The following is a 44769-nucleotide window of genomic DNA, read 5'->3' as shown; positions in this document are numbered from 1 at the left end:
GGCGACGACCCGCCGCCGGGCCGGCCCGCCCGGGTGCTCGGGCAGGAGCTCAGCGAGACCTCGGCCGCCATCACCGCCGCCCGCCTGCGGCTGCGCGGCATCGAGGCCGACATCGTGGCCGGCGACTCCATGCGGCTCGACGGCTTCCCCGAGCTCAAGGCCGACGCCGTGGTGTGCGATCCGCCGTTCAACGAGCGGGCCTGGGGTTACGAGGAGCTGACCGGCGACCCGCGCTGGGAGCACGGCCTGCCGCCGCGCGGCGAGCCCGAGCTGGCCTGGGTCCAGCACTGTCTCACCCACGTCCGGCCCGGCGGCCTGGTCGCCGTGCTCATGCCGCCGGCCGCCGCGAGCCGCAAGGCGGGCCGCCGGATCAGGGCCAACCTGCTGCGCGCCGGAGCGCTGCGCGCGGTGGTGGCGCTGCCCGGCTCCGACCTGTGGCTGCTGCGCCGGCCGAGGGCGGGCGAGCGGCCGCCGTCGGAGGTGCTCATCCTCGACGCGACGGCCGACCTGACGCCGGTCGAGCCCGCCTGGCTGGCCTACCTCGACGACCGCTCCGACCAGACCGTGCGCATCATCGACCTGCTGGCCGACGAGGTCGACATGACCCCGGCCCGCCACCAGCGCCGCGACGACGTCGGCCGGGCCTTCGCGCAGGCCCGCGACCGGTTCCTGGCCGCCGCGGCCGTCCCGCCTGACCTGAAGGTGCTCGACCAGCCGCTCGACCAGCCGTCCACGACGCTGGGCGACCTGATCAAGGAGGGCCTGGTGAGCACGTCCCAGGCGCCGCCCAAGATGGCCGCCGACGGGGGCGACGTGGCCGTGCTCACGGCCGACGACGTGCTGAGCGGCGGCGCGCCCTCCGGCCTGACCACCATGCAGCCCGGCCTGATCGTGATCCGTCCTGGCGACGTGGTGGCCTCCTACTCCGGGGTGCGGGTGATCGCCGAGGGCGGCGCGGTGCTCGGCCCCCACCTGACCCTCTACCGGGTCGACGCCCGCCGGCTCGACCCCGACTTCCTGGCCGGCTTCCTGCGGGCCGCGGGCGGCCGGGTGACCACCGGGTCCAGCAGGTTCGACGTGCGCCGCACCCGCGTGCCGCGGTTGTCGCTGAAGGAGCAGAAGGCGTACGGGGAGGCGTTCAGGCAACTGGCCGTGCTGGAGGACGCGCTGCGCGAGACCTCGACCCTCGGCCGCACGCTGATCAGGCTCGGCCTCGACGGGCTGGCCGACGGTCATCTGCACCCGCAGTCCTGACGGTGTAGTTTTTCCCGAAAGGCTGCGTGGAGGGGCGAATGGTCATCGGCGACCGCTATGAGCTCGACGACCTCCCCCTCGGGCAGGGCGGGATGGGCGCGGTCTACGCGGGACACGACCGCCACCTCGACCGCAGGGTGGCGGTGAAGCTGCTCAGGCTGCCCAGCGGCCCCGACCACGAGCTGGAACGCCGCTTCATCCGCGAGGCGCGCATCCTGGCCAGGCTGGAGCATCCGGGCGCGCCCGTGCTCTACGACTTCGGCACCCACGAGCAGCGGCTCTACCAGGTGATGCAGTTCATCGAGGGCGTCACCGTGGCCGACGTGGTCAGCGAGCACGGCCCGCTGCCGGTGCCGTGGGCGGCGGCCATCGCGGCCCAGGCGTGCGCGGTGTTGTCGGCGGCCCACGCCCTGGCGATCTGCCACCGCGACCTCAAGCCGACCAACCTCATGCTCTGCCCCGACGGCAGCGTCAAGGTGCTCGACTTCGGGCTGGCGCTGCTGCGGGACGCCGACGTCACCACGTTCACCCGCATCGGCCAGATCCTCGGCACGCCGGCGTACATGGCCCCCGAGCAGATCCAGCACGGCGTCGCCGAGCCGCGCAGCGACCTGTACTCGCTCGGCTGCGTCCTGCACGAGATGCTGACCGGGCGGCAGCTCTTCACCGGGCCGACCGACTACGTGGTGTTCGAGCAGCAGGTCAAGGAGCGTCCGCCGGCCATCCCCGGGCTTCCCGACGAGCTGGGCGCGCTGCTGGCCGAGCTGCTGGAGAAGCAGCCGGAGAACCGTCCGGCCGACGCCGACGAGCTGTACGAGCGGCTGGCCCCCTTCGCCGTCGAGCTGCCGATGCTCCCCGGCTTCCTGACCGAGGCGCCGAGCCCCGGCCGCATGTACGCCCGAATGGTGGGCCGCGTGCTCAGCCGCCGGACGTAGTGCCCCGGAGCCCGGCGAAGGCGGCGATCAGGCCGTCTCCCAGGCGGTCGCGCCAGCAGTAGCGGTCGTGGCCGCCCTCGAACTCCCGGTAGTCAGCCGCCGTGCCGAGGACGGCCCGCAGCCGTTCGGTCGGGCCGTGCATGTCGTCGTCCTCCAGGCTGCCGAGCTGGAGGTGCACGCGCGGCACCGGGCCCCTGGCCAGCTCGCCCGTCAGCCATTCGGGCTCGGGGCCGTCCGGCCACCAGAACGAGCCCGACTGCGACACCGCCGCCGCGAACCTGCCGGGATGCCGGTGGGCGGCGTAGACGGCGGTGAGCCCGCCGAGGCTCTGGCCGGCGATCACGGTGAAGCCGTCGTGGGGCAGCGCGTCCACGAAGCCGGGGTCGCAGGTGAGCCGGGCCACGCGCTCGGGACCCGACTCGACCAGCCAGGCCCGCACCGGCGGGATGCGGCCGGCCGCTATGAGGTTGTCGAGGATGACGGGCAGGTCCTCGGTCCACTCCTCGCCGTCGAGCGCGACCAGCGAGCCGACCGGCGGGAGCGCGGGCTCGTACCGGAACCCGGCGGGCTCGCGGACGAGCCGGTGGCGGCGCCGGCCGGGGACCAGCCACGGTGAGGACGGGGTCGTCTCGGCGATCGAGAAGCCCCGCCACAGGCGGGGGTTGAGCGGGTCGGCGACCTGCGCGCCGTCCACCTGCAGCCGGTAGGAGGCGCGCCAGCCGCGCCGCACGCGGAACGTGCGGCTCCACAGGCCCGGCCCGCGCTCCAGCAGGGCGTCGGCGCCGTCGGGACGCAGCCTGCCGGCCAGGACGCGCACCTCGCGGGCGGGGCCGTGCCACAGGAACGTGACCGTGTCGTGCTCGTCGTCGAGCCGGGTGACGACGGGCGTGACGGCCGCGCCGGGGCGCGGACCCGGCAGGGTCTCGGGCGGAAGGTCGCTCGTCAAGGCGGGCCGCTCCTCAGTCCGGTCGGGGACGTTGCAGCACCCTACCTCACTCGCTCTCAACCAGCCTTGAACGCGCTCTCTTGGTAACGCCGATCGTTATGCAGACCCCGTTGACAGTGCGGCGTAACGGCCGCGAATCTGGCGAGAGAGCGCTCTCTCACATCCCCCGTTCTCCCCCAGGAGGGTTTCCATGACCCCTCGTGTCCGGCGGCTCGCCCTGCCCGTGCTCACCGCGTCCCTGCTCGCGCTGGCGACGGCCTGCGGTGGCGGCGGCGGCAGCCCCACCACCGAGGCGAGCGCCAAGCCCGGCGAGAAGATCAAGCTGTCCATCGGCCTCTTCGGCGACTTCGGCTTCAAGCCGCTCTACGAGGAGTACAAGAAGACCCACCCGAACATCGAGATCACCGAGGCCGTCACCCAGTTCAACGACCACCACAACAACCTGGTCAAGCGCCTGGCCACGAACGCCGGCGCGGGTGACGTCGAGGCCGTCGAGGTGGGCTACATCAGCACGTTCACCTCCCAGCCCGGCAAGTTCGTCGACCTCAAGCAGTACGGGCTGGACAAGCGCCAGGGCGACTACCTCGACTGGAAGTGGCAGCAGGGCCTCAGCAAGGACGGGCAGCAGCTCCTCGGCCTCGGCACCGACGTCGGCGGCCTGGCCATGTGCTACCGCAAGGACCTGTTCAAGAAGGCCGGGCTGCCGAGCGACCGAGCCGCGGTGAGCGCTCTCTGGCCGACCTGGGAGCAGTACATCGAGACCGGCAAGAAGTTCGGCGCCGCGAACGTCGCCGGCGCCAAGTTCGTCGACTCCCCCGGCGAGATCTTCCGCGCCATGGTCAACCAGGCCCCGGTCGGCCTGTACGACGCCCAGGACAAGATCATCGTGGATAGCAACCCCGACGTGAAGAAGGCGTGGGACCTGTCCAACCAGCTCACCCAGGAGGGCCTGACCGCCAAGCTGGCCGCCTTCACCCCGCCGTGGAACACCGGCTTCGCCAAGGGCTCGTTCGCCACGATCATCTGCCCGGCCTGGATGACCGGGTTCATCCAGGAACAGGCCAAGGACGCCTCCGGCAAGTGGGACATCGCGACCGTGCCGGGCGGTTCGGGCAACAGCGGCGGCTCGCACCTGATGGTGCCCAAGCAGAGCAAGCACCCGAAGGAGGCGGCCGAGCTGATCGACTTCCTGACCTCCAAGGAGAACCAGGCCAAGGTGTTCAAGGAGGAGGGCACGTTCCCGTCGATCCCGTCGCTGTACGACGACCCCTCGATCCAGAACTTCACCAAGCCGTTCTTCGGTGACGCCCCCATCGGCAAGATCTACTCCGACGCCGCCAAGGCGCTCAAGCCGCAGCACCTCGGCCCCAAGGAGGCCGACGTCCGGGTGGCGATCGGCAACGGGCTGGGCCGGGTCGAGCAGGGCAAGCAGACGCCCGACGAGGCGTGGGCACAGGTCCTCCAGGACGTCCAGAAGATCAAATGAGTACGCTCCCGCTGTCGGCGCCGGCCCGGCACCGGCGGCGTGGCGTGCGGCACACCCTCGACGTGAGGGTGTCGCCGTACGCCTACGTCGCCCCCTTCTTCCTGCTCTTCTGCGCCTTCGGGCTGTTCCCGCTGATCTACACGGCCTGGGTGAGCCTGCACGACTGGACCCTGCTGTCGGAGGAGCACACGTTCGTCGGCGCGAAGAACTTCCAGACGCTGCTGGCCGACGGCTACTTCTGGAACGCCACCTTCAACACGCTGTCCATCGGCGTGCTGTCCACCGTGCCGCAGCTCCTGCTGGCCGTCTGGCTGGCCCACCTGCTGAACCGGCGGCTGCGCTTCCAGACGTTGCTGCGCATCTCGATGCTGCTGCCCAACGTCACCAGCGTGGTGGCCGTGGTGGTGATCTTCAGCCAGCTCTTCGGCCGCGACTTCGGGCTGATCAACTGGGTGCTGTCCTGGGTCGGCATCGGGAAGATCGACTGGGCGGCCGGCACCGCGACCTCGCACATCGCGCTCTCCGTGATGATCATGTGGCGCTGGACCGGCTACAACGCGCTCATCTTCCTGGCCGCCATGCAGGCCGTACCGCGCGAGCTGTACGAGGCCGCCACCCTCGACGGCGCGAGCAGCTTCACCCAGCTGCGCCGGATCACCATCCCGATGATCCGGCCCACGATCATCTTCGTCGTCATCGTCTCCACGATCGGCGCGATGCAGATCATCGCCGAGCCCCTGCTGTTCGGCCAGAGCAGCGGCGCGGGCGGCGGCGCGGCCAGCGGCGGCCCGGACCGCCAGTACCAGACGCTCGCGCTGTTCGTCTACGAGCAGGGCTTCACCAAGTTCGACTTCGGGTACGCCTCGGCGGCGTCCTGGCTGATGTTCCTGGTCGTGGTGGTCGCCGCCGGGATCAACTTCCTGATCAGCCGCCGGGTGAAGGGCGGCACGACATGAGACTGCGCTACCTGACCCTCATCGCGGTGGCCTTCTTCTCCGCCTTCCCGCTCTACTACAGCGTCGTGGTGGCCTCGCGGCACAACTCGGCGCTGGCCGAGGTCCCGCCGCCGCTGCTGCCCGGCGGGAACCTCCTCGCCAACGTCGCCCGCGTGTTCGACACCGTGCCCTTCGGGCTGGCGCTGCTGAACTCGGTCATCGTGGCGGGCTCGATCGCGGTCGCGGTGATGTTCTTCTCGACGCTGGCCGGGTTCGCCTTCGCCAAGCTGAGGTTCCGGGGCAGGAACGCCATGCTGGTGATCACCGTGGCCACCATGATGGTCCCGGCCCAGCTCGGCATCATCCCGCTCTACCTGCTCATGGTGAAACTGGAGTGGACCGGCACGGACTACGCGCTGATCGTGCCGGCGCTGGTCAACGCGTTCGGGGTGTTCTTCATGACCCAGTACCTGACCCGGGCGCTGCCGGACGAGCTGCTGGAGGCCGGGCGGGTGGACGGGTGCACGACGTGGGGCCTGTTCTGGCACGTCGTGCTGCCCGCCGCGCGGCCGGCGGCGGCCGTGCTCGGCATGCTGACGTTCATGTCGGCGTGGAACGACTACTTCTGGCCGCTGGTCGTGCTGAACCCGGACAACCCGACCGTCCAGGTGGCTCTGTCCACGCTGGCCAGCGGTTACGTCAACGACTACGTGCTGGGCCTGGCGGGCACGGCGGTCGGCGTCCTGCCGCTCGTGGCGGTCTTCGCCCTGTTCGGCAGGCAAATCATCGGTGGAATCATGCAAGGAGCTGTTAAGGGATGAAGTTTCCCGAGGAATTCGTCTGGGGAGCCGCCACGGCCTCCTACCAGATCGAGGGGGCGGTCAAGGAGGACGGGCGCGGCCGCTCGATCTGGGACACCTTCTCCCACACCCCCGGGAAGGTCGCCGGCGGCGACACCGGTGACGTGGCCTGCGACCACTACCACCGCTACAAGGACGACGTCGCGCTGATGCGCGAGCTGCGGCTGCGGGCCTACCGGTTCTCGGTGGCGTGGCCGCGCGTGCAGCCGGAGGGGGCGGGGCCGATCAACCCACGCGGCCTCGCCTTCTACGACAAGCTCGTAGATGAACTACTAGCCGCCGAAATTTCGCCCTATGTCACGCTTTATCACTGGGATCTTCCCCAAGCCCTCGAAGACCACGGCGGCTGGACGAACCGCGACACGGCCTACCGTTTCGCCGACTACGCCCAGGCCGTGCACGACCGGCTCGGCGACCGGGTGACCCACTGGACGACGCTCAACGAGCCCTGGGTGTCGGCCTTCCTCGGCTACGGCAACGGCGTGCACGCGCCCGGCCGCCGCGACCCGGGCCAGGCCATGCGCGCGGCCCACCACCTGCTGCTCGGCCACGGCCTGGCGGCGCGCCGGCTGCGGGCGGCGGGGGCGCGCAGCATCATGCTCGTGGTCAACTCCGCGCCGGTGCTCACCCCGGCCCAGGTCAACGATCCCACGGCGGTCGCCGGCGAGGCGGACGCGGCCGCCGCCGAACGCGTCCACGCCCTGCTGACCAGGCAGTTCCTCGACCCGGCGGTGCACGGCAGGTACCCGGAGGAGGTCCTGGCGGCGGCGGCGCGCAACGGCGGGACGGCGCACGTCCACGACGGCGACCTGGAGCTGATCAATGCGCCGATCGACCTGGTCGGCGTCAACTACTACAACCCGTGCGTGGTCGAGTCGGGCCCGGGGCTGCCCGCCGACGCCGCCTGGCCCGGCTCCGACGGCGTGCGCTTCACCACGGCGGAGGCCCCGGTCACCGCGATGGGCTGGCCGATCGTGCCCGACGGCCTGTCCCGGCTGCTCGTCCGGCTCTCGAAGGACTATCCGCAGGTCGGGCTCATGGTCACCGAGAACGGCGCCGCCTTCGACGACCTGGTCGAGGACGGCCGGGTGCACGACGACGAGCGCGTGGCGTACCTGGACGGGCATCTGCGCGAGCTGCACCGGGCCGTCGAAGCGGGCGCCGACCTGCGCGGTTACCTGGTGTGGTCGTTGCTGGACAACTTCGAGTGGGCCGAGGGCTACCGGCGCCGGTTCGGCATCGTGCACGTGGACTACGCGACGCAGACCCGGGTGCCCAAGGACAGCGCCCTGTGGTACCGCGACGTGATCAGCAGGAACGGCCTGTAGATTTTTTCCGTGCTCTCCCTCTTGGTGCAGTCATGAGACGCCCGACGCTGGAGGCGGTCGCCGCCCGCGCGGGCGTCTCCCGCGCGACCGCCTCCAGGGTCGTCAACAACCAGACGACCGTCGCGCCGCACATCCGCGACGCCGTGCAGCGCGCCATCGACGAGCTGGGCTACATCCCCAACTCGGCGGCGCGCAGCCTGGTCACCCAGCGCACCGACTCGGTCGCCCTGGTCGTCAGCGAGCCGGGCACCCGGGTCTTCTCCGAGGACCCGATGTTCTCCACGGCGATCAGGTCGGCCAGCTACGAGCTGGAGGCGGTCAACAAGCAGGTCGTGCTGATGCTGGCCTCCTCGCCCAAGAGCCACGCCCGGGTGGAGCGGTACATCTCGGGCGGCCACGTCGACGGCGTCATGCTGATCTCCATGCACGGCGCCGACCCGCTGCCGGCCGCGCTGTCGCGCCTGCGCGTGCCCGTGGTCTCCTACGGGCGGCCGGCCGTGCCGGTCGACATCCCGTTCGTCGACAACGACAACGTGGGCGGGGCCGAGGCGGGCGTCCGGCACCTGGTCGAGTCCGGGCGGCGCAGGATCGCCACGATCGCCGGCCCGCAGGACATGATCGCCGGCCAGGACCGGCTGACCGGCTACCGCAACGTGCTGCGCGACTCCGACCGCCGCTCGATCGTGGCCGTGGGCGACTTCACCCGGGAGTCGGGCGCGATCGCGATGCGCCAGCTCCTCGGCGACGACCCCGCGCTCGACGCCGTGTTCGTGGGCAACGACCTGATGGCGGTCGGCGCGCTCCAGGCGCTGCGCCAGGCCGGGCGGCGGGTGCCCGACGACGTCGCGGTGGTGGGGTTCGACGACATCGAGGCGGCCAAGTACACCGAGCCGCCGCTGACCACGCTGCGCCATCCGATCGCCGAGCAGGCGGCGGCCATGGTCCGGCTGCTGCTCGGCCTGTTCGAGGGCGGCTCGCGGGAGCCGGTGATCCTGCCGACCGAGCTGGTGGTCCGTGAGTCGGCCTGAGCCCGCCGGCGCCGCCCGGGTGATCTCCGCCGGCGAGGCCGTGGCCGCCGCCGTCGCGGTGGCCGAGGCGCACGGCGTCACGGTGCGCGAGCCCGTCGTGCTGAAGGACTCCTACAACCTGCGGATCCACCTGCGGCCGGCGCCGGTCGTGGCGCGGGTGCCCACGGTCACCGCGCTGGCCCGGCTCCGGCCCGAGGAGGCGATGCGGCGGGAGCTGGCGGTCGTGTCGTTCCTGCACGAGCTGGGGGCGCCGGTCGTGCCGCCGAGCGACCTGCTGCCCGCGCGGGTGCACGAGCACGGCGGGGCGCTGGTGTCGTTCTGGCGGCACGTCGAGCACGACGGGTCGCGGCCGGTGACGCCCGAGGTGTTCGGCCGGGCGCTGCGCGAGCTGCACGAGGCGCTGCGCGGCTATCCCGGCGCGCTGCCGCGCCTCGGCCCGGTCCTCGACGAGACCGGGCACCTGCTCCGGGTGCTCTCCGCCGACCTGGAGCCGGCGGTGTCGGCCCGGCTCGCCGAGGCCCGCGCCGGGCTGGCGGCCCGGCTGCCGGACGGCGGGCAGGCCGTGCACGGCGACGCCCATCCGGGCAACCTGCTGGTCACGCCCGCCGGCCTGCTGTGGAACGACTTCGAGGAGACCACGTACGGGCCGGTGGGCTGGGACCTGGCCTGCCTGCTCGGCACCGTGCGGCTCGACGGCCGCGCGGCCGTGCGCGCCTACGGCGCCGACCCCGGCGACCCGGCCCTGGCGGTGTTCGCCGAGGCGCGGGCCCTGCAGGCCGTCCTGTGGACGCTGGTCAGGGCGCGGCGCTTCCCTGAGGAGCGGCCCGCCGCCCGCGCCGTTCTCGACGGCTGGTTGCGCGACCCCACCGGCCGTTCTCGCTGACCGGGCCCGTGCTCAGACCCGTTGTCAGACCGGCACGACGCCCTGCGCCGGGCCGAGGAAGTAGCCGCCGGTGGCGTCGAGCACGTGGCCGGTGATCCACCCGGCGTCCGGCCGGGCCAGCAGCGCCACGGCGTCGGCGATGTCCTCAGGACGGCCGATGCGGCCGAGCGCGGTGACCTCGGTGACACGCCGCTCGGCGACGCCGTCGTGGTCCTCGCGCAGCCAGGCGTTCATGTCGGTCTCGGTGACGCCCGGGGAGACGGTGTTCACGGTGATGCCGCGCGGGCCGAGCAGCGGGGCCAGGGTGAAGCCGAGCGTGTCCAGCGCGCCCTTGGTCATCGAGTACACGACGTCGGGCAGCGCGATGCGCACGACCGCCGAGGACACGTTGATGATCCGGCCGCCGTCGTTCAGCAGCGGCAGCGCCCGTTCGATGACGAAGTACGGCGCCCGCACGTTCACCGCGAACACCCGGTCGAACTGCTCGGGCGTGACCGAGTTCAGCACTCCGCCCAGGATGGCGGCGTTGTTCACTACGATGTCCAGCCGGTCGTCGCGCAGGCCGTCGAACAGGGCGTCCACGCCGTCCTCGAAGGCGGCCTTGACCGCGTACGCCTGTCCGCCGGCGGTCTCGATCTCGGCGACCGTCTCCTTCGCCAGGTCGTCGTTGGTGGCGTAATGGACGATCACCTGGGCGCCGCCGGCGGCCAGGCGGCGCGCCACGGCCCGTCCGATCCCGCGCGAGGCCCCCGTGACCAGCGCGGTCCTGCCTGCGAACTCACTCATGACGTGCTCCTTCATCGGTGGAGCTCCATCGTGCGGCGGGGACGTCACGGGCGTCCAAGACCGGCTGTTATAGCTTCTTGCTATGGATGCCCATATCCGGGATCTGCGGTATTTCGTGGCGGTCGCGGAGGAGTTGAGCTTCACGCGGGCGGCCACCGAACGGCTGTTCATCTCCCAGCCCTCGCTGAGCAGGCAGATCAGGCAGCTTGAGCTGTCCATGCGGGCCAGGCTGTTCGACCGCGACCGGCGGACCGTCGCGCTGACCGACGCCGGGGCCGCGCTGCTGCCGCTGGCCCGGCGGATCATCGAGCAGTGGGAGGACGCGCGGCGCGCGGTGGCCTCGGCGCGCGAGGATCGCACGCTGACCGTGGGGTTCCAGACGCGGATCGGGCGGGGGCTGGTGCCGTCCATCGTGGAGGCGCTGCCGGGGTGGGAGCTGCGCTTCCGCCAGATCAGCTGGGCCGACCCGACCGTGGGACTGGGCGACGGGCAGGTGGACGTCGCCGTCGCCTGGCTGCCCGTCCCCGGCGACGGCCTCTACGACTGGACGGTGGTGAGCACCGAGGAGCGGTGGGTGGCGCTGCCTGCCGGGCACCGGCTGGCCGGGCGGGCGGAGGTCGGGCTGGCCGAGCTGGCCGGCGAGCCGTTCGTCGCGCTGCCGCGCACGGCGGGGCCGATGCGGGACTTCTGGCTGGCCGCCGACCGGCGCACCGGCCCGGCGCTGGTCGGGGCGGAGGCGGAGACGGCGGAGGAGGCGTTCGAGGTGGTGGCGTCCGGGCGGGCCGTCGCGCTGGTCTCGGCCGGGAACGCCGAGCTCTACCGGCGCGACGACGTGGTGGCGCGGCCGGTGACCGGGCTGCCGCCGAGCAGGCTGGCCATCGTCTGGCGGCGCGACGACCGCAGGCCGTCGGTGCGCACGCTGGTACGGGAGTTCGTCCGCTGCCTGTGCCCGTGACACGGCGCCCAGGGTCAGGTCGGGATGGTGGCGCGGGCCTCCTCGACGTGAGCGGCGACGCGGTCGGCGCCGCACGACTCGGCCAGGGCGCGGGCCTCGTCGGCGAGCGCCAGGGCCTCGGCGTGCCGCCCCTGGGCTACCGCGATGTGGATCAGCCCGACCTGGTTGGACGCGACCCCGGCCGGCGACCCGAGCTCCCGGCGCAGCCGCGACGACTCCGTCAGCCTCTCGCGTGCCTCGTCGAGCCGCCCGGACCGGTGGGCCGCGATCCCCTGGTGCCTGAGCACCTCCGCGAGCGTGACCAGGTCCCCCGTCTCTGCGGCCAGTTCCCCGGCACGCCGGAGGAGGGGCAGCGCGCGGTCGAGATCGCCTGCGACGACCTGGTGGTAACAGCCCTCCCAGAACGCCGACTCCCCCTCGCCGCGCCGGTCGCCGACCGCCTTGAACAGCGCGCCGGCCCGTTCGAACAGCGGCAGCTCGCGCGGGTCCGCCTCGCCACCCTGCACGAAGCGCACGTGCAGGACCCGGCCCCTGGCCAGGCACAACGCGGCCTCGACCGCGTCCAGTTCACGGTCGGACGCGGCCAGCGCGGCGTCGTCCCCTGCGTAGATCCCGCGTTCGTAGAGCCCTTTGGCCCGCTCGATCCACATTCGCCCGAATGTACGGGAAGTAGGGGCCCGGCGCACGTGAGGGCGAGGTCAGCCGCGAGCCCGCGCCGTCGAGGCCCTGACCACCAGCTCCGGCTCGAACAGCAGCTCGTCGGCGGGCACCACGGCCTTGTCGATCTGGGCCACCAGCAGGTCGACGGCGGCCCGGCCCATCGCGTCGATCGGCTGGCGGACCGTGGTCAGCGGCGGCTCGGTGCAGTTCATCAGCGCCGAGTCGTCGAAGCCGATGACCGAGACGTCCCCCGGCACGGCCAGGCCGGCCCGCCTGGCCGCCCTCACCGTGCCGAGCGCGAGCAGGTCGCTGGCGCAGATCACGCCGGTCACGCCCTGTTTGACCAGCCTGGACGCGGCCGCGTGCCCGCCTTCCAGGGAGAACATCGTGTGCTCGACGAGCCCCGGGTCGCCGCCCCGGGCCTGGAACGTCTCCAGCTTGCGCCGGGAGGGCATGTGGTCCTTCGGGCCGAGCACCATGCCGACGCGTTCGTGGCCGAGCGCGCGCAGGTGGGACAGGGCCATCTCGGCGGCCACCACGTCGTCGCAGGAGACCTGCGGGAAGTCCAGCCGCTCGACGGCCGCGTTGACCAGGACGGTCGGCAGCTTGCGCTCGTGCAGCAGCTCGTAGTGGTCGTGCGAGGCGTCGGCCTGGGCGTAGAGGCCGCCGGCGAAGACCACGCCGCTGACCTGCTGCTGGAGCAGCAGATCGACGTAGTCGGCCTCGGAGACGCCGCCGACCGTGCGGGTGCAGAGCACGGAGGTGAAACCCTGCTGGGCCAGCGCGCCGCCGACGACCTCGGCGAAGGCGGGGAAGATCGGGTTCTGCAGCTCGGGGAGCACCAGGCCGACCAGGCGGGCCCGGTCGCCGCGCAACTGGGTGGGACGTTCGTAGCCGAGCACGTCGAGCGCGGTCAGCACGGCCTCGCGGGTGGCGTCGGAGACCCCCGGCTTGCCGTTGAGCACGCGGCTGACCGTCGCCTCGCTCACCCCGACCTTCTTCGCCACCTCTGCGAGTCGTCGCGTCATGCGCAAACTATACGGCCTTGCGCGCAAGCGCTTGCGATCACTTACGTAGCCTCCGCCGTCCCTTCCCGCTCCCGCCCACGACGGCCTTTCCGGCGATTTCGGCGCATCGGACGGCGGAAATGCGGGGTGCCGCACGACAATGGCCAGTCAAATGTTTGCGCAATCACGTCAAGCGGTTGCGAAATTATGCGTCACAGCTCCGCCCTGGACGGCAAGCCTTGCCAGTCGCTCACACTCGTCATCGCCGCCGCGCTCAGCAGCGCGCCCCGGTGCAGCCGTTCCTGCGGCGTCAGGCCGTCGAGCGCGGCGCTGATGTAACCGGCCGCGAACGCCTCGCCCGCGCCCGCCATGTCCACGACGGGCACCTGCGGGACGGCCACGTCGTAACGCATGCGGTCGGCGCGCACGCTGGCGCCCTTGGCGCCCCGGTCCACCACGACCTCGCGCTCGGGGGTGAGGGCCGGCTTGACCAGGTCCAGCTCGTCCTGGGCGAGGAAGAGCAGGTGGGACCGGCAGGCCAGCTCGCCGAGCACCTCCTCGGCCTCCCGGACCGAGGGCCACAGCTCGGGCACGTAGTCGACGGAGAAGGAGATCATCACCCCGGCCGTCCGCGCCGCGCTCATGGCGGCGTGCACGGCGTCGAGGGCGTCCCTGCTCAGGGCCGCCGTGACGCCGGTCACGTGCAGCATCCTGGCGGCGCCCACCCGGTCCATCGGCACGTTGCCGGGCGACAGCCGGGACCCGGCCGAGCGGGTGCGGTACTGGGCGGTCACCGGCTCGCGGCCGACGCGCACCTCTCTGAGCACCATCCCGGTCCGCGCCCCCTCGACCACCCGCACGTCCTCGACGTCCACGCCCTCGCCCCTGAGCACGGTCAGCGCCCTGGCGCCCAGCTCGTCGTCCCCCACCCGGGCGGCGTACGCGCATCGGTGGCCAAGCCTGGACAGGGCGATCACCAGGGTGAACTCGGGGCCGCAGACGTCCAGCCTGGCCTCGTTCTCGTGCCGCACCCGGCCGCTGGAGACCACCCCGAGCGGCTCTCCCAGCGCGTAGACGTCCGTCATGAGCCAGACTGTAGTTGGTCACGACTACGCCGAATGATTTTTTCGCATAAGTCCTGGTTAGGACCGTGATCAAATATTTTCTGTATCTTTAGCGAACCTTTTCCCCAACTCGTGCCTCAAAGTAGTAGAGGAAGCCGGCGCGCCCCGGCGCCGGCTTCGAGTCGATACGGGGAGAGGAATCAGCACCCTCATGAGAAAGATCGCAGTAGGAATCATCACCGCCTTCGTCGGCGGGGCCATGTTGGTTTCCGGCGCGGGCGCCGCCTCCGCCACCGCTACCCGGCACGCCACGGAACTCAAGATCCGTGACATCACCCCCAACCCGGTCGTGGTGAAGGCCGGCAGCGAGACCACCGCGTACTTCGACATCGGGGCCAGCTCCGACGTCCAGAAGGTCACGCTGAGCGTGTCGCCGGAGGGCGACGTCCGCACCTTCCGTGCCAAGGACGTCAAGGACCTCGAGGGCTGGCGCTTCGCCGTCCCGTTCAACGAGGGCGACTTCGCCGGCAAGTGGAAGGCCACCGCCGTGGCCTTCGACAAGGACAACAAGCAGGTCGCCACCGACTCCGCGTTCTTCAACGTCGAGATCCAGAAGGGCAAGGCCGACACCCGCATCACGCGCTTCACGGCCGACCCCTACAAGGTCCGTCAGGGCCGCTCGATCTACTTCTCCGGTCGCCTTCAGGTCGATGACGAAGGCTGGGAGGGTCTGCGCGGCGAGAAGGTGAGCGTCTACTACCGCGCCAACGGCTCCAGCGGCTGGAAGTGGGTCGCCTCGGCCAAGACCTCCTGGGGCGGCAAGTTCGCCACCAAGACCCGCGCCTGGAAGAGCGGCACGTTCAAGGCCGTCTTCGAGGGTGACGACGAGCTCAACAGCTCCGAGAGCCGTCGCGACTACGTCAAGGTCTACCGCTCCTGGCACCACCGCTGATTGATCGCCGAGGCCCGGTTCCCCTGGTGGGAGCCGGGCCTCCGGCTTTTCCGGATTCTTTTTGCCGCCGGAGAGGTTTATCGATCAGCCGATCGCCGCATGGACTGTCCCATTTGCAAAGGAGGCGGCCCGCCGCCTCGCGGACACCGCGTCGATCCGACAGGAGCCCCCATATGCCCCACCCCCTGATCGCCCTCGTCCTGAGCCTGACGAGCACGTTGGGGGCGGCCCCTTCGGTCCGTTACGAACCCGCCGGCACGGCCCGCGAGCAGCACGCCAGGAAGCTCCTGAAGGACAGCGGCGTGCTGCGCACCCGGCTCGGCGGCGTCCAGGTCGTCGCCCGCGGCTGCGACGCGCCCCGCGCCACCTGGAACGGCGACCGGCGGCGGATCACGATCTGCTACTCGCTGGTCGCCAAGATCGACCGCACGCTCACCGGCGTCTCCGAGACGGAGGAGGCCGACCGGCGCACCGCCGCCGCCCGCGTGGACGGCGCCCTGGCCGCCCTCTACCACCACCAGCTCGGCCACGCCCTGGCCGCGCTCAACGGCCTGCCCGCCGACGAGCCGCAGGCCGACCGGTTCGCCGCGCTGACGCTCGCGGCGCGCGACGGCGGCCACGTGGTGGCCGCCGCCGAGGCCCGCCACCTGCTGGCCGCCCACACCCACGCCGACCATCTGTCGGGGACGGCCGCCTCCGCCACGTTCGCCTGCCTCCTGTACGGCGCCGACCCCGTCAAATACGCCCGCATCGCCAAGGGCGGCTGGGTGCCGGCCGAGCGTGTACCGTCGTGCCGCGCCGAGTACGAGCGGGCCAGGGCGGAACTGGGGTCGCTGGCAGTGAAAGTCGGGGCCTGAGGGGTACGTCCGGATGTATGGCTGAGGAGCTGCTCAGAGACTTCGACCCGTTCGACATCTTCGACACCGAGGCGGCCCGGCTCGACCGGTTCTTCGACGGGCTCGACGAGGCGGGCTGGGCGCGTCCGTCCCGCTGCGACGGGTGGTCGGTGCGCGACGTGCTGGCCCATCTGGCGGGCGAGGAGGCGTACAACCACGCCTGTCTCGACGGCACCGTGCAGGAGCTGCTGACCCGGGTGGCCGCCGAGGGGGTGACCGGGTTCAACGACTTCAACGAGTGGTCCGTACGGCAGCGCCGCGACCTGCCCGTCGAGGAGGTGCTCCAGGAGTGGCGCACCAAGAACGGCGAGACGCGCGAGCGCATGCGCACCCTCGGCCCCGACGCCCTGATCGACACGACGGCGGGCCCGTACCCGGTGGGGTTGCAGACCTTCCACTACGACTCCGAGTACGCCACCCACGCCGACGACGTCGGCGCGCCGGTGGCGCCGGAGGAGATCGACGACCGGACGTTCTGGCGGGTCGCCGTCGGGCGGTTCGTGCTGGCCGAGCAGGAGTCGAGGGCGCAGGTGGAGCAGACGGCCGAGCAGATCTGGGTGAGCGTCGACCAGGGCAGCGCGTCGCTGTCGTACCCGGAGTTCGTGGAGGCCACCGTGGGACGGCTGCCGACCGACGGGCTCGACCCGCGGGTCGCCGCCGCGCTGCGGTGCCTGGCCTGAGAGGAGAGCAGGATGTGGCTGCGCAACCGCGCGGGCACCGAGCCGGTGACGGCGCGCAGCCCGCTGCGCGCGAGGCGGGTGCTGTCGTGGATCGCCCTGGTCGTCGCCGCGGCCGCGGCCGTCTTCTTCGTGACCCGCGCGATGTCCACGGGACAGCAGGTGTGGGTCTGGGAGGCCGCCCTGGCCGCCGCGGTGGCCGTGGTGGCCGCCGTGGACCTGGCGGTGCTCAGACGCCGGCGCGCCGGGCCGTCAGGCGGCGGGCACGCTCGGCCGACCGGTGAGCACGGCGGGTCAGGCGGCGGGCACGGCGGGTCAGGTGGTGAGCACGGCCAGCAGGAGCAGCAGGATGACCGCGGCGGCCACCCCGAAGATGATCCAGACATGGGTCAGCGCCCACACCCGTAGCCGGTCACCGCATGCCTGCGGGTAGTCGATACCGTCGGACTCGATCCTGTTGATCGCCGCCACGCGCCGGGCCAGTTCGGGGTCGTCCCGTTCGAGGCCCTGCTCGATCTCAGCGAGGATGCGGCGTTCCCTTCCAGAGAGACCCATCGCGATCACCATTGCTCCCACGCCGGTGAAAGCCTTGTACCCACCAGTAGCCCCAGCATGCCCGCCCGGCGCCTCCTTGGCGTGACATGCCGAAACCCCCGGCCGTTCCGGCCGGAAGGCGCGGAACGGACGGGGGCGGGTCAAGCCTTGGCTGTCATTTCTTGCCGTAGCGCTGGTTGAAGCGCTCGACGCGGCCCTCGGTGTCGAGGACGCGGCTGCGGCCGGTGTAGAACGGGTGGCTGGCCGACGACACGTCGACGTCCACGACCGGGTAGGTCCTGCCGTCCTCCCACTCGACGGTCCTGCTGCTCGTCAGGGTCGAGCGGGTGAGGAGGGCGAAGCCGGCGCTCGGGTCGCGGAAGACGACCGGACGGTACGAGGGGTGCAGGTTCTTCTTCATGCCCCTCTCAACCGGATGGCAATGGTTTTCATTCCCTCGCTTCCGGGTCCATCCCGAGGACGGTCCGGCCGCCGTCCACGGGGATCGTCGCGCCGTTGACGAACGAGGCGTCCGGCGAGAGCAGGTGCGCCACCACCGAGGCCACCTCGCCGGGGAAGGCGACCCGGCCCAGGGGGTGCACCCTGGCCATCTGGCGCTCGACGTCCACCACCTCGTCGGCGGTCCTGGAGGCCAGGAAGTCCTCGTAGCGTTCGGTGGCCACCGAGCCGGGCGCGACGGCGTTGACCCTGATGCCGTACCGGCCGTACTCGACGGCCAGCGACCTGGTCAGGCCCTCGGTCGCGGCCTTCGCGGTGGCGTAGGGCAGGCTGCCGGGCACCGCCCGCGTGGCCTGGTGGGAGGTGACGTTGACGATCGCGCCGGGCGTGCCCGCCGCGAGGAAGCGGCGGACGGCGACCGCGCAGCCCACCAGCGCCAGGTCCAGGTTGGCCGCGATCAGCTGCCTGACCTCGGCGATCGGGGCGTCGTGCACGGAGGCGTCACGGAAGATCGCCGCGTTGTTGACCCAGCCCGCCAGCGTGCCGGCCTCCTCGGCCCGGTCGGCGGCCCAGGAGACCAGCTCCTCGTCGGCCGCGTCGCCCACCACGGGGATGACGCGGGGGCCCGTCCAGGACAGCGAGCCGCCGTCGCGGTCGATGACGACGACGGTGTCCTTCTCCCCCAGGAGCCGCTGGACCACGGCCTTCCCGATGCCACGCCCGCCGCCGGTCACCACGTAGGAAAGACTCATGCGTCCGACGCTACTCCGTCCCGGAGTGACCCTTGTCACCGTATTTCCGGCTGGTGAACGGGAACGAACAAGTGCGTGATCGCCGTACTCGGTCCGAGGTCGCCGGCCCGCGTGGTCGGGGCGCTCGCGATCACGCAGACGGCCGGCTACGGCGTGCTCTACTACGCGTTCTCGGTGTTCATCCCGCCGATGGCCCGTGACCTGCGGACCGGGGTCGCCCAGCTCACCGGCGCGATCACGGTGTCGGTGCTGGTGTCCGCGCTGGTGGCCCCCTTCGTCGGACGCTGGCTCGACCGGCACGGCGGGCGCGCGCTGATGACGGCGGGGTCGCTGCTGGGCGGGCTCGGGGTGCTCGCCTGGTCGCAGGTGCGCACCGTGACGCAGCTCTACCTGGTGTGCGCGGCGCTCGGGATCGCCTCGGCCATGGTGCTCTACGAGGCCGCCTTCGCGGTGATCGTCGCCTGTTTCGCCCCGGCCCGGCGGGCGCGCGCGCTGCTCGCCGTGACGGTGGTGGCCGGGTTCGCCTCCAGCATCTTCCTGCCGCTGACGGGGTTCCTCGTGGACCGGTACGGCTGGCGGCAGGCGCTGGTCGTCCTGGCCGCCGGGTACGCGCTGACGGCCGTGCCGCTGCACGCGCTGGCCGTGCGGGGGCGGGGGGCGTCCGCGCCGCCGGCCCGGCGTCGCGCGATCGTCGGCTCCGCGCTGCGCGAACGGCCGTTCTGGCTGCTGGTGGCCGCCTTCCTGGCCCAGACGGGCGCGGTGGCGGTCATGGGGGTGCTGCTGGTGACGTATCTGATCGCGCTCGGGCATCCGCCGTTGTTCGCGGCGAGCGTGGCCGGGCTGCTCGGCGTGTTGTCGGTGACCGGACGGCTGGTCACGACGGGGCTGCAGAGCCGGTGGCCGGTGGCGCTGGTCACGGCGGCGATGTTCGCCGTCCAGGGGGTGGCGGCGCTGCTGCTGCCGCTGGCGGGCGACAGCGTGGCGGGGGCGATCGCGGGGGTGGTGCTGTTCGGGCTGGGGTTCGGGGTGGCCACGATCGCCCGTCCCGCCCTGCTGGCCGACCGGTACGGCACGGCCGCGTACGCGACGCTGAGCGGCGCGCTCGCCCTGCCCGTCACGGTGTCCAAGGCCGTGGCCCCGCTGCTGTCGGCGGCGGTGGCGCAGGTCGCCGGATATCCGGCGGTGATGGCCTCGGTGGCGGCGGCCTGCGTGCTCGGAGCGCTCTCGCTGGTGGCCTACGATCGGTACGGGCGGGCGCCGGAGCGACAGGCCGCGCTGCCCGCCGAGCCGACCTGAGACCCGCGGTCCGCCGTCGGCGGAACTGACGGAACGTCGGCCGACGACCACGTAAGGTAGCCGCATGGATACCCCCACCGAGGCTCTCCACCGCGTCTTCGGTTACGACTCGTTCAGGGCGGGTCAGCAGGAGATCATCGACCACGTCGTCGGCGGCGGCGACGCGCTGGTGCTCATGCCCACCGGCGGCGGCAAGTCGCTGTGCTACCAGATCCCGGCGCTCGTGCGCCCGGGGGTGGGGGTCGTCGTCTCGCCGCTGATCGCGCTCATGCAGGACCAGGTCGACGCGCTGCGCGCGCTCGGCGTGCGGGCCGGTTTCCTCAACTCCACCCAGGACTTCGACGAGCGCCAGCTCGTGGAGGCCGAGTTCCTGGCCGGCGAGCTCGACCTGCTCTACCTCGCCCCCGAGCGGCTGCGCGTCGAGGCCACGATGCGGCTGCTGGCCAAGGGCGAGATCTCGTTGTTCGCCATCGACGAGGCCCACTGCGTGGCGCAGTGGGGCCACGACTTCCGCCCCGACTACCTCGCCCTGTCGGAGCTGCGCGAGCGCTGGCCGCAGGTGCCGCGCATCGCGCTGACCGCCACCGCCACCCCGGCCACCCACGCCGAGATCTCCACCCGGCTCGGCCTCGACCAGGCCCGCCATTTCGTGGCCGGCTTCGACCGGCCCAACATCCACTACCGCATCACGTCCAAGAGCGACCCCAAGCGGCAGCTCCTCGACTTCCTGCGCACCGAGCACCCCGGCGACTCCGGCATCGTCTACTGCCTGTCGCGCTCGTCGGTGGAGAAGATCGCCGCGTTCCTGGCCGACCACGGCATCGCGGCGGTGCCGTACCACGCGGGGCTCGACGCCCGCACCCGCGCCGCCCATCAGTCCCGCTTCCTGCGGGAAGACGGGCTGATCGTGGTGGCCACCATCGCGTTCGGCATGGGCATCGACAAGCCCGACGTGCGTTTCGTCGCCCACCTCGACCTGCCCAAGTCGGTCGAGGGCTACTACCAGGAGACCGGCCGCGCCGGGCGCGACGGCCTGCCCGCGACCGCCTGGATGGCCTACGGCCTGCAAGACGTCGTCCAGCACCGGCGCATGGCCCTGGAGGGCGACGAGGCCCACCGCCGCCGCCAGGTCCTGCACCTCGACGCCATGCTGGCGCTGTGCGAGACGGCCGGCTGCCGCCGGGTCATGCTGCTCGACTACTTCGGGCAGAAGGGCGCCGAGCCCTGCGGCAACTGCGACACCTGCCAGAGCCCGCCCGAGTCCTGGGACGGCACGATCGCCGCCCAGAAGGTGCTGTCCACCGTGCTGCGGCTGAAGCGGGAGCGCGGCCAGAAGTTCGGCGTCGGGCAGGTGGTCGACATCCTGCTCGGCAAGAAGACGGCCAAGGTGCTCCAGCACGGCCACGACTCGCTGAGCGTCTTCGGCGTGGGCACCGACCTGGGCAACGCCGAGTGGCACGGCGTGGCCCGGCAACTGCTGGCGCAGGGCCTGCTCGCGGTGGAGTCCGACCACGGCACGCTGGTGCTCACCGACGCCAGCGCCGACGTGCTGCGCGGGCAGCGGGAGGTGCCGTTGCGCCGCGACACGGCCCGTCCGGCGTCCCGGTCGTCCAGGTCGTCGTCCGGGTCGTCCGGGGCGAAGGGCCAGCCGGCCGCCGAGCTGCCCGCCGAGGCGGCGCCGCTGTTCGAGCGGCTACGGGCCTGGCGGGGCGCGGTCGCCAAGGAGCAGGGCGTGCCCGCGTACGTCATCTTCCACGACGCCACGCTGCGGGAGATCGCCACGTTGTCGCCGTCCTCGCTGGCTGAGCTGAGCAGGGTCAACGGGGTCGGGGAGAACAAACTCGCCAAATACGGGGACCAGGTCCTGGAGGTCGTCGCGTCCGCGGCCACCGAAGACGCCTGACGCCGTCCCCTGCTCCGCCCCGGAAGAGCCACGGTTCGGGGTGATGGCGACGGCCGCACGAAGAACGGTCGTCGCCATCACGCTGGCCGACCTGGTCGAGGCGCGTGGCCCGCGACCGGCCGGACGGATGCCGGGCCCCGGTGTCCCTCTTTGATCGTACGGGGTGCCGCCGCCGGGTGGGGGGCCGGTCACGCCGTCAGTTCGGCCGGCGGCCGAGGTAGGCGAGGAGGTGGTCCTGGGCGGTGCCCAATGGGGGCGGCCGCAGCCGGGCGCCGAACCGGGACGGGCGGTCCTCGTCGGTGACGAAGAGATGGGCCAGGTCCAGCAGCTCTTCGGCGAGGGCGTGCGGGATCGGGCGGTGTTCACCGCAGGCCCGCGCGATGTCCCAGCCGTGCACGGTGATCTCGATGGCGCCCGCCGCGGCCACCATCGGCGTCGTCATGGGCACGTCCCCCACCGCGACCATCCCGGCCTGGATGGTGCCCGTCCACGTGCCGAGCACCTCCGTCGCGCCGTCCCTGAGCAGCAGCGCCGGGTTCCCGCACACCGGCCCGCCGACCGGCACGGGCCTGCGGGCGGGGGCGATGCGGCCGAGGGCGGCCTCGTTCAGGGCCTCGAAGGAGTCCTGCATGTGGTCCAGGAGCTCCTGGAGGTTCCAGCGGGAGCACGGGGTGGGCCGGCACAGGACGTGTGGGCTCACCACGCGCAGGCTGCCCAAGGTGTAGTGGATGGCCCTCTCCAGCAACGCCACCCCTGCCGTCAACGCCCGCGCCCGTTCGTCCATGTCGCCTCCTCGACCCATATAGACCTTGAGGGAAGCGGAAAATCATCGGCCCTGGGACGGGGTGCCGTTCGCGCCCGGCGAGCAGAGCGGATGGGCATGCCTTCCGGCCACAGGTGGCCGCTTCGCGCGACTCGCCGTCCGTCGGGCCGAGGAGCCCGTCCGGCAGTCCCGCGGACCCTCCGCCGATCCACGGTCCGGACGGGCCCTCTAGCGGTCGCCGGCCCCGGCGAAGGTGACCCGGATGGAGTACAGGTCGCCGGCCGAACTGGTGATGAACAGGTCGTTGCGCTTGGCGCCGCCGAAGGTCAGGTTCGAGACCGACTCAGGCAGCAGGAGCTTGCAGAGCAGGGCGCCGTCGGGGTGGTAGCAGTGCAGGCCGTCCAGGGCGGCGGCCCAGACGCGGCCGTAGCAGTCGAGCCTGATCCCGTCGAACCAGTCCTCGGCGAAGACCTTGCCGCCCGACAGCGTGCCGTCGTCACCGACGTCGAAGATTCGAATGTGGCGCTCGCGGGTGTCCACGATGTACAGCCGGCTCTGGTCAAGTGAGAAGGCCAGCCCGTTGGGGCGGACGAAGTCGTCGGCGACGACGGTCAGCTCACCGCTTTCCGGATCGAGCCGGTACACGTTGTCCGCGCCGATCTCGCTCTCGGCCGGGCTGCCTTCGTAGTAGCCGGTGATGCCGTAGCGCGGGTCGGTGAACCAGATGGTGCCGTCGTATCGGACGACGACGTCGTTGGGGCTGTTGAGCCGCTTGCCCCTATAGCTTGCGGCGAGCACGGTGATCGACCCGTCGTGCTCGGTCCTGGTCACCCGGCGCGCCCCTTGCTCGCACGTGACCAGCCTGCCTTCGCGATCGACCGTGTTGCCGTTGGCGTTGCCCGCCGGGCTTCTGAACACGCCGACGGCGCCGGTCGTCTCGTCCCAGCGCAGTAGCCGGTCATTGGGGATGTCGCTCCACACCAGGTAGCGCCCGGCCGGGAAGTAGGCCGGCCCCTCGGCCTTACGGCTGCCCCGATGCAGCACCTCCACATACTCGTCACCACCGTCGAACCCGAACCGCTCGTCCACGACCTCGAACCGCGCCTTGAACCTGTCCATCACCGAACCACCTTTGGACATAACCGACTTTCACTGGACACCATATTGGAGATCGCCGCCTCTACAGGAAGCAGTTCGGCAAGTGCTTCTTTGGAGGAGATGCGTCACGTTCACAGGGCGCACCCGCGGCGGCGCGCTGACATGGTCCGGAGGACGCCGAGAGCAGCGCGCGTGCGGGCCTTCGCTGCGGCGGGCCGGATCGTCCTGGACCGGCGCGAGCGAGTGCCGCCGGCCGGGCCTGGTGCTCTTGGATCGCTACCGCGCGGGGGAGCTCGGAGTGCGGGTGACGTGGGGGCGTATGTCCCGCTGGAACCTTTCGGGCGGGTGGGGGGTAGGTGAGGGCATGAGGAAGATGGCGATGATTTCGGTGGCGGTGCTGCTGGCAGGGGTTGGATGTGCCGGAGGTGGCGGTCCTGGGCAGGGGGTGGGCGCGAGTGGTGGTACCGGGGCCTTGTTCGGAGGTACGGGGAGCGAAGCGGATTCCTCGGCGAGCGGGGCTTCGGGGATCACACGGAGCGAGGCTGGGAGCCCGAGCCCGACCGCCGATGCCGCCCCGGCGCCCGACCCCGGCGCAGGCGCCCACTCCGAGCCGACCTTCGTCCCCAACCTGAGCGCCGACGTCAGCCCGGCCCCGGGCTCGGGCTCTGGACTGAGCACCGATGCCGGCGCCCTTCCTGGCTCAAGCCTGAGCCCCGCCGCCACCCTGAGCACCGGCGGCCGCCCGAGCCCTGGAGCTGGGGTGGGGTTTGGTGACAGAGGGAGGGCGAGTGCGGAGGGTGAGCGGGTGGGGTGCCGGGGGGCGTTGGTGGTCGGCGGGGGTGGGTTTCCGGAGGTGCGGGGGGTGTCGGCGGACGCCGAGGTGTGGGGGTTGTTGTTCGTGTCCAAGCTGCCGCTTCGCCGGAAGGAGACCACCAAGATCGTATGGCGGATGACCGGGGACGGGCCGCTGACGGTCAGGGCGTCCCTTCCTGACGGCACCGCCGCCCGCCTCGCCTGGGGGCCCGAGGAGCACGGCGGGTCGTCCTGGCACCGGCCGGGGGACGAATGGGGCACCGGCCTCGTCTTCCCCAAGCCCGGCTGCTGGAGGATCGAACTCAGCCGCCCCCACGGCAAGGGTCACCTCTGGCTACCGGTCGCCTGACAACACCCGGCAATCCACTGCACGCACCCACCACCGACTTCCAGCCGCCCCAGCAACCCACCGCACGAGCCACGCCTGGCTACCGGCCGCCCAACAGCAAATGGCCCATGCACAGACCACCCCCGGCTGCCGGCCGGTCAGCGCCCAGCAGGCCCCACCCCTGGCCGCCGGTAGTCCAGCAGCCAGGGGCTCACCAGACGCTGCGGCCCTCGTTACCGGTTGCTCAGGGCTCGGTCTACGAAAATTTGGAGGTCGGTGAGGACCTCGTCCTTGTTGGTTTCGTTGAAGACTTCGTGGCGGGCGCCGGCGTAGATGCGTTCGGTCAGGTCGGTGCCCTTGACGGCCTCCACCCCGACCCGGCTGCCGGCCAGCGGTACGAGTTGATCGTCGCCGCCGTGCACCCACAACGTGGGCAGTGCGCCGAACGTGCCGCCCTTGGCGATCGTGTCCAGCATCGCGGCGAACGCCTCCACCGTGGCCCGCTTGAACGGCCCGTGCCAGACCAGCGGGTCGTCCGCGTACGCCGCCCCCACCGACGGGTCGCGGGAGAGCGTGGCCGGGTCGATGGGGATGTCGGGCAGCTCGTCGAGCGCCATCAGCGCGGGGATGACCGCCCACTCGCCGATCACCGGGCCCGACAGCACCAGCGCGGTCAGGCCCTCGGCGTAGCGCTGGGCGTACCGGGCGGCGATCATGCCGCCCATGGAGTGGCCGATCAGCACGACCGGGACGCCGGGGTGGTCGGCCCTGGCGCGCTCCTCGACGGCGTGCACGTCGGTGACGACGTCCTCGAAGTCCTCGACGAGCACGCGTTCGCCCGCCGACCTGCCGTGGCCCATGTGGTCGAGTCCGTAGACGGCGGCGCCGTGCCGGACGAGACGGTCGGCGACGTACTCGTAACGGCCGATGTGCTCGCCGTACCCGTGGACCAGGAGGGCGAGGTAGCGGGGCCGGTCGTGCGGCCATTCGCGGACGACGTTCAGCCCCCGCGTGCCGGTGAAGGTGTGCTCTCGCGACTCGGCCATGAACTTCCTCTCCCATCCAGCCACGACGTCCGAAAACCGCTGACTTCCGCGGGCGCGCCGGTGTTGTAGAGAGTATGGACATCCACACCATCATCGACAGTCCGCTGGGCGAGATTCTCCTCGTCGGCGACGGCGCGGGACGGCTGACCCGCGTGTCGTTCGACGTGGGCAGGCCGCCCGGACGCCGGGAGCCGGCCGCCTTCGGGGAGGCCGAACGGCAGCTCGGCGAGTACTTCGCGGGCGGGCGTACCTCGTTCGACCTGCCCCTGGCCGCCCGCGGGACGGCGTTCCAGCAGCGGGTGTGGGCGGAGGTGGCGGCGCTGCCGTACGGGACGACGACCAGCTACGGCGAGCTGACCGCCCGCGCCGGCGTGGCGCGGGACCGGGTCCGCGCGGTCGGCGCGGCGATCGGCGCGAACCCGCTGCTCGTCGTGGTCCCCTGCCACCGGGTGGTCGCCGCGGACGGCGCGCTGACCGGCTACGCGGGCGGCCTGGAACGCAAGTGCGACCTGCTCACCCTCGAAGGCGTCCTGCAGCCGCAGCTCTGGAGCGTGTCGTCATGACGCCGCAGGTCGACGGGGCCGACTGGCAGCGGCTGGCCGGGGAGCTCGACGCCCACGGCTGCGCGCTGACGCCGCGGCTGCTCTCGCCCGCGGAGTGCGCGGAGATCTCCGGCCTGTACGACGAGCCCGGCAGGTTCCGCTCGACGGTCGACATGGCCCGCCACCGGTTCGGCTCCGGCCAGTACCGGTACTTCCGCCGGCCGTTCCCGCCGCTGGTCGAGGAGTTGCGGGCGGCGTTCTATCCGTATCTGCTGCCGATCGCCCGCGACTGGGCGGCCCGGCTGGGGCAGCCCGCGCCCTGGCCGGACGACTTCGCCGAGTGGCTGGACATGTGCCACGCGGCGGGACAGACCAAGCCGACCCCCATCCTGCTGCGCTACCGGGAGAACGACTGGAACGCGCTCCACCGCGACCTGTACGGCGACCTCGTGTTCCCGCTGCAGGTCGTGATCGGGCTCGACCGGCCCGGTGAGGACTACACCGGGGGCGAGTTCCTGCTGGTGGAGCAGCGGCCGAGGGCCCAGTCGCGGGGCACGGTGACCGCGCTGCCGCAGGGTCACGGGCTGATCTTCACCACCCGCGACCGGCCGGTGCGCTCCTCGCGCGGCTGGTCGGCCTCGCCGGTGCGGCACGGGGTCAGCACCGTGCGTTCGGGGCTGCGGCACACCCTCGGCCTGGTCCTGCACGACGCGACATGACCAGCGTGCGAACGGCCGAGCTGGACGCGCTGCTCACCCTCGTCCGGGCCCAGCGCCCACGGGCGCGGGCCGTCGTCGTCGGCCACGGCCGGGACGGCGCCCGCCTGGCCGAGGCGTTCGCCGACGCCTGGGACGGGACGGTGCTCGCGGTGGTCGCCTGGCCGGAGACGGCGGCGTCGTGGTTGCGCCAGGCCAGGCGGTTCACGGCGGGCGAACCGGACGCCTGGGTGGTCGCGGGCGCGCCGGCGGGATGGGCCGGGATGAGCGAGCGCCTGCGCCGCAGCACCGACTGGGATCCGCGCCGGACGTACGGTTCGGCGGCCACGGCCCGCGCGGTCGCCCTGGCCGCCCCTGGGACACTGGAAGGCATGCGCGGAGCCGACGCCGACGGCACGACATGGCGAATAGGACGAAACCTGATTTATCGGGAACCATCATGATCCCCCTTCCCATGCGGGAGATCGCGCCTGGCGCGGTGCACGTCCCCGGCTGGCTGTCCCTCGCCGAGCAGCAGGACCTGGTGCGCGCCTGCCGCGCGTGGGCGACCGGCCCGGTGCCGATCCGGCACACCGTGCTGCCCGGCGGCGGCGTGATGTCGGTGCGGACGGTGTGCGTCGGCTGGCACTGGCAGCCGTACCGGTACACGCGGCTGGCCCACGACGTGAACGGGCGGCGGGTCGCCGCGTTCCCCACGTGGCTCGGCGACCTCGGCCGCCGCGCGCTGGCCGACGCCTACGGCCGCCCGGACGACGGCTACGACCCCGACACCGCGCTGGTCAACTTCTACGACGGCCAGGCCAGGATGGGCATGCACCAGGACAAGGACGAGCGCTCCGACGCCCCGGTGGTGTCCCTGAGCGTCGGCGACACGTGCCTGTTCCGCTTCGGCAACACCGAGACGCGCGGGAAGCCGTACACGGACGTCGAGCTGGCCTCGGGCGATCTGTTCGTGTTCGGCGGCGCGTCCCGCTTCGCCTACCACGGCGTGCCGAAGGTCTACCCGGGCACCGGCGACCCGGCCACGGGCCTGGCCGCCGGGCGCCTCAACGTGACGATGCGGGTGACGGGTCTTCGATGAAGTAGTCGAACTGGTCGTCGGTGAGGGTGCGACGCAGGATGCGCAGGACCTTGCCCGGGTCGTCGTGCGGGCCCGGGGTGTAGAAGGGCTTGCCGTCGCGGCCGAAGGTGATGGCCGAGCCGCCCTCCCACTTGCCCAGCAGGTCGCTGACGGGCGAGAAGTCCTCGTGGGGCTCGAAGCCGAGGGTGCGCGCGTAGTCGATCGAGCCGAAGACCAGGTGCTGGGCCAGCTCGATCGGCACCTCCTGGTAGCCCGCGTACTCGCCGAAGAAGTATTCGCGGAACCTGCGCAGGTCGCGCTCGTCGAGCACGTCGGGGCCGATGGTGTTCTTGATGCCGAGGCAGTAGACGTCGGCGAGGTAGCCGCAGACCGTCATCCGGTCCCAGGTGTGGCGCCGGGCGACCAGCACGCACACCATGCCGCCGGCGCCCGACTCCGGGGCCTCGTCGACCCAGCCCTTGGACGGGTCGACGCCCAGCCCGGCGCTCCAGCCGACGTTCATCCAGCAGCCGACCACCTCGGGCTCGGCCGACGTCACGTTCTCGGCGGCGATGGCGCGCACGAGGGGCGCGACGACCGACGGCGACACCTTGAGCGCCCGCGCGATCTCCTTGGGAGACCTGCCCTGGGCGCGCAGCTCGCGTACCTGATCCTTCAACTCCACACGCGGCAGCCTAGCGCCCGGCGTCCCGTCAGGCGGACAGGCCGCGGGCGAGCCACGCCAGGAACCGGAGCGGCCGGGCCTCCCCCTCCGGCTCAGCCGACGGACGAGGTCACGGTGTCCACATGCTTCTGGCTGACCGAACGCCCCGACACCAGCACGAGGTCGAGCGCGCGCAGGTCGGCCAGGCGGTCGAGCGGGTTGCCGCGGACCGCGATGACGTCGGCGCGCTTCCCGCCCTCCAGGCTGCCGGTCTCGGCCCCGACCCCGCACGCCTCGGCGGCGCGTACGGTGGCCAGCTCGACGATCTCGGCGTTGCCGAACCCGGCCTCGGCGAAGACCTCCAGCCCCGACACGTAGTCGTCGGTGCGCTTGTCGAGCCCGGCGATGGCGAACCCGGTGTCGGTCCCGGCGACGAGCCTGATCCCGGCCTCGCGCATGGCGGCGAGGTTGCCCAGCCAGCGGTCCATCGGCTCGGCGCCGACGAGCGCGCGCAGGTTCCAGAACTGGCCGTGCACGGTCGGGCACACGTACGTGCCGCTTGCCGCGATGCGGTCGGCCAGCCGCGCGTCGTAGGCCGGGCCCGCCGGGGTGTGGAACGTGCAGTGCTCGATCGTGGTGACCCCGGCCTCCAGCGCGTTGCCGATCGACTCGGGGGCGTGGGCGTGGGCCGCGACGGTCCTGCCGCGCGTCGCGGCCTCCTCCACGGCGGCCCTGATCAGCGCGGCCGGGTACTGGGCCCGCCAGCTCGGCACCGAGCCGGGCGACATCTCGCCGCCCGAGGCCATCACCTTGAGGCAGTCGGCGCCGGCCCGCAGGTTCTCCCTGGCCACCCGGCGGACGGACGGCTCGTCGTCGGCCTCGCCGCCCATGTACCAGCAGTGGCCGCCGGTGACCGTGATCGGCCGGGTCGCGGCGATCAGGTGGGGGCCGACGGCGAGGCCGCCCTCGATCGCGTCGCGCAGGATGAGGTCGAGGAAGCCGCGTCCGCCGAGGTCGCGGGCCGTGGTGACGCCCGCGGAGACGAGCTTGCGGGCGTTCTCGGCCATGCGCAGCAGCAGATGGCCGTCGCTCACGGCGCTGCGCCCGGTCACCGGGTCGACCGTGCCGTCGAACCCGAGGTGCACGTGCGCGTCGACGAGGCCGGGCAGCAGGGTGTGGCCGGGCAGGTCGAGCGTCTCCGCGGCCTGGCCCGCGCTGCCGCGGGGGCCCACCGAGACGATGCGCGAGCCGTCGATCAGCACCTCACCGTCCGTGATGACCTCTCCGGGACGCCCGGTGAGCACCGTGCCGGCACGGATGATCCGCATGCCCTCCACAGTGCCACACACGGCCCCGCCACGCCCGCCCCGCGGGGCGCCGGGAACACGGCCCCCCAATTGATAGGAAGGTTTACTTATTACGGCATGATGGCCGTCCATGTGGACGCGCGACTTCGTGCTCTTCTTCACCGCCCGCACGGTGTCGATGCTGGGCTCGGCGATGATGCCGGTGGCCACCGCGCTCGGCATGCACGACGCCGGTTACGGCGCCACCGGCGTCGGCCTGGCGCTGGCCGCCTGGATGGTGCCGATGGCCGGGCTCATCCTGTTCGGCGGCGTGCTCATGGACCGCTTCACGCCCCGCCGCATGATGGTCGGCGCCGACCTGGCCAGGACCGCGACGCAGGCGGGCACGGCGGCCCTGTTCGGGCTGGGCCGGCCGGAGTTGTGGCAGGTCGTGGCGCTGTCGGCGGTCGCCGGGGCGGCGGCCGCCATGTACACGCCGGGCGTCGCGGGCACCATCTCGCGGATCGCGGCCGACGTGCAGCGGGCCAACGCCACCCTGCGCATGTCCGAGGCGATCATGCAGTTGCTCGGGCCGGGGCTGGCGGGGGCGCTGGTCGGGCTGGCCGGGGTGGGCGTGGTGTTCGCCGCCGACTCGGCCGGGTTCGCGATCAGCGCGGCGTGCCTGCTGCTCATGCGGGTGCGGGTGGCGGGCTCCGGCGAGGAGCCGGTGCTGGTGCGGCTGCGGGAGGGCTGGCGGGAGTTCCGGTCGCGCACGTGGATGTGGAGCGTCATCCTGATCTGGGTGGTCTTCGGGATCACCCTGTTCGGGCCGCTGATCCCGCTGGGCTCGGTGCTGGTGACCGACGCGTACGGGCAGACCGCGTACGGGCTGGTCATGTCGGCGAGCGGGGCAGGGACGATCGTGGGCGGCCTGGTGGCGCTGCGGATCAGGCCGGCCAGGCCGCTGGTGGCGGGCGGGATCGGCATGTTCCTGTTCGCGCTGGAGCCGCTGAGCTTCGCGGCCGGCGTGCCGCTCGGCGTGATCATGGCCTGCCACGTGGTGGGCGGGGCGGGGTGGGCGTTCTGGTCGGTGATGTGGGCGACGAGCGTGCAGACGCTGGTGCCGGCCGAGGCGCTGAACCGGGTCAGCGCGTACGAGATCGGCGGCTCGACCATGTCGCTCCCGATCGGCCAGGCGCTGGCCGGGCCGGTGGCCGCCCTGGTGGGCTCCCGCGAGGTGCTGGGCTTCTCCGCGCTGGTCACGGTCGCCGGCTGCCTGGCGCTGCTGTCCCTGCGGCCGGTGCGGCAGATCACCGTAAGGCCACGGGAAGAGGACCGTAAGGCCGCTCCCGCATCGTAGAGGCATGACAACGACGCAGACCGCGCAGTACGAGATCGTCCGCACCTTCGACGCCCCCCGCGAGGACGTCTACGCCGCCTGGACCCAGCCCGAGCGCTTCTCCCGCTGGTTCGGCCCCCGCATGCTGGCCACGCCGGTCGGCCGGATCACCCTCGACGCCCGTCCCGGCGGCCGGTGGCGCGCGACGCTCGTCGGCGAGGAGGGGTTCGAGGCGACGCTGGAGGGCTCCTACCGCGAGGTGCGGGAGCCCGCCCGGCTGGTGTTCACCACCGGCGACCCCGACAACCCCGGCGACGGCCCGGCCTCGGTCGTGACGCTCGACCTGCTCGACCGGGACGGCGGCACCGAGATGCGCTTCCACCAGTTCGGCGTCAACACCGACCAGGAGCACGCCGAGCAGGCCAGGGCAGGCTGGGACGAGTTCTTCGACCGCCTGGCCGAGCATGTCGCCCGCTGACCCCCGACACGCCGGCCCTCGACACGCCGGCCCTCAGAACAGGCCGAGGGCGTCGTCCAGCTTGTACGTGCCGCCCCGCTCGTACGCCGCGGCGAAGGCGTGCTCACCGAGGGCGTCCCGGACCCGGGCCGTGACCCGCTCCTCCTCCTCGCGTTCGGCGGCGTTGGCCGGGGTCCGGATCTGCTCGCGGACCGCGGCGGCCAGCCCCAGCAGCACCGCGGCCCGCTCGGTCGGCCCGGCCGCCGACGCCGCGCCCGCGACGCACGCCGCCGCCGTGCGCGGGTCGCCGACCCTGACCGCCGCGGCCAGCGCCTCCCGGTGCAGCTCCAGGGCCGCGGCCGGGTCGCCGCGCAGCTCGGTGACGTGGCCCAGCTCGACCAGCAGGTCCGGCAGGTGCAGCGGCGGCTCGACGGCGGGGTCGCGCGGCAGGCCCGCCAGCAGGTGGTGCAGGTGCGACTCGGCCAGGTCGAGCAGCCCGGCGCGGCGCGCGGCGAAGGCCAGGCCCATCTCGGCCATGGTCTCGCCCATCTTGTAGCCCTGGCCGAGCGCCAGCTTCAGCGCCCGTCCGCACAGCTCCATGGCCTGGTCGTAGGCGCCGTCGTGCAGGGCCGTCCAGCCCAGCCAGGCGATGCGCCCGGCCACCTCGGGCCACAGGCCGAGCTCCTCGGCCATGCGCAGCCCCTCGGCGAACAGCCGGCGCGCCCGCTCGTGGTCGCCGGCCATCTCGGCCGCGCCCGCCAGCCATTCGGTGGCCTGCAACATGCCCCAGCGGTCGCCCAGCTCGCCGAACAGCCGCGCGCTCTCCCCCGCGTCCCGCTCCAGCGCCTCGGTGTCGCGCATGGTGAACGCGTCGCGCGCCCGCCTGGCCAGCGCGACGGCGACGCCCCACGTGTCGCCGAGGGCGCGGCAGGCGGCCAGCGCCCGTCCGGTCAGCTCCTGGCCGGTGACCATGTCGGGCACGCTCATGCCGGCGAACAGCTCGGCCCTGGCCCGCTCGCCCGGGTCGGCGACGCGCTCCAGCAGCGGCTCCCACGCGACCTGCTCGCCCAGCAGGAGCGCGAACCCGGCGTGCCAGGCCGCCGCCCGGTGCCTCGCCGGGCCGTCCGGCCCCGCGACGGCCAGCGCCGCGCCCAGCGAGCGCCTGCCCTCGGCCAGCCGGCCGCGCAGGAACCAGTACCAGGCCAGCGCGTTGACCAGGCGCGCGGCGGTGTCGGCGGCCCCCTCGGCGATCGCGGTGTCCAGCGCGGCCCGCATGTTGGCCGACTCGGCGTCCAGGCGCAGCAGGCGGTCCCGCTGCTCGCCGCCGTACAGGCCGGGTTCGGCCGCCACGGCCAGCTCCAGGTAGTGGCGCAGGTGGGCGCGGCGCACGTCGGCCAGCTCGCCGGCGTCGGCCAAGCGGCCCACGCAGTACTCCGACACCGACTCCAGCAGCCGGTACCTGACGCCCGTCGTGCTTTCGGTGACCACCACGAGCGAGCGGTCGACCAGCCGGGCCAGCAGGTCGAGCACGTCGAGCCCCGGCTCGGCGCACACCGCCTCGGCCGACTCCAGGGTGCAGCCGTCGGCGTGCACGGCCAGGCGGCGCAGCACCACCCGTTCCTCGTCCGACAGCAGGTCCCAGCTCCAGTCGATCACGGCGGTGAGCGTCTGCTGCCGGGCGGGCGCGCCCCTCCGCCCGGACGCCAGCAGCCTGAACCGGTCGTCCAGCCGGTCCACCACCCCCTGGACGCCGAGCGCCCGCACCCGCGTCGCGGCCAGCTCCAGGGCCAGTGGGATGCCGTCGAGCCGCCGGCAGAGCTGGGCCACCGCCTGCGCGTTGGCCGCCTCCAGGGCGAACCCGCGGGCCGAGGCGGCGGCCCTGGCGACGAACAGCCGGACGGCGTCCGAACGGGCCATCTCCGTCAGGTCGGTGCCCGCCGGCAGGTCGAGCGGCGGGACGCTCCACAGGACCTCGCCGTCCACGCCGAGCGGCTCCCGGCTGGTGGCCAGGACGGTCAGGCCCGGCGCCGCGGCCAGCAGCGCGTCGACCACCTCGGCGACCTGCTCGACCACGTGCTCGCAGTTGTCCAGCACGAGCAGCAGGCGCCTCGGCCGCAACGCCGCGGCCAGCCGCTCGGGCACGTCGCCGCCCGACGGGTCCTCCCGGATGTCCAGTGCGGCCATGATCGCCTCGGCGGGCGAGTGGGTGGCGCCGTCGAGCGCGACCAGCCAGGCGCCGTCGGCGAAGCCGTCCAGCAGCCGGTGCGCCGCCTCCAGCGCCAGCCTGGTCTTGCCGACGCCGCCGGTGCCGGTGAGCGTCACCAGCCGCTCGGCGGTGACCAGCGAGCAGACCTCGGTCAGCGCCTCGTCCCTGCCGACGAGCTTGCTGACGGACGCGGGCAGGTTCGTGGTGGGCCGCTCGGCGGGCAGGCTCAGCTCCGGGTCCTGGGCCAGGATCGCCTGGTGCAGCGCGACCACCTCGGGGCCGGGGTCGAGGCCCAGCTCGTCGGCCAGGCGCTCGCGCAGCTCGGCGAAGCTCGCCAGGGCGTCGCTCTGCCGTCCGGCCCGGTACAGGGCGCGCATGTGCACGGCGCGCAGCCGCTCCCGCAGCGGATGCCGGCCCACCAGGTCGCCCAGCTCGCCCACGAGCAGCCCGTGCTCGCCCAGTTCGAGCCGGGCCTCGGCGCGCTGCTCCAGCGCCGTGAGCCGCTGCTCCTCCAGCCGGACGATCGCCGACCTGGTGTACTCCTCGTCGGCGAAGTCGGCGTACGCCGCCCCCCGCCACAGCGCCAGGGCGTCGGCCAGCAGCCCCGCCCTGGTCCGCGGGCTGTCGGCGGCCTCGGCGCGGGCCAGCAGGCCGGCGAAGCGGTCCGCGTCGAGCGCGCCGGGATCGGTGCGCAGCAGGTAGCCGGGCGCCCGCGAGACCACCAGGTTCTTGCCGCCCGGCTCGGCGTCCTCCAGCGCCTTGCGCAACTGGGAGACCCGCACCTGGAGCGCGCCCGCCGGGTTGCCCGGCGGCTCCTCGCCCCACAGGTCCTCCACCAGCCGGTCGGCCGAGACCGGATGACCCTCGTGGACGAGCAGGTCGGCGAGCAGCGCCCGGACCTTGAGCCCGGGGATCGTCACGGGCTCCCCCGCGTCGGTCCACACGGCCAGCGAGCCCAACACCCCAAAACGCATGTCCGTCACCTTATGCGCCGCCGTAAGCCCACGAGAAGCGCACCGGAAGCGCCCTCCGGCACCGTGAAGGCAACGAAAGGGGAAACGACATGAAGACCGGCACCCTCGCTGGACGTCGCGAATGGACGGGCCTCGCGGTCCTCGCCTCGGTGGCCCTGCTGCTCTCCATCGACCTGAGCGTGCTCTACCTGGCGCTGCCGCACCTGAGCGCCGGACTCGGCGCCTCCGCGCCGCAGCAGCTGTGGATCCTGGACATCTACTCGTTCATGCTGGCCGGCTTCCTGGTGACGATGGGGACGCTGGGCGACCGGATCGGGCGGCGCAGGCTGCTGCTGATCGGCTCGGTGGCCTTCGCCGCGGCCTCGGTGGCCGCCGCGTACTCGGTGAACGCGGAGATGCTCATCGTGTGCCGGGCGCTGCTCGGCGTCTCGGGGGCGACGCTGCTGCCGTCGTCGCTGGCGCTGATCCGCACGATGTTCGCCGACGGCCGGCAGATGGGCACCGCGATCGGCCTCTGGTACGGCTGCTTCATGCTCGGCATGGCGGTCGGCCCGCTGGTGGGCGGGCTGCTGCTGGAGCACTTCTGGTGGGGGTCGGCGTTCCTGATGGGCGTGCCGTTCATGGCGGCCGTGCTGGTCGCCGGACGGCTGCTGCTCCCCGAGTACCGCGACCCGCACGCCGGCCGCCTCGACCCGGCCAGCGTGGCCCTGTCCCTGGCGACCATCCTGCCGGTCGTCTACGGGCTCAAGGAGGTCGCGCGCGGCGGCTGGCAGCCCCTCCCCCTGATCGCGGTCGCCGCCGGGACGGCCTTCGGCGTGGTGTTCGTCAGGCGGCAGCGCGACCTCGCCAACCCGCTGCTGGACCTGCGGCTGTTCGGCAACCGCGCGTTCGCGGCGACGCTGGGGATCATGTCGCTCGGCGGGATCGTCATGGCCGGGACCACGCTCATGACCACCCAGTACCTGCAGACCGTGGAGTCGTTGTCGCCGCTGGGCGCCGGGTTGTGGCTGGTGCCGCAGAACGTGGCGATGATCGTGGCCCTGTCGGTCGCGCCGCGGCTCGCCGCCCGGATCGGCACCGCGTACGTGATGGCCGCCGGGCTCGCGCTGGGCGCCGTCGGGCTGTTCCTGCACACCCAGGTCCCCAGCGTGGGCGGGACCGGGCTGGTCGTCACCGGGCTGGTGCTGGCCTCGGCGGGCATCGCGCTGCCGATGGGCGCGGGCAACAGCGTGATCATGACGGCCGCGCCCGCCGAGAAGGCCGGGTCGGCGGCGGCGCTGACCGAGACGAGCGGCGAGTTCGGGGTGGCGGTCGGGGTGGCCGCGCTCGGCAGCCTCGGCACGGCCGTCTACCGCGGGCGGCTCCCCGAGCACCTGCCGGTGGAGGCGGTGCGGGAGAGCATCAGCGCGGCGGTGACCGCCGCCAAGGACCTGCCCGGCCTGCTGGAGGTGGCGCGGGCGGCGTTCACGGCGGGGCTCAACACGGTGGGGGCCGTGAGCGCGGTGGTCTTCGCGGGGCTGGCCGTCTTCGCCCTCCTCACCCTCCGCCACCACCGCCCGACGCCCTGACCCCCTCCAGCCCGCTCGCCCGGTCAGGCGGACGGCGGCGCCTTTCTGGCCGAGCCGCGGTAGCCGGCCGCGTCGTAGCGGCGTTCGTTGTCGGCCAGCTTGGCGGTCGCCGCCGCCACCAGATCGACCCCCAGGACGTCGGCCAGCCGGACCAGGTACAGGGTCACGTCGCCGAGCTCGGCGCGGATGCGGGCGAGCGTGTCGGGGTCGGGGCTCGCGGACTCCTCGGCGGTCAGCCACTGGAACTCCGCGACCAGCTCGCCCGCCTCCCCCGCCAGCGCCATCGCCAGGTTCTTCGGCGTGTGGAACCTCTCCCAGTCGCGGGCCCGCGCGAACTCCCGCAGCCGTACGGCCAGCCCTTCCAGCTCCTCGCTCACGCCACCCGACCCTACTGGCCCGCCGGCCGATTCATCACGACCGGTGATGACAGTCCGGGCGAACCCCGTCTGGTTCCCCGGCCGCTTCCGCGATCGACTGGCTTCCGTGTTCTCCCACTTCAACGGCCCTGTCCTCGTCCCCGGCGACCCCGGGTACGACGACGAGACGGCCCGCTTCAACACCGTCGCCGGCCCCGGCCGCCCCGCCGTGGTCGTCGGCGCCCGGGACGCGGACGACGTCCGGAAGGCGATCGACCACGCCCGGTCGGCGGGGCTGCGGGTAGCGGTCCAGGCGACCGGCCACGGCCTGTCGGCCTCGGTGGACGGGACCCTGCTGATCAACACCCGCCGGATGACCGGCCTGTCCGTCGACCCCGCCACCCGCACGGCCCGCGTCGGGGCCGGGGTGCGCTGGGGCCAGGTCATCGACGCCGCCGCCGGACACGGTCTCGCCCCGCCGAACGGCTCCTCCCCCCTGGTCGGCGCGGTCGGCTACACGCTGGGCGGCGGCCTGCCCGTGCTCGGCCGCACGTTCGGCTGGGCCGCCGACCGGGTCAGGTCCCTGGAACTGGTCACGGCCGACGGAACCCTGCGCACGGTGAGCCCGTACCAGAACCAGGAGCTGTTCTGGGCCCTGCGCGGCGGCCGTCCGGGCGTCGGCGTGGTGACCGCGATGGAGCTGGAGCTGGCCGCCGTCCCGCGCTTCCACGGCGGCATGCTGCGCTTCCCGGCCGAACGGGCGTCCGAGCTGCTGGCCGCCTGGCTGCGCTGGAGCCGCGACCTGCCGGACACGATGAACACCTCCATCGCTCTCCTCCGCCTCCCGAACGCCCACCTCACCGCCGTCCGCCTCGCCCACGCCACCCCCTTCTCTCCACCCGCCCGCTCCCTCTCGCACCTCACCCGCTCGAACCCGGCCTCCTTGAGCCCCGCTCCCTCGCACCTCACGCCCGAGGAGCTGATCGCCCCTCTCCGCGCCCTGAACCCGGCCGAGGACACCGTCAGGGACCGCCCCTACACCGAGATCGCCGCCGTCCACGAGGACCCCACGGAACCCGCCGCCTACCGCGAGCTCTCCCTGATGCTGCACACCCTCGACGCCGATCTGTTCGACCGCGCCGACCCGGACTTCGCGATGGTCGAGATCCGCCGCCTCGGCGGCGCGTTGGCCGCCGCCCCGGACGTCCCGAACGCGATCGACCACCGCACGGCCGCCTACAGCCTGACCACGATCGCCTTCGCGGGCACGAACCCGAAACCCCTCATGGACCCCGCCGACCTGTCCAGCACGGGCCTCCGCTTCCGCAACTTCCTGGCCGGCCCGCAGGCCCCGGCCCTGGCCGCCGAGGCGTACACCCCGTCCACCTGGACCAGACTCACCTCCCTCAAAACCACCCACGACCCCCACAACCTGTTCCTCTGAGGGCACCGCCAGGCCCGTGACACCCGTTTGACCGCGTCTGGCGAACAAAAGGCACGCCAGACGGCTTCAAATGGGTATGGTGATCCTGACAAGGGAGACACCGTGCTTCTCAACTTCCGGCTGGCCAACGTCCTGTCGTTCCGTGACGACCAGCGTCTCTCACTGATCGCGACGGAGCTGAACGACGGCACCGCCCGCCCCATCCCGGTCCGGGAGGGAGGGCGGCCCCTGTCCGTGCTCCCGGTCCTGGGGATCTACGGAGCCAACGCCTCGGGAAAGAGCAACACGCTCGCCGGCCTGCGGCTGATGCGGCAGGCCGTGCTGCACTCGGTGGCGTGGATCAGCGAGGAGAAGCCGACTCGCCGGATCCCCTTCGCGCTCGACCCGGGCTGCGCGGACGAAGCCTCCTTCGTCGAGATCGACCTCGAACTGGCGGGTGTCCGCTACACCTACGGATTCGAGCTGGACGACGAACGCGTCCACGCCGAATGGCTGCACGCCTACCCCAAGGGCCGGCGTCAGGTCTGGTTCGACCGCGACGGCGACGACATCCGCTTCGCCGGGGAAGGGCTGCGCGGCGAGAAGCAGGACCTGGCGCGGAAGACCCGCCCGGACTCCCTCTTCCTCACGGTGGCCGCCGAGTGGAACAACGAGCAACTGCTGCCCGTGTTCGAGTGGTTCCGCGACAATCTGTGGCTGATCAGCCCCGAACACGACCTGCCCCAGCGCCAGGAGTTCACCAAGGCCAGGGCCCTTGCGGACGAACGGTTCAGGGAGCAGGTCGGCCGCCTCCTGACCCGGGCCGACCTTGGCATCGTCGGTTTCGACCAGGACGCCCTGGCGCGCGGCGACGTCCGGCTGCTCCACCGCGCCGGCGATCACACGGCCTCTCTGGACTTCGCGCACGAGTCCATGGGCACGCGCGCCTGGTTCGCGATGCTGGGGCCCCTGCTGGAGGCGTTCCAGCACGGCACCACGGTGCTCGTGGACGAACTGGACGCCAGCCTGCACCCCGCGCTCGCGGCCGAGGTGATCAGGATGTTCGAAGACCCCGAGGTCAACGCCCGAGGGGCGCAGATGGTGTTCACGACGCACGACGCGTCGCTGCTGCGTCCGCTCGCGGGCGGGGAGCGGATCCTGGACCGTGACGTGGTCTGGATGGCGGAGAAGGACCCCAGGGGCTCGACGGAGCTGTATCCGCTGTCGAGCCTGCGTCCACCGCCCCGTCCGAACGAGAACCTCGAACGCGGCTGGCTGCTCGGCCGCTTCGGCGGCGTGCCACGGGTCGCCCCCGGCGAGCTGGCACGCGAGGCGGGAGAGGCCCTCACATGAGCCCCGACAAGGTCAGAAAGAAGCGCCAACGCGGCTCCAGCCTGACGGCCCAGCCGCCACCCCGCGCCGCCAATCGCATCTTCTACGCCGTCGCCGAGGGCGCGGTGACCGAGTACGACTACCTCACGATGCTGCAGAACGCGTTCTCCCGGCAGTGCTCGTTCCGCATCGACATGCCGAAGTACCGGCCCGACGACATGAAACCGTGGAAAGTCGCCCAGCGCGCCCTGACCGTGGCCGAGGAAGACGCTCTTCGACCGGACAACGAGCAGTACGCGGAAATCTGGGCACTTTTCGACCGCGACCAGCACGGTGACCTCGACGACGCCCTGAGCGCGCTCAAGGAGCACTCCAAGATCAGGGTGGCCCTGTCCCATCCGTCCTTCGATTTCTGGCTCTATCTGCACTACGGCCTCTACGACCAACCGCAGGACGGCCGTAACCACCAGGTCCACCAGCTGTTGTCGCAGCGGCCTGGCTTCGCGGGCTTCGGGGCGAGGGACAAGAGGATCACCAAAGCCCGCGCCGACCATCTCACGCCTCGTCTCAAGACCGCGTTCGACAACGCGCGGAGCTTGGACAGGCGCTGCGCCTCCGGCAGGTGCTCCCATCCGCGAGGCTCCGAACCGCGTTGCGGCCTCCTCGACCAGGACCCGTCCAGCGGCATGTGGCGCCTTCTGGAAAGCCTCGGCATCCCGCCATTCCTCTGAGGCGGCCGGTGGGAACCGGCTCGGCGACCGAGCAACGAACTGCCGCATATACGACCAGCGCCGTCGAGCGGCGGATGTGAAGGAGTCTCGCAGGTCAAAGGCGAGGCGCCAAGGCGCCGGAGGCGCGGTGGGTGCGCCGGAGGCGCCTGGGGAAGGGCGCCTGAGCCCGGAGGGCGAAGACCTTTGGAGCGCACCTCACTCCACGGCGGCCGTGCTCTCCCGGACGATCAGTTCCGTAGCCAGTTCCACCCGCTTCGTCTCCGGCACCTCGCCCTTCCCCATCCCCAGCACCGTACGGGTGGCCAGCGCCGCCATCTCCTGCAACGGCTGGCGCACGGTCGTCAGCGGCGGCCAGGCCGACTTCGACAGCGGCAGGTCGTCGAACCCCACGACGCTCAGGTCCTCCGGAACGCGCAACCCCCGCTGCCGGGCGGCCTCGAACACGCCGAACGCCATCAGGTCGCACCCGGCGAAGATGGCCGTGGGCGGCTCGTCCAGTGACAGGAGTTCGTGGCCCTGGTCGTGGCCGGAGTCGACGAGGAAGGTGCCGCGCCGGACGAGCTCGGGGGCGAGCGGCACGCCGGCCGTCTCCAGTGCGGCCCGGTAGCCGTCGACGCGGGCCTGGCTGCACAGCATGTCGGCCGGGCCGCTGATCATGCCGATCCGGCGGTGGCCGAGTTCGAGCAGGTGGCGGGTGGCGGCCAGGCCGCCGTTCCAGTTGGTGGCGCCGACCGAGACGATGCCGGGGGCCGGCTCGCCCTCGGGGTCGACCACCACGAACGGCAGCGACCGCGCGCTGAGCTGGGCCTGCACGCCGGTGGACAGGCGCGAGGCGACGATCACCACGCCGTCGGTGCGGCGGGCGGCCAGGCGTTCGAGCCAGTCGCGGCCGGGACCGGCGTGGGTGTGCAGCACGGAGATGACGACGCTGGCCCCGGCCTCGTGGGCCGCGCTCTCCGCGCCGCGCACGATCTCCATGGCCCACGGCGACTCGATCTCGGCGAACACCAGGTCGACCAGGCCGGCGGGGGTGTCGTCCTGGCTGACGCGCCGCTGGTAGCCGTGTTCCTGGAGCAGCCGTTCGACCTTGTGACGGGTCGCCGGCGCCACCTCGGGCCGGCCGTTGATGACTTTGGAGACCGTGGGGATGGAGACCCCGGCCTCTTCTGCGATCAGTGCGATCGTCACGCGCCTCTTAGCTGACACGTTCGGGAGTGTATCCGAAAGTTTCGGGATGGGATCGCTCCCAAGACAGCTATTGACGCCCTGCGCAGCACATACCTATGCTCCGATCAACGAAATTATCGGGGGCTACACGAAACTTTCATACCGCTCGTGCCCGATGAAGGGACCCCTGGATGAAACGCGGTCTGATCCTCATGGCCACCGCCGTGCTCGTCGCCGGATGCGGCAGCGGCGGGAGTGGCGAGAGCGGCGGGCAGCCCGGCGGCTCGCAGCCCGGCCAGAAGCCCGCCAAGGTGACGCTGGAATGGTGGCACCTGTCCACCGCCGAACCGCTGAAGTCCCTGTGGGCGCAGCGGGCCAAGGACTTCGAGGCCGCGCACCCGGACGTCACCATCAAGGCGACGGTGCTGGAGAACGACGCCTACAAGGCGAAGCTGACCACGATCACCCAGTCGGGCAAGGCCCCCGACGTCTTCGTCACGTGGGGCGGCGGCGTGCTCAAGCAGCAGATCGACGCCGGCCTGGTCAAGGACGTCTCCGCCGACGTCGCGCCCGTGCTGGGCACGTTCACCCCCGCGGCGCTGAGCGCGTACCAGTTCGACGGCAAGACGTACGGGCTGCCGACGGACATCGGGCTGGTCGGCTTCTGGTACAACAAGAAACTCTTCGCCAAGGCCGGCATCACGGCCCCGCCCGCCACCTGGGCGGAGTTCCTCGACGACGTCAAGAAGCTGAAGGCGTCCGGCACCACCCCGATCGCGCTGGCCGGCAAGGAGAAGTGGCCGGGCCACTACTACTGGGCCTATCTGGCGATGCGCATCGCCGGCCTGCCCGCGCTCACGCAGGCGGGCGTGGACCACGACTTCACCAAGCCCGACTTCGTGGCCGCCGGACAGCAGGTCAAGGCGCTGGCCGAGCTCCAGCCGTTCCAGAAGGGCTTCCTCGGCGCGGGGTACGGCACCCCCGACGGGCAGGCGGCCACGGTCTCCAACGGCAAGGCCGCCATGGAGCTGATGGGCCAGTGGGCGCCCGCCGTGCAGAAGGACTCCGGCAAGGGCCTCGGCGACGACCTGGGCTTCTTCCCCTTCCCCGCGGTCGAGGGCGGCAAGGGCTCGATCGGCGACGCCTTCGGCGGCGGCAACGGCCTGTCGGTGGGCGCGGACGCGCCCCCGCAGGCCGTGGAGTTCGTGAAGTTCATGACGCGGATGGACCAGCACACCAAGGCCGTGGCGGCGGGCGGCGTGCTGCCGGTGCTCAAGGGCGAGGAGAGCGCGGTCAAGGACGCCAACCTCAAGCAGGTCGCGACCCTGCTGGCCGGGGCCTCCGGCTACCAGCTCTACCTGGACCAGGCCTACCCGCCGGCCGTCGGCCAGCAGGTCAACGACAGCGTGGCCGAGCTGATCGCCGGGACCAAGACGCCGGAGCAGATCGGCCAGGACATCAGCGAAGTGGCCAAGAGCGAATGACGACGCTGACCCGAGGACCGGCGGCGGTCGCGCCGCCGGTCCCCGCCCCGCCGGGCCGGCGGCGCGGGCGCGCGGTGACGATCGCGCTGTTCCTGCTGCCCGCGCTGGTGCTCTTCCTGCTGCTGGTGGTGGCGCCGATCCTGGTGGCGGTCTACGCCAGCGCGTTCAAGTGGAACGGGTTCGGCGGGCTGCCCACAGAGTTCGTCGGGCCGGCCAACTTCACCAGGCTGCTGTCGTCCGGCATCTTCGCCACCGACCTGTGGCACCTGGCGGTCCTGGTGCTGCTGTCGGTGCTGGTCCAGCTGCCGTTCTCGCTGGCCGTGGCGATGCTGCTGAACCAGCGCATCCGGGGGCGGGCGGTCTACCGGCTGGTGTTCTTCGCCCCGTACGTGCTGTCCGAGGTGATCACCGGCGTGCTGTTCTCGCTGATCCTCGCGCCGGACGGCGGGATGGCGAACCAGCTGCTGTCGGTGTTCGGGCTGGAGTCGGAGTTCCTGGCCGATCCGGACACCGTGATGCCCGCGCTCTTCCTGGTCATGACGTGGAAGTACTTCGGCTTCCACATGATGATCTACCTGGCCGGACGGCAGGGCATCCCGAACGAGCTGATCGAGGCCGCGCAGATCGACGGCGCGACGCCCTGGAAGACGTTCCGGCACATCACGCTGCCGCTGCTCGGGCCGACGATCAGGATCAGCGTGTTCCTGTCGGTCATCTACACCATCCAGCTGTTCGACCTGGTCTGGATCCTCACCGGCGGCGGCCCGTCGCACTCCTCGGAGACGATGGCCGTCACCATGATGGAGTTCGGCTTCAAGCGCTCCCAGGTGGGCTACGCCAACGCGATCAGCGTCGTGATGTTCGCGCTCAGCCTCGTCTTCGCCCTCGTCTACCAGCGCGTGGTGATGCGCCGGGACCTGGAGGGCGCGACGACGTCCATGGGAGGCCGCCGATGAACCACGGAAGGCCGCCCGCGCGGCGGCGCCGTCCCACCCTGCCGCTGCACGCGATCGCCTGGATCGTCGGCGCGTTCATCCTGGCGCCGATCGTGTACGCGCTGCTCGGCGGGTTCAAGAGCAACAGCCAGCTCTCCGGCAACCCCTTCGGCCTGCCCGATCCGTGGGTCACCGCGAACTACACCGACGTGCTCGGCTCGGGGTCGTTCTGGCGGCAGGTGTGGAACAGCACGTTCATCGCGGTCGCCACGACCGTGGTGATGGTCGCGCTGGCGGCGCTGGCCGCGTTCGTCTTCGCCAGGTTCGCCTTCCGCGGCAGGGAGGCGCTGTTCACGCTGTTCACCGCGGGGCTGATGTTCCCGTTCGCGGTGGCCATCCTGCCGATCTTCGTGCTGCTGCGCGCGTTCGGGCTGCTGGACGACCCGCTCGGCGTCATCCTGACGCAGGCCGCCTTCGGGCTGCCGCTGACGATCATCATCCTGCGGGGGTTCTTCCGGAGCATCCCGGGCGAGATCGAGGAGGCCGCGATCATCGACGGCTGCTCGCCGTTCGGGTTCTTCTGGCGGATCCTGCTGCCGATGGCCCGCCCGGCCATGGCGACGGTCTCCGTGCTGGCCGTCGTGGGGAGCTGGAACAACTTCATGCTGCCCCTGGTGGTCTTCAGCGACGAGTCGAGCTGGACGCTGCCGCTGGGCATCCAGCAGTTCCAGGGCCAGTACGCCACCGACACCGCCCGCGTCCTCGCCTATCTGATCCTGGCCATGGTGCCGGCGCTCGGGTTCTACGCCATCGCTGAACGTCACCTGGTCGGTGGGCTCACCGCGGGTGCGACGAAAGGGTGAACATGCTCCACGTCTCAGGAAG

General features: G+C 72.3%; 46 protein-coding genes (1 of these 46 running past the window's edge). 30 read left to right on the top strand and 16 right to left on the bottom strand.

All coding sequences use genetic code 11. The features are described from left to right. A partial coding sequence (locus ACWEJ6_RS04865; RefSeq protein WP_452421297.1) for an HsdM family class I SAM-dependent methyltransferase occupies positions 1 to 1254 on the top strand: 1254 nt, incomplete at its 5' end. A 38-nt stretch (positions 1255 to 1292) separates the two neighbouring features. Further along, complete coding sequence (locus tag ACWEJ6_RS04860; RefSeq protein ID WP_364324978.1) at positions 1293 to 2189, top strand: serine/threonine-protein kinase; 897 nt, start codon at positions 1293 to 1295, stop codon at positions 2187 to 2189. Here the strand turns inward: ACWEJ6_RS04860 and ACWEJ6_RS04855 are convergent. Beyond that, positions 2173 to 3135, bottom strand: coding sequence for an alpha/beta hydrolase-fold protein (locus ACWEJ6_RS04855; protein WP_452421294.1), 963 nt, complete (start codon positions 3133 to 3135; stop codon positions 2173 to 2175). The two genes, ACWEJ6_RS04860 and ACWEJ6_RS04855, sit on opposite strands and share 17 nt — an antisense overlap. Positions 3136 to 3325: 190 nt before the next feature. Between ACWEJ6_RS04855 and ACWEJ6_RS04850 the strand changes: the two genes are divergently transcribed. From ACWEJ6_RS04850 to ACWEJ6_RS04825, 6 genes are read left to right on the top strand one after another with little or no spacing between them, the layout of a single operon-like run. Further along, positions 3326 to 4621, top strand: coding sequence for an ABC transporter substrate-binding protein (locus ACWEJ6_RS04850; RefSeq protein WP_397215273.1), 1296 nt, complete (start codon positions 3326 to 3328; stop codon positions 4619 to 4621). Beyond that, a complete protein-coding gene (locus ACWEJ6_RS04845; RefSeq protein ID WP_358283311.1) occupies positions 4618 to 5577 on the top strand; it encodes a carbohydrate ABC transporter permease in 960 nt (319 codons plus the stop codon). The genes ACWEJ6_RS04850 and ACWEJ6_RS04845 overlap by 4 nt, the downstream gene beginning before the upstream one ends. Further along, complete coding sequence (locus ACWEJ6_RS04840; RefSeq protein WP_387668147.1) at positions 5574 to 6377, top strand: carbohydrate ABC transporter permease; 804 nt, start codon at positions 5574 to 5576, stop codon at positions 6375 to 6377. The genes ACWEJ6_RS04845 and ACWEJ6_RS04840 overlap by 4 nt, the downstream gene beginning before the upstream one ends. Next, positions 6374 to 7744: a GH1 family beta-glucosidase gene (locus tag ACWEJ6_RS04835; protein ID WP_358283309.1), complete on the top strand. Its 1371-nt coding sequence runs from the start codon at positions 6374 to 6376 to the stop codon at positions 7742 to 7744. The genes ACWEJ6_RS04840 and ACWEJ6_RS04835 overlap by 4 nt, the downstream gene beginning before the upstream one ends. 32 nt (positions 7745 to 7776) lie before the next feature. Continuing rightward, positions 7777 to 8772: a LacI family DNA-binding transcriptional regulator gene (locus ACWEJ6_RS04830; RefSeq protein WP_358283308.1), complete on the top strand. Its 996-nt coding sequence runs from the start codon at positions 7777 to 7779 to the stop codon at positions 8770 to 8772. Beyond that, positions 8759 to 9655, top strand: a complete 897-nt coding sequence (locus tag ACWEJ6_RS04825) for an aminoglycoside phosphotransferase family protein (RefSeq protein ID WP_452421290.1) — start codon at positions 8759 to 8761, stop codon at positions 9653 to 9655. Before ACWEJ6_RS04830 ends, ACWEJ6_RS04825 begins: the two co-directional genes overlap by 14 nt. A 24-nt stretch (positions 9656 to 9679) precedes the next feature. Here ACWEJ6_RS04825 and ACWEJ6_RS04820 read toward each other — a convergent pair whose 3' ends face one another. Next, complete coding sequence (locus ACWEJ6_RS04820) at positions 9680 to 10441, bottom strand: SDR family oxidoreductase (RefSeq protein ID WP_452421288.1); 762 nt, start codon at positions 10439 to 10441, stop codon at positions 9680 to 9682. Positions 10442 to 10523: 82 nt separating this feature from the next. Here ACWEJ6_RS04820 and ACWEJ6_RS04815 point away from each other — a divergent pair, with 82 nt between their 5' ends. Continuing rightward, the gene (locus tag ACWEJ6_RS04815; protein WP_452421286.1) at positions 10524 to 11396 is read left to right on the top strand and encodes a LysR family transcriptional regulator; all 873 of its coding nucleotides are present in this window, start codon (positions 10524 to 10526) and stop codon (positions 11394 to 11396) included. Positions 11397 to 11410: 14 nt separating this feature from the next. Here ACWEJ6_RS04815 and ACWEJ6_RS04810 read toward each other — a convergent pair whose 3' ends face one another. From ACWEJ6_RS04810 to ACWEJ6_RS04800, 3 genes are all read right to left on the bottom strand, one after another. Then, complete coding sequence (locus ACWEJ6_RS04810) at positions 11411 to 12046, bottom strand: hypothetical protein (RefSeq protein ID WP_452421284.1); 636 nt, start codon at positions 12044 to 12046, stop codon at positions 11411 to 11413. Between the two features lie 48 nt (positions 12047 to 12094). After that, on the bottom strand, positions 12095 to 13084 hold the full coding sequence (locus tag ACWEJ6_RS04805; protein WP_387668163.1) for a LacI family DNA-binding transcriptional regulator: 990 nt from the start codon (positions 13082 to 13084) through the stop codon (positions 12095 to 12097). Between the two features lie 191 nt (positions 13085 to 13275). Continuing rightward, positions 13276 to 14148: a PfkB family carbohydrate kinase gene (locus ACWEJ6_RS04800; protein WP_452421282.1), complete on the bottom strand. Its 873-nt coding sequence runs from the start codon at positions 14146 to 14148 to the stop codon at positions 13276 to 13278. 190 nt (positions 14149 to 14338) lie between these two features. On the opposite strand from ACWEJ6_RS04800, the gene ACWEJ6_RS04795 reads away from it, so the two are divergent. From ACWEJ6_RS04795 to ACWEJ6_RS04780, 4 genes are all read left to right on the top strand, one after another. After that, a complete protein-coding gene (locus ACWEJ6_RS04795) occupies positions 14339 to 15079 on the top strand; it encodes a hypothetical protein (protein ID WP_358283294.1) in 741 nt (246 codons plus the stop codon). 173 nt (positions 15080 to 15252) lie between these two features. Beyond that, positions 15253 to 15936 (top strand): DUF4344 domain-containing metallopeptidase, encoded by a 684-nt coding sequence (locus ACWEJ6_RS04790; protein ID WP_397162408.1) that lies wholly within the window; start codon positions 15253 to 15255, stop codon positions 15934 to 15936. 17 nt (positions 15937 to 15953) lie between these two features. Continuing rightward, positions 15954 to 16655, top strand: coding sequence for a maleylpyruvate isomerase family mycothiol-dependent enzyme (locus tag ACWEJ6_RS04785; protein ID WP_452421279.1), 702 nt, complete (start codon positions 15954 to 15956; stop codon positions 16653 to 16655). A gap of 12 nt (positions 16656 to 16667) precedes the next feature. After that, on the top strand, positions 16668 to 17060 hold the full coding sequence (locus ACWEJ6_RS04780; protein WP_452421277.1) for a DUF6343 family protein: 393 nt from the start codon (positions 16668 to 16670) through the stop codon (positions 17058 to 17060). Here the strand turns inward: ACWEJ6_RS04780 and ACWEJ6_RS04775 are convergent. The 3 genes from ACWEJ6_RS04775 to ACWEJ6_RS04765 all read right to left on the bottom strand — a co-directional run bounded on the left by ACWEJ6_RS04775 (position 16968) and on the right by ACWEJ6_RS04765 (position 18397). After that, a complete protein-coding gene (locus tag ACWEJ6_RS04775; protein ID WP_358283286.1) occupies positions 16968 to 17207 on the bottom strand; it encodes a DUF3040 domain-containing protein in 240 nt (79 codons plus the stop codon). The genes ACWEJ6_RS04780 and ACWEJ6_RS04775 overlap by 93 nt on opposite strands. A gap of 154 nt (positions 17208 to 17361) precedes the next feature. Further along, the gene (locus ACWEJ6_RS04770) at positions 17362 to 17607 is read right to left on the bottom strand and encodes a type B 50S ribosomal protein L31 (protein ID WP_364325023.1); all 246 of its coding nucleotides are present in this window, start codon (positions 17605 to 17607) and stop codon (positions 17362 to 17364) included. A 28-nt stretch (positions 17608 to 17635) separates the two neighbouring features. Further along, positions 17636 to 18397 (bottom strand): SDR family NAD(P)-dependent oxidoreductase, encoded by a 762-nt coding sequence (locus ACWEJ6_RS04765; protein ID WP_364325026.1) that lies wholly within the window; start codon positions 18395 to 18397, stop codon positions 17636 to 17638. 75 nt (positions 18398 to 18472) lie between these two features. Here ACWEJ6_RS04765 and ACWEJ6_RS04760 point away from each other — a divergent pair, with 75 nt between their 5' ends. Beyond that, positions 18473 to 19693, top strand: coding sequence for an MFS transporter (locus tag ACWEJ6_RS04760; protein WP_452421274.1), 1221 nt, complete (start codon positions 18473 to 18475; stop codon positions 19691 to 19693). A 64-nt stretch (positions 19694 to 19757) separates the two neighbouring features. After that, on the top strand, positions 19758 to 21596 hold the full coding sequence (recQ, locus tag ACWEJ6_RS04755) for a DNA helicase RecQ (RefSeq protein ID WP_452421272.1): 1839 nt from the start codon (positions 19758 to 19760) through the stop codon (positions 21594 to 21596). A 196-nt stretch (positions 21597 to 21792) separates the two neighbouring features. On the opposite strand, the gene ACWEJ6_RS04750 is transcribed toward recQ, so the two are convergent. Next, positions 21793 to 22380, bottom strand: a complete 588-nt coding sequence (locus tag ACWEJ6_RS04750; protein WP_387668193.1) for a TIGR03086 family metal-binding protein — start codon at positions 22378 to 22380, stop codon at positions 21793 to 21795. 207 nt (positions 22381 to 22587) lie between these two features. Continuing rightward, entirely contained in the window at positions 22588 to 23478 is an 891-nt protein-coding gene (locus ACWEJ6_RS04745; protein WP_452421270.1) for an SMP-30/gluconolactonase/LRE family protein, read from the bottom strand. A gap of 841 nt (positions 23479 to 24319) precedes the next feature. Here ACWEJ6_RS04745 and ACWEJ6_RS04740 point away from each other — a divergent pair. Next, positions 24320 to 24619 carry a hypothetical protein gene (locus ACWEJ6_RS04740; RefSeq protein WP_452421268.1) on the top strand — a complete coding sequence of 100 codons (300 nt, stop codon included), beginning with the start codon at positions 24320 to 24322 and terminating at the stop codon, positions 24617 to 24619. A gap of 212 nt (positions 24620 to 24831) precedes the next feature. Here the strand turns inward: ACWEJ6_RS04740 and ACWEJ6_RS04735 are convergent, their stop codons facing one another. Further along, on the bottom strand, positions 24832 to 25644 hold the full coding sequence (locus ACWEJ6_RS04735) for an alpha/beta hydrolase (protein ID WP_452421266.1): 813 nt from the start codon (positions 25642 to 25644) through the stop codon (positions 24832 to 24834). Between the two features lie 74 nt (positions 25645 to 25718). Between ACWEJ6_RS04735 and ACWEJ6_RS04730 the strand changes: the two genes are divergently transcribed. From ACWEJ6_RS04730 to ACWEJ6_RS04715, 4 genes are read left to right on the top strand one after another with little or no spacing between them, the layout of a single operon-like run. Further along, positions 25719 to 26207: a methylated-DNA--[protein]-cysteine S-methyltransferase gene (locus tag ACWEJ6_RS04730; RefSeq protein ID WP_452421264.1), complete on the top strand. Its 489-nt coding sequence runs from the start codon at positions 25719 to 25721 to the stop codon at positions 26205 to 26207. Continuing rightward, positions 26204 to 26905: a 2OG-Fe(II) oxygenase gene (locus tag ACWEJ6_RS04725; RefSeq protein ID WP_452421262.1), complete on the top strand. Its 702-nt coding sequence runs from the start codon at positions 26204 to 26206 to the stop codon at positions 26903 to 26905. The genes ACWEJ6_RS04730 and ACWEJ6_RS04725 overlap by 4 nt, the downstream gene beginning before the upstream one ends. After that, on the top strand, positions 26902 to 27345 hold the full coding sequence (locus tag ACWEJ6_RS04720; RefSeq protein ID WP_387668207.1) for a hypothetical protein: 444 nt from the start codon (positions 26902 to 26904) through the stop codon (positions 27343 to 27345). The genes ACWEJ6_RS04725 and ACWEJ6_RS04720 overlap by 4 nt, the downstream gene beginning before the upstream one ends. Then, on the top strand, positions 27342 to 27983 hold the full coding sequence (locus ACWEJ6_RS04715) for an alpha-ketoglutarate-dependent dioxygenase AlkB family protein (protein ID WP_352349813.1): 642 nt from the start codon (positions 27342 to 27344) through the stop codon (positions 27981 to 27983). The genes ACWEJ6_RS04720 and ACWEJ6_RS04715 overlap by 4 nt, the downstream gene beginning before the upstream one ends. Here the strand turns inward: ACWEJ6_RS04715 and ACWEJ6_RS04710 are convergent. Together ACWEJ6_RS04710 and ACWEJ6_RS04705 are read right to left on the bottom strand one after the other, a co-directional pair. Beyond that, entirely contained in the window at positions 27949 to 28647 is a 699-nt protein-coding gene (locus tag ACWEJ6_RS04710; RefSeq protein ID WP_452421260.1) for a helix-turn-helix domain-containing protein, read from the bottom strand. The genes ACWEJ6_RS04715 and ACWEJ6_RS04710 overlap by 35 nt on opposite strands. Before the next feature lie 92 nt (positions 28648 to 28739). Further along, positions 28740 to 29954, bottom strand: coding sequence for an amidohydrolase family protein (locus tag ACWEJ6_RS04705; RefSeq protein ID WP_452421258.1), 1215 nt, complete (start codon positions 29952 to 29954; stop codon positions 28740 to 28742). Positions 29955 to 30063: 109 nt separating this feature from the next. Here ACWEJ6_RS04705 and ACWEJ6_RS04700 point away from each other — a divergent pair, with 109 nt between their 5' ends. Together ACWEJ6_RS04700 and ACWEJ6_RS04695 are read left to right on the top strand one after the other, a co-directional pair. Continuing rightward, the gene (locus ACWEJ6_RS04700) at positions 30064 to 31272 is read left to right on the top strand and encodes an MFS transporter (RefSeq protein ID WP_452421256.1); all 1209 of its coding nucleotides are present in this window, start codon (positions 30064 to 30066) and stop codon (positions 31270 to 31272) included. A 4-nt stretch (positions 31273 to 31276) separates the two neighbouring features. Next, complete coding sequence (locus tag ACWEJ6_RS04695) at positions 31277 to 31729, top strand: SRPBCC family protein (protein WP_358283260.1); 453 nt, start codon at positions 31277 to 31279, stop codon at positions 31727 to 31729. A 33-nt stretch (positions 31730 to 31762) separates the two neighbouring features. Here the strand turns inward: ACWEJ6_RS04695 and ACWEJ6_RS04690 are convergent, their stop codons facing one another. Next, complete coding sequence (locus ACWEJ6_RS04690; RefSeq protein ID WP_452421254.1) at positions 31763 to 34888, bottom strand: BTAD domain-containing putative transcriptional regulator; 3126 nt, start codon at positions 34886 to 34888, stop codon at positions 31763 to 31765. Positions 34889 to 34977: 89 nt separating this feature from the next. Here ACWEJ6_RS04690 and ACWEJ6_RS04685 point away from each other — a divergent pair, with 89 nt between their 5' ends. Then, positions 34978 to 36456, top strand: a complete 1479-nt coding sequence (locus ACWEJ6_RS04685) for an MFS transporter (protein ID WP_452421252.1) — start codon at positions 34978 to 34980, stop codon at positions 36454 to 36456. Between the two features lie 23 nt (positions 36457 to 36479). Here the strand turns inward: ACWEJ6_RS04685 and ACWEJ6_RS04680 are convergent, their stop codons facing one another. Next, the gene (locus ACWEJ6_RS04680; protein WP_364325070.1) at positions 36480 to 36833 is read right to left on the bottom strand and encodes a nucleotide pyrophosphohydrolase; all 354 of its coding nucleotides are present in this window, start codon (positions 36831 to 36833) and stop codon (positions 36480 to 36482) included. 106 nt (positions 36834 to 36939) lie between these two features. Here ACWEJ6_RS04680 and ACWEJ6_RS04675 point away from each other — a divergent pair, with 106 nt between their 5' ends. From ACWEJ6_RS04675 to ACWEJ6_RS04665, 3 genes are all read left to right on the top strand, one after another. Beyond that, positions 36940 to 38256 carry an FAD-binding oxidoreductase gene (locus tag ACWEJ6_RS04675; protein ID WP_452421250.1) on the top strand — a complete coding sequence of 439 codons (1317 nt, stop codon included), beginning with the start codon at positions 36940 to 36942 and terminating at the stop codon, positions 38254 to 38256. 102 nt (positions 38257 to 38358) lie between these two features. Next, positions 38359 to 39588 carry an AAA family ATPase gene (locus tag ACWEJ6_RS04670; protein ID WP_452421248.1) on the top strand — a complete coding sequence of 410 codons (1230 nt, stop codon included), beginning with the start codon at positions 38359 to 38361 and terminating at the stop codon, positions 39586 to 39588. Then, positions 39585 to 40298 carry an RloB family protein gene (locus ACWEJ6_RS04665; RefSeq protein WP_452421246.1) on the top strand — a complete coding sequence of 238 codons (714 nt, stop codon included), beginning with the start codon at positions 39585 to 39587 and terminating at the stop codon, positions 40296 to 40298. Before ACWEJ6_RS04670 ends, ACWEJ6_RS04665 begins: the two co-directional genes overlap by 4 nt. A 195-nt stretch (positions 40299 to 40493) precedes the next feature. On the opposite strand, the gene ACWEJ6_RS04660 is transcribed toward ACWEJ6_RS04665, so the two are convergent. Continuing rightward, positions 40494 to 41504 carry a LacI family DNA-binding transcriptional regulator gene (locus ACWEJ6_RS04660; protein ID WP_352320041.1) on the bottom strand — a complete coding sequence of 337 codons (1011 nt, stop codon included), beginning with the start codon at positions 41502 to 41504 and terminating at the stop codon, positions 40494 to 40496. Between the two features lie 152 nt (positions 41505 to 41656). Here ACWEJ6_RS04660 and ACWEJ6_RS04655 point away from each other — a divergent pair, with 152 nt between their 5' ends. The 4 genes in view from ACWEJ6_RS04655 to ACWEJ6_RS04640 are tightly spaced (at most 2 nt apart) and all read left to right on the top strand, a layout consistent with a single transcriptional unit that may run on beyond the window. After that, the gene (locus tag ACWEJ6_RS04655; RefSeq protein ID WP_452421244.1) at positions 41657 to 42949 is read left to right on the top strand and encodes an extracellular solute-binding protein; all 1293 of its coding nucleotides are present in this window, start codon (positions 41657 to 41659) and stop codon (positions 42947 to 42949) included. After that, positions 42946 to 43905 carry a carbohydrate ABC transporter permease gene (locus ACWEJ6_RS04650; protein WP_452421242.1) on the top strand — a complete coding sequence of 320 codons (960 nt, stop codon included), beginning with the start codon at positions 42946 to 42948 and terminating at the stop codon, positions 43903 to 43905. The genes ACWEJ6_RS04655 and ACWEJ6_RS04650 overlap by 4 nt, the downstream gene beginning before the upstream one ends. After that, complete coding sequence (locus ACWEJ6_RS04645) at positions 43902 to 44747, top strand: carbohydrate ABC transporter permease (RefSeq protein ID WP_358283240.1); 846 nt, start codon at positions 43902 to 43904, stop codon at positions 44745 to 44747. Before ACWEJ6_RS04650 ends, ACWEJ6_RS04645 begins: the two co-directional genes overlap by 4 nt. A gap of 2 nt (positions 44748 to 44749) precedes the next feature. Further along, on the top strand, positions 44750 to 44769 hold the beginning of the coding sequence (locus tag ACWEJ6_RS04640; protein ID WP_387668240.1) for a glycoside hydrolase family 5 protein. Its footprint extends 1348 nt past the window's final position; the window shows 20 of its 1368 coding nt (coding positions 1–20); it begins with the start codon at positions 44750 to 44752; its stop codon lies off the right edge, out of view.

It is taken from the genome of Nonomuraea sp. NPDC004702 (genome assembly GCF_053601695.1).
The sequence above is the reverse complement of the archived record's forward strand: the minus strand, read 5'-3'. Positions and strand labels throughout refer to the sequence as shown.

Excerpts from the sequence above, each read along its gene's own strand:
- ACWEJ6_RS04795 (WP_358283294.1), top strand. The coding sequence starts at position 14,339 with ATGAGAAAGATCGCAGTAGGAATCATCACCGCCTTCGTCGGCGGGGCC.
- ACWEJ6_RS04645 (WP_358283240.1), top strand. The coding sequence starts at position 43,902 with ATGAACCACGGAAGGCCGCCCGCGCGGCGGCGCCGTCCCACCCTGCCG.
- ACWEJ6_RS04775 (WP_358283286.1), bottom strand. The coding sequence starts at position 17,207 with ATGGGTCTCTCTGGAAGGGAACGCCGCATCCTCGCTGAGATCGAGCAG.
- ACWEJ6_RS04810 (WP_452421284.1), bottom strand. The coding sequence starts at position 12,046 with ATGTGGATCGAGCGGGCCAAAGGGCTCTACGAACGCGGGATCTACGCA.
- ACWEJ6_RS04835 (WP_358283309.1), top strand. The coding sequence starts at position 6,374 with ATGAAGTTTCCCGAGGAATTCGTCTGGGGAGCCGCCACGGCCTCCTAC.
- ACWEJ6_RS04785 (WP_452421279.1), top strand. The coding sequence starts at position 15,954 with ATGGCTGAGGAGCTGCTCAGAGACTTCGACCCGTTCGACATCTTCGAC.
- ACWEJ6_RS04725 (WP_452421262.1), top strand. The coding sequence starts at position 26,204 with ATGACGCCGCAGGTCGACGGGGCCGACTGGCAGCGGCTGGCCGGGGAG.
- ACWEJ6_RS04780 (WP_452421277.1), top strand. The coding sequence starts at position 16,668 with ATGTGGCTGCGCAACCGCGCGGGCACCGAGCCGGTGACGGCGCGCAGC.
- ACWEJ6_RS04815 (WP_452421286.1), top strand. The coding sequence starts at position 10,524 with ATGGATGCCCATATCCGGGATCTGCGGTATTTCGTGGCGGTCGCGGAG.
- ACWEJ6_RS04850 (WP_397215273.1), top strand. The coding sequence starts at position 3,326 with ATGACCCCTCGTGTCCGGCGGCTCGCCCTGCCCGTGCTCACCGCGTCC.
- ACWEJ6_RS04830 (WP_358283308.1), top strand. The coding sequence starts at position 7,777 with ATGAGACGCCCGACGCTGGAGGCGGTCGCCGCCCGCGCGGGCGTCTCC.
- ACWEJ6_RS04695 (WP_358283260.1), top strand. The coding sequence starts at position 31,277 with ATGACAACGACGCAGACCGCGCAGTACGAGATCGTCCGCACCTTCGAC.
- ACWEJ6_RS04690 (WP_452421254.1), bottom strand. The coding sequence starts at position 34,888 with ATGCGTTTTGGGGTGTTGGGCTCGCTGGCCGTGTGGACCGACGCGGGG.
- ACWEJ6_RS04770 (WP_364325023.1), bottom strand. The coding sequence starts at position 17,607 with ATGAAGAAGAACCTGCACCCCTCGTACCGTCCGGTCGTCTTCCGCGAC.
- ACWEJ6_RS04860 (WP_364324978.1), top strand. The coding sequence starts at position 1,293 with ATGGTCATCGGCGACCGCTATGAGCTCGACGACCTCCCCCTCGGGCAG.
- ACWEJ6_RS04700 (WP_452421256.1), top strand. The coding sequence starts at position 30,064 with ATGTGGACGCGCGACTTCGTGCTCTTCTTCACCGCCCGCACGGTGTCG.
- ACWEJ6_RS04845 (WP_358283311.1), top strand. The coding sequence starts at position 4,618 with ATGAGTACGCTCCCGCTGTCGGCGCCGGCCCGGCACCGGCGGCGTGGC.
- ACWEJ6_RS04665 (WP_452421246.1), top strand. The coding sequence starts at position 39,585 with ATGAGCCCCGACAAGGTCAGAAAGAAGCGCCAACGCGGCTCCAGCCTG.
- ACWEJ6_RS04730 (WP_452421264.1), top strand. The coding sequence starts at position 25,719 with ATGGACATCCACACCATCATCGACAGTCCGCTGGGCGAGATTCTCCTC.
- ACWEJ6_RS04715 (WP_352349813.1), top strand. The coding sequence starts at position 27,342 with ATGATCCCCCTTCCCATGCGGGAGATCGCGCCTGGCGCGGTGCACGTC.
- ACWEJ6_RS04750 (WP_387668193.1), bottom strand. The coding sequence starts at position 22,380 with ATGGACGAACGGGCGCGGGCGTTGACGGCAGGGGTGGCGTTGCTGGAG.
- ACWEJ6_RS04805 (WP_387668163.1), bottom strand. The coding sequence starts at position 13,084 with ATGACGCGACGACTCGCAGAGGTGGCGAAGAAGGTCGGGGTGAGCGAG.
- ACWEJ6_RS04655 (WP_452421244.1), top strand. The coding sequence starts at position 41,657 with ATGAAACGCGGTCTGATCCTCATGGCCACCGCCGTGCTCGTCGCCGGA.
- ACWEJ6_RS04800 (WP_452421282.1), bottom strand. The coding sequence starts at position 14,148 with ATGACGGACGTCTACGCGCTGGGAGAGCCGCTCGGGGTGGTCTCCAGC.
- ACWEJ6_RS04840 (WP_387668147.1), top strand. The coding sequence starts at position 5,574 with ATGAGACTGCGCTACCTGACCCTCATCGCGGTGGCCTTCTTCTCCGCC.
- recQ (WP_452421272.1), top strand. The coding sequence starts at position 19,758 with ATGGATACCCCCACCGAGGCTCTCCACCGCGTCTTCGGTTACGACTCG.
- ACWEJ6_RS04765 (WP_364325026.1), bottom strand. The coding sequence starts at position 18,397 with ATGAGTCTTTCCTACGTGGTGACCGGCGGCGGGCGTGGCATCGGGAAG.
- ACWEJ6_RS04820 (WP_452421288.1), bottom strand. The coding sequence starts at position 10,441 with ATGAGTGAGTTCGCAGGCAGGACCGCGCTGGTCACGGGGGCCTCGCGC.
- ACWEJ6_RS04650 (WP_452421242.1), top strand. The coding sequence starts at position 42,946 with ATGACGACGCTGACCCGAGGACCGGCGGCGGTCGCGCCGCCGGTCCCC.
- ACWEJ6_RS04720 (WP_387668207.1), top strand. The coding sequence starts at position 26,902 with ATGACCAGCGTGCGAACGGCCGAGCTGGACGCGCTGCTCACCCTCGTC.
- ACWEJ6_RS04745 (WP_452421270.1), bottom strand. The coding sequence starts at position 23,478 with ATGGACAGGTTCAAGGCGCGGTTCGAGGTCGTGGACGAGCGGTTCGGG.
- ACWEJ6_RS04735 (WP_452421266.1), bottom strand. The coding sequence starts at position 25,644 with ATGGCCGAGTCGCGAGAGCACACCTTCACCGGCACGCGGGGGCTGAAC.
- ACWEJ6_RS04685 (WP_452421252.1), top strand. The coding sequence starts at position 34,978 with ATGAAGACCGGCACCCTCGCTGGACGTCGCGAATGGACGGGCCTCGCG.
- ACWEJ6_RS04790 (WP_397162408.1), top strand. The coding sequence starts at position 15,253 with ATGCCCCACCCCCTGATCGCCCTCGTCCTGAGCCTGACGAGCACGTTG.
- ACWEJ6_RS04705 (WP_452421258.1), bottom strand. The coding sequence starts at position 29,954 with ATGCGGATCATCCGTGCCGGCACGGTGCTCACCGGGCGTCCCGGAGAG.